The 57,671-nt window shown below is 38.5% G+C and carries 40 protein-coding genes and 1 other RNA gene (1 of these 41 running past the window's edge); 20 read left to right on the top strand and 21 right to left on the bottom strand.

The features are described from left to right. On the bottom strand, positions 1-111 hold the beginning of the coding sequence (sdhE, locus tag AACU95_RS13975; RefSeq protein ID WP_026090407.1) for an FAD assembly factor SdhE. 165 nt of this gene lie to the left of the window's left edge; the window shows 111 of its 276 coding nt (coding positions 1-111); the start codon lies at positions 109-111; the stop codon falls past the left edge of the window. A gap of 260 nt (positions 112-371) precedes the next feature. On the opposite strand from sdhE, the gene ygfZ reads away from it, so the two are divergent. Then, on the top strand, positions 372-1,358 hold the full coding sequence (gene ygfZ / locus AACU95_RS13970) for a tRNA-modifying protein YgfZ (protein ID WP_004248524.1): 987 nt from the start codon (positions 372-374) through the stop codon (positions 1,356-1,358). Positions 1,359-1,384: 26 nt separating this feature from the next. Next, positions 1,385-1,987, top strand: a complete 603-nt coding sequence (locus tag AACU95_RS13965; RefSeq protein WP_004248526.1) for an HD domain-containing protein — start codon at positions 1,385-1,387, stop codon at positions 1,985-1,987. A 97-nt stretch (positions 1,988-2,084) separates the two neighbouring features. Here AACU95_RS13965 and gcvP read toward each other — a convergent pair whose 3' ends face one another. From gcvP to AACU95_RS13930, 7 genes are all read right to left on the bottom strand, one after another. Then, complete coding sequence (gene gcvP / locus AACU95_RS13960; RefSeq protein WP_004248527.1) at positions 2,085-4,961, bottom strand: aminomethyl-transferring glycine dehydrogenase; 2,877 nt, start codon at positions 4,959-4,961, stop codon at positions 2,085-2,087. 108 nt (positions 4,962-5,069) lie between these two features. Continuing rightward, complete coding sequence (gene gcvH / locus AACU95_RS13955; protein WP_004248528.1) at positions 5,070-5,462, bottom strand: glycine cleavage system protein GcvH; 393 nt, start codon at positions 5,460-5,462, stop codon at positions 5,070-5,072. Between the two features lie 32 nt (positions 5,463-5,494). Continuing rightward, on the bottom strand, positions 5,495-6,589 hold the full coding sequence (gene gcvT, locus AACU95_RS13950; protein ID WP_012368218.1) for a glycine cleavage system aminomethyltransferase GcvT: 1,095 nt from the start codon (positions 6,587-6,589) through the stop codon (positions 5,495-5,497). Between the two features lie 414 nt (positions 6,590-7,003). Then, on the bottom strand, positions 7,004-8,239 hold the full coding sequence (ubiI, locus tag AACU95_RS13945; RefSeq protein WP_004248529.1) for an FAD-dependent 2-octaprenylphenol hydroxylase: 1,236 nt from the start codon (positions 8,237-8,239) through the stop codon (positions 7,004-7,006). A 29-nt stretch (positions 8,240-8,268) separates the two neighbouring features. Continuing rightward, positions 8,269-9,441, bottom strand: coding sequence for a 2-octaprenyl-6-methoxyphenyl hydroxylase (gene ubiH, locus AACU95_RS13940; protein ID WP_004244045.1), 1,173 nt, complete (start codon positions 9,439-9,441; stop codon positions 8,269-8,271). A 13-nt stretch (positions 9,442-9,454) separates the two neighbouring features. Further along, a complete protein-coding gene (pepP, locus tag AACU95_RS13935; RefSeq protein WP_004244046.1) occupies positions 9,455-10,765 on the bottom strand; it encodes a Xaa-Pro aminopeptidase in 1,311 nt (436 codons plus the stop codon). Between the two features lie 53 nt (positions 10,766-10,818). Further along, positions 10,819-11,403 carry a YecA/YgfB family protein gene (locus tag AACU95_RS13930; protein WP_004248530.1) on the bottom strand — a complete coding sequence of 195 codons (585 nt, stop codon included), beginning with the start codon at positions 11,401-11,403 and terminating at the stop codon, positions 10,819-10,821. A gap of 176 nt (positions 11,404-11,579) precedes the next feature. On the opposite strand from AACU95_RS13930, the gene zapA reads away from it, so the two are divergent. From zapA to AACU95_RS13900, 6 genes are all read left to right on the top strand, one after another. Then, positions 11,580-11,909, top strand: coding sequence for a cell division protein ZapA (gene zapA, locus AACU95_RS13925; protein ID WP_004244048.1), 330 nt, complete (start codon positions 11,580-11,582; stop codon positions 11,907-11,909). Positions 11,910-12,019: 110 nt separating this feature from the next. Continuing rightward, positions 12,020-12,204, top strand: a non-coding RNA gene (gene ssrS / locus AACU95_RS13920) — 6S RNA. 170 nt (positions 12,205-12,374) lie between these two features. Further along, on the top strand, positions 12,375-12,992 hold the full coding sequence (locus tag AACU95_RS13915) for a 5-formyltetrahydrofolate cyclo-ligase (RefSeq protein WP_141192295.1): 618 nt from the start codon (positions 12,375-12,377) through the stop codon (positions 12,990-12,992). A gap of 89 nt (positions 12,993-13,081) precedes the next feature. Continuing rightward, positions 13,082-15,154, top strand: coding sequence for a peptidase domain-containing ABC transporter (locus AACU95_RS13910; protein ID WP_161737096.1), 2,073 nt, complete (start codon positions 13,082-13,084; stop codon positions 15,152-15,154). A gap of 5 nt (positions 15,155-15,159) precedes the next feature. Further along, positions 15,160-16,521 carry an HlyD family type I secretion periplasmic adaptor subunit gene (locus AACU95_RS13905; RefSeq protein ID WP_223842419.1) on the top strand — a complete coding sequence of 454 codons (1,362 nt, stop codon included), beginning with the start codon at positions 15,160-15,162 and terminating at the stop codon, positions 16,519-16,521. Positions 16,522-16,534: 13 nt separating this feature from the next. Then, positions 16,535-18,658: a type I secretion system permease/ATPase gene (locus AACU95_RS13900; RefSeq protein WP_161737095.1), complete on the top strand. Its 2,124-nt coding sequence runs from the start codon at positions 16,535-16,537 to the stop codon at positions 18,656-18,658. A gap of 77 nt (positions 18,659-18,735) precedes the next feature. Here the strand turns inward: AACU95_RS13900 and serA are convergent, their stop codons facing one another. Both serA and rpiA read right to left on the bottom strand, forming a co-directional pair. Continuing rightward, complete coding sequence (gene serA / locus AACU95_RS13895) at positions 18,736-19,986, bottom strand: phosphoglycerate dehydrogenase (RefSeq protein ID WP_004248535.1); 1,251 nt, start codon at positions 19,984-19,986, stop codon at positions 18,736-18,738. A gap of 355 nt (positions 19,987-20,341) precedes the next feature. After that, positions 20,342-20,998, bottom strand: coding sequence for a ribose-5-phosphate isomerase RpiA (gene rpiA / locus AACU95_RS13890; RefSeq protein ID WP_004244058.1), 657 nt, complete (start codon positions 20,996-20,998; stop codon positions 20,342-20,344). 160 nt (positions 20,999-21,158) lie between these two features. Between rpiA and AACU95_RS13885 the strand changes: the two genes are divergently transcribed. The 3 genes from AACU95_RS13885 (at position 21,159) to AACU95_RS13875 (ending at position 22,978) form a co-directional block, all read left to right on the top strand. Further along, positions 21,159-22,058, top strand: a complete 900-nt coding sequence (locus AACU95_RS13885) for a LysR family transcriptional regulator ArgP (protein ID WP_004244059.1) — start codon at positions 21,159-21,161, stop codon at positions 22,056-22,058. A 202-nt stretch (positions 22,059-22,260) separates the two neighbouring features. Further along, complete coding sequence (locus AACU95_RS13880) at positions 22,261-22,482, top strand: hypothetical protein (protein ID WP_141192139.1); 222 nt, start codon at positions 22,261-22,263, stop codon at positions 22,480-22,482. Then, positions 22,448-22,978, top strand: a complete 531-nt coding sequence (locus AACU95_RS13875; protein WP_223302941.1) for a hypothetical protein — start codon at positions 22,448-22,450, stop codon at positions 22,976-22,978. The genes AACU95_RS13880 and AACU95_RS13875 overlap by 35 nt, the downstream gene beginning before the upstream one ends. A 167-nt stretch (positions 22,979-23,145) precedes the next feature. On the opposite strand, the gene AACU95_RS13870 is transcribed toward AACU95_RS13875, so the two are convergent. The 5 genes from AACU95_RS13870 to acnB all read right to left on the bottom strand — a co-directional run bounded on the left by AACU95_RS13870 (position 23,146) and on the right by acnB (position 28,854). Next, positions 23,146-23,880, bottom strand: a complete 735-nt coding sequence (locus AACU95_RS13870; protein WP_004248538.1) for an oxidative stress defense protein — start codon at positions 23,878-23,880, stop codon at positions 23,146-23,148. Positions 23,881-23,970: 90 nt separating this feature from the next. Then, positions 23,971-24,594 carry an arginine exporter ArgO gene (gene argO, locus AACU95_RS13865; protein WP_004244063.1) on the bottom strand — a complete coding sequence of 208 codons (624 nt, stop codon included), beginning with the start codon at positions 24,592-24,594 and terminating at the stop codon, positions 23,971-23,973. A 168-nt stretch (positions 24,595-24,762) separates the two neighbouring features. Next, entirely contained in the window at positions 24,763-25,623 is an 861-nt protein-coding gene (gene mscS / locus AACU95_RS13860) for a small-conductance mechanosensitive channel MscS (protein ID WP_012368224.1), read from the bottom strand. A gap of 91 nt (positions 25,624-25,714) precedes the next feature. Then, entirely contained in the window at positions 25,715-26,086 is a 372-nt protein-coding gene (locus tag AACU95_RS13855; RefSeq protein WP_004244066.1) for a YacL family protein, read from the bottom strand. 170 nt (positions 26,087-26,256) lie between these two features. Then, positions 26,257-28,854 carry a bifunctional aconitate hydratase 2/2-methylisocitrate dehydratase gene (gene acnB, locus AACU95_RS13850; RefSeq protein ID WP_004244067.1) on the bottom strand — a complete coding sequence of 866 codons (2,598 nt, stop codon included), beginning with the start codon at positions 28,852-28,854 and terminating at the stop codon, positions 26,257-26,259. Positions 28,855-29,527: 673 nt separating this feature from the next. Between acnB and AACU95_RS13845 the strand changes: the two genes are divergently transcribed. The 3 genes from AACU95_RS13845 (at position 29,528) to rtxA (ending at position 43,970) form a co-directional block, all read left to right on the top strand. After that, positions 29,528-29,674, top strand: a complete 147-nt coding sequence (locus tag AACU95_RS13845) for a hypothetical protein (protein ID WP_004248541.1) — start codon at positions 29,528-29,530, stop codon at positions 29,672-29,674. 33 nt (positions 29,675-29,707) lie between these two features. Beyond that, positions 29,708-29,878, top strand: a complete 171-nt coding sequence (locus tag AACU95_RS13840) for a hypothetical protein (protein ID WP_017827182.1) — start codon at positions 29,708-29,710, stop codon at positions 29,876-29,878. A 232-nt stretch (positions 29,879-30,110) separates the two neighbouring features. Continuing rightward, positions 30,111-43,970, top strand: a complete 13,860-nt coding sequence (gene rtxA, locus AACU95_RS13835) for an MARTX multifunctional-autoprocessing repeats-in-toxin holotoxin RtxA (protein ID WP_161737094.1) — start codon at positions 30,111-30,113, stop codon at positions 43,968-43,970. Between the two features lie 212 nt (positions 43,971-44,182). Here the strand turns inward: rtxA and lpdA are convergent, their stop codons facing one another. The 5 genes from lpdA to ampD all read right to left on the bottom strand — a co-directional run bounded on the left by lpdA (position 44,183) and on the right by ampD (position 52,159). Then, positions 44,183-45,610, bottom strand: a complete 1,428-nt coding sequence (gene lpdA / locus AACU95_RS13830) for a dihydrolipoyl dehydrogenase (protein ID WP_004244077.1) — start codon at positions 45,608-45,610, stop codon at positions 44,183-44,185. A 201-nt stretch (positions 45,611-45,811) separates the two neighbouring features. Further along, positions 45,812-47,677: a pyruvate dehydrogenase complex dihydrolipoyllysine-residue acetyltransferase gene (gene aceF / locus AACU95_RS13825; RefSeq protein ID WP_141192202.1), complete on the bottom strand. Its 1,866-nt coding sequence runs from the start codon at positions 47,675-47,677 to the stop codon at positions 45,812-45,814. A gap of 12 nt (positions 47,678-47,689) precedes the next feature. Then, positions 47,690-50,356: a pyruvate dehydrogenase (acetyl-transferring), homodimeric type gene (gene aceE / locus AACU95_RS13820; RefSeq protein ID WP_004244080.1), complete on the bottom strand. Its 2,667-nt coding sequence runs from the start codon at positions 50,354-50,356 to the stop codon at positions 47,690-47,692. Positions 50,357-50,519: 163 nt separating this feature from the next. Next, positions 50,520-51,290, bottom strand: coding sequence for a pyruvate dehydrogenase complex transcriptional repressor PdhR (gene pdhR, locus AACU95_RS13815; RefSeq protein WP_012368227.1), 771 nt, complete (start codon positions 51,288-51,290; stop codon positions 50,520-50,522). A gap of 326 nt (positions 51,291-51,616) precedes the next feature. Further along, positions 51,617-52,159, bottom strand: coding sequence for a 1,6-anhydro-N-acetylmuramyl-L-alanine amidase AmpD (ampD, locus tag AACU95_RS13810; protein ID WP_017627935.1), 543 nt, complete (start codon positions 52,157-52,159; stop codon positions 51,617-51,619). Positions 52,160-52,369: 210 nt separating this feature from the next. Between ampD and ppdD the strand changes: the two genes are divergently transcribed. The 6 genes from ppdD to yacG all read left to right on the top strand — a co-directional run bounded on the left by ppdD (position 52,370) and on the right by yacG (position 57,127). Beyond that, on the top strand, positions 52,370-52,813 hold the full coding sequence (ppdD, locus tag AACU95_RS13805; protein WP_004248548.1) for a prepilin peptidase-dependent pilin: 444 nt from the start codon (positions 52,370-52,372) through the stop codon (positions 52,811-52,813). Between the two features lie 99 nt (positions 52,814-52,912). Next, a complete protein-coding gene (locus AACU95_RS13800; protein WP_004250359.1) occupies positions 52,913-54,016 on the top strand; it encodes an ATPase, T2SS/T4P/T4SS family in 1,104 nt (367 codons plus the stop codon). Next, the gene (locus tag AACU95_RS13795; protein WP_161737093.1) at positions 54,013-55,212 is read left to right on the top strand and encodes a type II secretion system F family protein; all 1,200 of its coding nucleotides are present in this window, start codon (positions 54,013-54,015) and stop codon (positions 55,210-55,212) included. Before AACU95_RS13800 ends, AACU95_RS13795 begins: the two co-directional genes overlap by 4 nt. A gap of 277 nt (positions 55,213-55,489) precedes the next feature. Next, positions 55,490-56,104: a dephospho-CoA kinase gene (gene coaE / locus AACU95_RS13790; protein ID WP_004244087.1), complete on the top strand. Its 615-nt coding sequence runs from the start codon at positions 55,490-55,492 to the stop codon at positions 56,102-56,104. A gap of 2 nt (positions 56,105-56,106) precedes the next feature. Continuing rightward, positions 56,107-56,859 (top strand): cell division protein ZapD, encoded by a 753-nt coding sequence (gene zapD / locus AACU95_RS13785; protein ID WP_004244089.1) that lies wholly within the window; start codon positions 56,107-56,109, stop codon positions 56,857-56,859. Between the two features lie 52 nt (positions 56,860-56,911). Further along, positions 56,912-57,127, top strand: coding sequence for a DNA gyrase inhibitor YacG (gene yacG, locus AACU95_RS13780; protein ID WP_004244091.1), 216 nt, complete (start codon positions 56,912-56,914; stop codon positions 57,125-57,127). 52 nt (positions 57,128-57,179) lie between these two features. Here the strand turns inward: yacG and mutT are convergent, their stop codons facing one another. Continuing rightward, a complete protein-coding gene (gene mutT, locus AACU95_RS13775; protein WP_017627934.1) occupies positions 57,180-57,575 on the bottom strand; it encodes an 8-oxo-dGTP diphosphatase MutT in 396 nt (131 codons plus the stop codon). Positions 57,576-57,671: the final 96 nt, after the last annotated feature.

Raw genomic sequence — 57,671 nt, 5'->3', positions numbered from 1 at the left:
ATCAGAGAGTGTGTCGTACTCGTTTTCGAAAAAAGGCATGATAGAAATATCTAGTTCACGCATTCCACGGCGACATGCCCAATTTATTCGTGCTTTATTTTCTATATCGATAGTCATATTCTGCTCTTTAATATGTTCACTTCAAGAAATACCACTATTTCTTCCTGCCTTGATGATAGTCTTATCGCACCCTTTTTAACATCAAAATGATCACAATTTGTCGCTTTCGTCCAATAGCAACGCTTTGAAGCATCAATAAATTGTTATGCACAAAATTCTTTCTGTGCGCTGAAAATAATAATGACTTGCATTGTCTTGTGACTCTTTTACCATAAACAGTGTATCGGATTAACTACATAGCGGGTGATGTCATGACTCAAAATTCTACTCAGACAAAACGCCCTCATGCCGCAATCAATTTACCACTCACCTTGATCTCTTTAGATGATTGGTCATTGATAACTGCAACAGGGGCTGATAGTGAAAAATACTTACAAGGCCAACTAACAGCGGATATTGCCGCATTACCGACTACAGAGCACACTTTAGCCGCTCATTGTGAAGCTAAAGGGAAAATGTGGAGTACATTGCGCATTTTCCATCAACAAGCAGGATTTGCTTATATATTGCGGAAAAATGTTGCTGAAAAACAACTTACTGAGCTTAAAAAATACGCCGTATTTTCAAAAGTGACTTTTACTGAAAATACAGATGCGGTGTTATTAGGACTTGCGGGGCAAGGCGCGGCACAAGCCTTAGCGGAATTCTTCCCTGAGATCCCCCGTAAAGCCAATGAAGTGGTTAATCACCAAAATAGCTACTTACTGCAACTCCCGTTACCTACAGAGCGCTTTTTAATTGTTACAGATGAAGAGACTGCCAAAAAACTAGCCACGACATTGCCCGCAGAAACCAGTGATAGTGACCAGTGGTTAGCCCTTGATATCGAGGCGGGTTATCCCATTATTGATACCCCTAATATCGAACAATTCTTACCACAAGCGACTAACTTACAAGCATTACCATTAAGTATTTGCTTTAAAAAAGGTTGCTATACAGGTCAAGAAATGGTGTCTCGTGCCAAATTCAGAGGCGCAAATAAACGTGCTATGTATCTGTTATCAGGTGGCGCAGCACAATTGCCCGACATTGGCGGTAGCGTTGAGTGGCAATTAGGTGAAGATAAATGGCGCAAAACAGGCACGGTATTAAGTGCGGTTCGTATGGCCGATAACACGATTATCGCCGAAGTGGTGATGAATAATGATATGGATGCTGACAGCGTATTTCGTGTCCAAGGTGATACCACCAGCCGCTTAACGATTAAACCTTTGCCTTACTCTTTAGAAGATGAGTGATAGCACTTCCATATGAACGGATTTTTATGACACAACAAACTAATGGGGCTTTTGGCCCCTTTTCAGATACCATCAATTTTATTATTGAACTTGATAAACTCAAACGCGTTTACCGCAAAAATAATGTATTAGACAATAGCCGTGCTGAAAATACCGCTGAGCATAGTTGGCACTTTGCTGTTGCAGCAATGAGTTTTCAACCTTATGCCGGTGATATTGATATAGGTAGAGCGATCCAGCTAGCTTTAGTGCATGATATTGTCGAAATCGATGCTGGCGATGTGATGGTTTATGATGTTGCTGCTCGTGAAGCGATTAAAGAGCAAGAGCAAAAAGCAGCCAGACGTATTTTTTCGTTGTTACCTGCACCACAAAGTGAATATTTTCTTAATCTCTGGCTTGAATATGATGCAGCACAAACCCCTGAGTCACAATTTGCCAATATTTTAGATCGCGCAATGCCAATGTTAATGAATCTACATAACGAAGGGCAAAGCTGGGTTGAAAATAATATCCGTTTAGAACAAGTGATTGCACGAAATCTATTTATCGAAAAACAGTGGCCAGAATTTTGGCAATACCTCTATCCTCAATTACTAGAGGCTCAGAAAAAAGGCTGGTTAAAATAATTTTTTGCTGTTCATTTGATACTGACCAAAAAAATACCGAAGGTAGATTTTGAATTTACCCTCGGTATTTTATTTAGTAATAGCGCTAAATTAACCTTTATTCATAATCACTTATTGGCGCACAAGAACAATGCAAATGACGATCACCATAAACATCATCAAGGCGTTTTACTGCCGGCCAATATTTATTGCGTTTCGTTGCTTCACTTGGGAATACCGCACATTCACGGCTATAGCTATGTGACCATTCTTGCACTAATTCATACTGTGTATGTGGTGCATTCACTAGCGGATTATCATCAATCGGCCATACCCCGTCATCGACTTGTGCAATTTCAGCACGAATCGAGAGTAACGCATCAATAAAGCGGTCAATTTCAACTTTGCTTTCAGATTCTGTTGGCTCAATCATTAATGTCCCCGCAACAGGGAATGACATGGTTGGCGCATGGAAGCCGTAATCAATTAGACGCTTCGCCACATCCATTTCACTGATACCATAGTTAGCTTTGAGTGGACGAATATCAATAATACATTCATGGGCAACATAACCTTCCGCCCCAGAATAGAGGATGTCATAGTCATCTTTTAAGCGTTGAGCAATATAGTTAGCATTTAAAATCGCTACTTGGCTCGCTTGTTTAAGCCCTTCTGAGCCCATCATACGGATGTACATCCAGCTAATAGGTAATATTGAGGCACTACCAAATTGTGCTGCTGACACGGCACCTTGGGTCGTAACACCGTCCATTTCAACGACACTATGTCCAGGTACAAATGGCGCTAAATGTGCTTTTACGCCAATAGGTCCCATACCTGGGCCACCACCGCCATGGGGGATACAGAAAGTTTTATGTAAGTTTAAGTGTGATACATCAGAGCCGATAAAGCCTGGCGTCGTGATCCCCACTTGCGCATTCATATTGGCGCCATCAAGATAAACCTGTCCGCCATATTGATGAATGATCTCACAAACTTCACGTATACCCTCTTCATAAACACCGTGGGTTGAAGGATAAGTCACCATCACACAAGAAAGCTCAGCTTGGTGCTTCTCTGCTTTCGCTTTTAAGTCTGCAATGTCGATATTACCATTTTCATCACACCCCACGACAACCACCGTCATACCCGCCATATGGGCTGATGCAGGGTTTGTACCATGGGCTGAGCTTGGAATTAAACAGATATGGCGATTTCCTTCTCCTCGGCTTTGATGGTAACGACGAATAGCTAACAAGCCAGCATACTCCCCTTGCGCCCCTGAGTTAGGTTGCATACACATCGCATCATAACCCGTTATGGCAGCCAACCAATTAGATAGCTGCTCAATCATTATCTGGTAGCCTTGCGCTTGATAAGGTGGGCAGAATGGGTGCATTTCGGTAAATTCAGGCCATGTGATCGGCAGCATTTCAGCCGCAGCATTAAGCTTCATAGTACATGAGCCTAACGGGATCATTGCTTGGTTAAGCGCTAAATCTTTATTTTCTAAACGATGCATATAGCGCATCATTTCAGTTTCACTGTGATAAAGATGGAAGTTTTCATGGGTTAACACCGCATCTTTACGCAACATTGCCGTTGGAATTGAGGTCGATGAAGAAGCTACCAGTGCATCTAATGTATCAATGTCATCAGAGAAAGCTTTACCACTGATAATCTCAATCAATCTGACAACATCTTCGCGAGTCGTCACTTCACTTAAAGTGACACCTACTGCGCCAACAATATCGGTTCGTAAGTTAATTTCAGCATCTTTAGCACGTTGTAATACACCCGCTTTATCCGCTGTTTCAACGGTTAAAGTATCAAACCATGTCTGATGGCGTAATGTCATGCCATTTTGAATTAAACCCGCGGCTAAAATATCCGTTAAGCGATGAATACGCTGAGCAATATTTTTTAGACCTTCAGGCCCATGATATACCGCATACATGGCAGCAATATTGGCCAGTAATACCTGTGAAGTACAAATATTCGAGTTAGCTTTTTCACGGCGAATATGCTGTTCACGAGTTTGCATTGCCATACGTAACGCTCTGTTACCTGCAGCATCACGCGAGACACCGATAATACGTCCTGGCATGGCTCGTTTATATTCATCTCGACAGGCAAAGAAAGCAGCATGTGGACCACCATATCCCATTGGCACCCCAAAGCGTTGGGCTGAGCCTAATACAATATCCGCTCCTTGCTGCCCTGGAGCCGTTAATAACACCAGTGCCATTAGATCAGCCGCTACACTGGTAATAATTTTTCGCGTTTTTAGTTCACTAATGAGCTGACTATAATCATGAATTTCACCGGTTGTGCCGACTTGCTGTAATAGCACTCCAAAGACACCTTCTAGCTCTAACACTTTTTCAGCTTTATCGACAATCACTTCAAAACCAAAGGTGTTAGCTCGGGTTTTTACTACGTCTAGTGTTTGGGGATGAATATCATCAGCGACAAAAAAACGCTCCGCATTTTTTAGTTTACTAACACGTTTTGCCATTGCCATAGCTTCAGCGGCAGCAGTAGCTTCATCTAATAGCGAAGCAGAGGCTAAATCCATGCCGGTATAATCAATGGTTACTTGTTGAAAGTTAAGTAATGATTCAAGACGCCCTTGAGAAACTTCTGGCTGATAAGGAGTATAAGCGGTATACCAACCTGGATTTTCTAGCAAATTACGTAAAATAACAGGAGGCAATACAGAAGGCGCATATCCCATACCGATATAAGAGGTAAAACGTTTATTTTTACGGGCTATCGCTTTTAGTTCTGCTAATGCTTCTTGTTCAGTAGCCCCCCCTCCGACATTAGGCGGCGTTGCTAATTGGATATTATCGGGAACAATCTTTTGTGTTAATTCATTTAATGAGGAGATGCCAACAACATCAAGCATCTCTTTAATCTGTTCTGGCGATGAGCCAATATGGCGACGAATAAATTCATCACGATATTCTAATTGAGTTAAAGTTTGTGTCATTGCGGGTAATTCCTGAATTCACAATAAATGGATAAGCTGTTTTTACTGATTTGAAAATAGGCTGATAAATAAAAACGCCCCGACTTTTTAATGACGAGGCGTTTATTTTTACTCTTCGTTTTCAACTAACTCTTGGTAGCCAGCCGCATCAAGGAGATCGTTTAATTCGCTTTCATCTTTTGCTTTTATGCGAAATAACCATCCATCCCCATAGGGATCACTATTAACCAGCTCTGGTGAACCATCTAACTCCTCATTTACTGCAATAATTTCGCCAGATAATGGGGCATAAATATCTGATGCAGCTTTTACTGATTCAGCCACAGCACAATCATCCCCAAGATCAACTTCACTGCCTACATCAGGAAGATCAACAAACACCATATCACCTAACAACTCTTGAGCATGTTCAGTGATGCCGATAGTGTATTCGCCATTGCCTTCAGAACGGATCCACTCATGAGATTGCGCATATTTTAATTCACTAGGTATTTGACTCATTGACCGTACTCTCCATTTAAAATAATAATGCTTTATACCAATGCTTTACCTGAACGAACAAAACCAGGTTTTACCACCTCTACCGGTATTTCACGATTACGCAATAAAACAATTGCGCTATCTTTAATACCTGCGGGTACTCTGGCTAATGCAATACTAAAGCCCAATGTCGGTGAAAATGTGCCACTAGTAATAACGCCTTCTCTTAATTCACCTAAATCATCGGTAAAGTGCACGGCACTACCTGCACGTAACACCCCTTTTTCTCGCATCACCAGACCAACCAGTTTATCTGTGCCTGTTGCGCGTAATTTTTCTAATGCTTCTCTACCAATAAATTGACGATCTTCGGGTAACCAGGCAATCGTCCATCCCATATTAGCCTCAAGAGGATTAATAGTTTCATCCATCTCTTGACCATAAAGATCCATACCCGCTTCTAAACGTAAAGTATCTCGAGCACCTAACCCCGCGGGCTTAACCCCCACTGCTAATAATTTTTTCCAATAATCAACGGCTTGCTCTTTTGGCATGGCGATTTCATAACCTGCTTCACCGGTATAACCTGTCGTCGCGACGAAGAGATCATCAAGTTGTACGCCATAGAAAGGCTTCATCGCTGCCACTATTTGGCGATGCGATTCACTTAATAAACGCTGTACTTTTTCTTGTGCGTGAGGGCCTTGTACTGCAATTAATGCTAAATCATCACGTACTTGAATATCGACGACATAATCTTTGGCATGCTCAGTGATCCACGCTAAATCTTTTTCGCGGGTTGCGGAGTTAACCACCAGACGATAGAAAGTCTCATCAAAGTAGTAAACAATCAGATCGTCAATCACACCACCGGACGCATTTAGCATACCAGTATAAAGTGCTTTGCCTTTTTCGGTGAGTTTAGCGACATCATTCGCTAATAGATAACGTAGAAAGTCTTTAACTTGCGGGCCATGTAAATCAACAATCGTCATGTGAGATACATCAAACATACCTGCATCTTGACGCACATTATGGTGTTCATCAATTTGAGAGCCATAATGCAGTGGCATCATCCAACCATGAAAATCAACCATACGAGCACCACAGGCGACGTGCTCATCATATAACGGAGTCTGTTTTGCCATTCTTCCCTCTTTCTATTTTTAGTTTAGATGATCCAGAGAACGCAATTTGTTAAATATAAAATTAAACTTGATTAAAAATCAGCGTGTTAATTACAAGCTTAAGTTTATTTTTAAACATTATTTTAACAAATATGAGCAATTAACGTACAACGCAAACGATACCTTTACTTTGAACTTATCACTAAGAGAAAAAATAAACCATAAGTTAAAATAGGGTATTACCTCTACCAATCATAATGTAGAGAAATAAGTATGCAGAATGAATGATTGTAATTATGCGTATCAGCCCTCATTTTTAGTGAATAATGACTAAAAAAAGGGGAGCAATACAAAGAATAGACTGAAAAAATAGCTATTTTTAGTGTTATTTTTCCAGTCTGTTATAAAGAAAAGTAATGTGAAATGGCTGTTGAATTAGATTTTTTCAGCTGAAACAGAATTTTTATGCTTTAGCCATTCTGGTAAATCAGAAAGTCCCATCGCCTGTTCAAGTAACTTTGGTTTTACTCCTGGTAAACTATCTGCTAACGAAAGACCGATATCACGCACCCACTTTTTAATAGGGTTATTACCTTCAAATAATTCGCGGAACCCTTGCATAGTCGCTAACATGACCGCAGCGGCATGTTTACGGCGGCGCTCAAAACGTCTTAAATAGAGATACTCACCAAAATCTTTACCTTCTGCTTTTAAACGACGGATTTCACCAATTAATTCAGCAACATCCATAAAGCCAAGGTTAACCCCTTGTCCAGCTAAAGGGTGGATGGTATGCGCGGCATCACCTAATAACGCTAACCGTGGAGCGGCAAATTGACGTGCATAGCGACCCGTTAATGGAATTGTCATACGTTCACTGACTAATTCACACTGGCCTAAGCACATATCAAAAGTAACACCTAGCGTACGTTCAAATCGCGTTTTATCTGCACTCTTATAATCTTCAGCCAATGAGCTAGGTAGCGACCACACAATAGAACAAGTATGAGGATCTGCAAGAGGTAAAAAGGCTAAAATCCCCTCACCATGAAACACTTGGCGCGCCACATTATCATGGGGTTGTTCTGTGCGTATGGTTGCGACTAAAGCGTGATGTTCATAATCCCAAAAAGTCAGTGGAATATCAGCATTTTTACGCAACCAAGAATTCGCACCATCGGCGCCAACAACCAGCCTAGCGGTTAACATTTCACCGTCATTTAAGCTGATAAAGGCTTCATTTTCTCCCCACACAATGCGTTCAATTTGAGCAGGGGAATAACAGGTAATATCACTATGACTGGTGACCTTTTGCCACAGCACTTCACGAATAAGATGATTTTCAATAATAGTGCCAAGATGAGATAACCCTTCTTGTTGCGCTGAAAACGCAATACGTCCAAAACTATCTTGATCCCATACTTCCATACCTTGATAAGGGGCTGTACGTAATGCCGTTAAGTTTTCCCATACCCCCAATTTCTTGAGTAATAACTCACTGGCAGTATTAATCGCAGATACCCGTAATGCAAAATCATCTTGCGGATGGAAATGCGTGGTGACTGGGTGATTTTCTATTATCGCTATACGTAATCCACAGCCATGTAATCCGCAGGCTAATGCAAGCCCGACCATTCCACCACCAGCAATAACAACATCAAATGATTTCATAATAAAAGTATCCTAAAAAGCAATTATGCTCAGTTTGTCCAACCTAATGTTTGGTGTGCTAATTTGTTACGAAGTGCAGGCACTAATTCCATCGTCATTAAGCCTAGATTACGGGAGATAATTAACGGCATACAACGATTCGCAAACACTTTCACTAAGCCATCAGTGATCGTAATAGTACTTTCTCTATCCTGTTCGCGAAGCTGTTGATATTGTGATAATACGCGATAACTGCCGATATCAAGACCTGATTGTATGGCCGAGGTTAATGTATTGGCTAATGTCATTACATCGCGTAAACCAAGATTAAAACCTTGCCCTGCAATAGGATGCAAGGTTTGAGATGCATTACCTATCAATGCTAAACGATGGCTGATCATTTGCTGTGCTTTTTGCAAAACTAATGGATAGCAATGACGCTGCCCTACTTGTTCAATCTTACCCAAACGCCAGCCAAAATCCCGTTGTAACTGTGCAATGGTTGTTTGATCATCCCATTGTGAAACTTGCTCTAATTTCTCAATAGGATGGCACCACACCAATGAACTACGCCCTTCGCTCATGGGTAACATTGCTAATGGACCAAATTGTGTAAATCGCTCAAATGCACAACCTTTGGGATCAATCTCTGTTTTTACATTGGCGATCACCGCAACTTGATGATAAGGCGTTTTCTGCCATTGAATATGACATTGATGACCAATGGGTGAATGTGTACCATCTGCGGCAACCAGTAAATCACCGCTAAGTTGTGTACCATCATCAAGTGTCACTTCAACGTTATCGAGATGGCGCTGAACATGCTCCACTTTAGCGGGACAATATAGCGTAATATTGGGTTGTTTTTTCAACTGTGCAAACAGTTGACGCCCCGCATCATGTAATTCAATAACATAACCGAGTGCGTCAATATCGTAGTCCTGTGCATTTATGTTCACAAAACCGCAATGGCCTCTATCAGAAACATGAACGTGATTAATAGGTGTCACAAAGGGTTTTAAGACCGACCATAATCCGATTTGTGCTAATCGCTTTGCTGTGCCATGCGCTAAAGCGATCGCTCTGGCATCGAATCCGGGATGCCCATTATCTGGCTCTCGCGCTTCAATAAGCGAAATGGAAATATTACCCTTATTTAATGCAGAAAGTGCTAGTGCTAACGTTGCACCCGCCATTCCACCACCCACAATAATCACATTCATGCTGATTTTAGCCTTAAATTTTTCCTGCCATCAGAGCTTCAATTTCATCAGGATCTTTAACAACCATAGCCGTTAAATTTTCATTACCTGTTTCAGTAATAACAATGTCATCTTCAATGCGAATACCAATACCACGATACTCTTGTGGTACATCTGCATCTGGCGCAATGTAAAGTCCTGGTTCAATAGTCAACACCATACCCGGCTCTAAGATACGATCACGATCGGTGCCATAGTGTCCAACATCATGAACATCAAGACCTAACCAGTGACTTAAGCTATGCATAAAGAAGCGCTGATAGGCTTTTGTCTCAATGAGGTGTTCGATATCACCGTGCATAATGCCGAGCTTAACTAAACCTTCCACCATGATATACACGACATGTTTAGTGACTTCTTTGATGCTTGTACCCGGTTTATACAATTCGAGGGATACATTGAGTGATTTTAAAACAATCTCGTAAATTTCACGTTGTTGACGGCTAAATTTACCATTAACAGGGAAAGTTCGCGTAATATCACCCGCATAACCTTCATATTCACAGCCTGCATCAATAAGGACTAAATCCCCATCACGCATTTTAGTTTCATTTTCAGTATAATGTAAGATACAACCGTTCTCACCACTACCGACAATACTGTTATAGGAAGGGAAACGCGCACCATGAGAGATAAACTCATGTTCAATTTCCCCTTGTAATTGATACTCATACATACCTGGCTGACATTTTTGCATTGCGCGAGTATGGGCTAACGCAGAAATTTTTCCGGCTTTGCGCAGTAATTCAATTTCAGCATCAGATTTAAATAACCGCAGTTCGTGCACTATTGGGCGCCAATCAATAAGCGTTTGTGGCGCTTTTAAATTACGGCGAGAGCCTTTTCTTAAGGTATCCAGAGCATTAAAGACGATTTCATCGGCAAACGCATATTCACCTTGGGCATGATAAACAATATCCAATCCATTGAGTAATTGATAAAGTTGCTCACCTACATCTTCGTAAGGTAGCGCTTTATCAACACCTAATTTTTCAGGGGCAGCTTCTTGCCCAAGACGACGACCAAACCAGATTTCCGCGGTTAAATCTCTAACCCGATTAAACAGTACGCTATGATTATGTGTTTCGTCACTTTTAATCAACACAAGGATAGCTTCTGGCTCACTAAATCCGGTGAGATACAAGAAGTCACTATGTTGGCGATAGGGATATTCACTATCAGCATTGCGTTGTGCTTCTGGCGCAGCAAAAAAGATAGCTGCACTTGCTGGTTTCATCTGAGCTAATAATGCCTGACGACGGGATAAAAATTCTTGCTTATTCATACCCACTCCTATCCTTTATTGATCTTTTGGTTATCTAATTAATAAGGCAATTATTAATGTAATGTCCGTTGTTCATCTTGTTTATCATTTTCTGTTGTTGTCTCTTTTGAGGCGACAAAAGTGATATAGCACAGCTGAACAGAGACTTTGACATATTCTGTAACTTCTTCGAGTGCATCTTCAAGCTCTTGTTGATTTTCATCTTCTTCATAGCCTAATGCACCAATATTACGCAAATCAGTGATAACTTCCGTCAACTCTTTATGCTCAGATAACTTAGGTTGTGCAACACCTAATCCTAATAGAAAATGATTAACCCACCCTGCAAGGGCATCAGCTCGAGGAAAAACAGATTCTGTATCGTCAGGTAACAGCATAGAAAAATTAAATACGCTGTCATCAAGTTGCTCATGAGTGACGTGATAAAGTGATTCAAGGGGTTCTGATAACGATTTAGGGAACGCTAAGCCCTCATTAGTCAGTTCATGTAACAAAGTTTTCCAACTATTGTCATGTACTGCTCCACAAATAAACCCAGTAATTAGACCATGCATCTCTGCGGCAGTTAAAGGCACGGCATGTTGTTGTAATAATGAATCAATTGCTGAGTAATCTGGTAATGTGTTTTGTATTGACATAAGAATAAACGTCGCATTTAGGGGAATAGTTCAAGATATGCTACCATCAATAGAACGCACTGTACCAGTTAAGCTATGTTAAACATTGGAATTTTTGCAGTAATAGCGTTTAATACTGCCTTATAACCGTATACACTACTAAACACGTAGCACAGATTTTATGTCAGGAAGGAATCATGTCCGCACAACCCGTTGATCTTCAAATTTTTGGGCGCTCATTACGTGTCAATTGCCCACCAGAACAAAAAGATGCTTTACTGGCTTCTGCTGCTGAACTTGAACAACGATTACAAGATCTCAAAGAACGCAGTGGTGTTTCCAATACTGAGCACTTAATTTTTATCGTGGCATTAAATATGAGTCATGAGTTGGCAGAAGAAAAGTTAAAAACGAGAGACTATGCCTACAATATGGAAGAGAAAATAAAAATGCTACAACAATCTATTGAACAAGCTTTACACGATCAAGGCAAGCACCATGATCGCACTTTTTCAACATCAAAGTAGATTTGTTCAGAAAGCATGCGCACACCACGAAATTAACAGATAATAGGTTGCTTTCTACAATTAAAATAATACAATAGTTCATAGATAAGGTGCTTAACAGCACCCACCTAATTTCTCTGAGATGTTCGTCAGTGGGTAAGTCCCCTGAGCCGATATTTCAAAAAAAATAGAATGTGGTGATCTATTACTTGTGAGCATACCTGATTCGTTCAGGCAGCCTAATGGTGATAGCACTATGTTCACCTTGGACCACGGGTTCAAGGGTTACAGCCTACAACGGCATCTTGGAGACCCCAATTCAAGTTCTAAACACTGAGTACTGATTAAGTATTTAATGTTTAGAGCTTTTTTTGTTTCTTTTGCCCCTATCTTTCTTGGCTTTTCTCTTTTTTACCTCTAAAGTGTAATAAATTCATAGAAGTGATATATTTTTATTCATACTAATTCCTTGCTGATGGATTAATCATGATACAACCCCCTGTTTTCCAGCAAAGAGATCAGATACGTAAAGCTATCCGCCAAAAACGCCGTCAACTTACTGTGGCACAGCAGCAAGATGCTGCACATAAACTCTCTGAACGGGTACTCCATCATCCCAAAGTCAAGCAAGCTAAAACAATTGCCTTATTTCTCTCTTTTGACGGCGAGATTGATACCGCACCTCTAATCACTCATTTATGGGATTTAAATAAACAGGTTTGTCTGCCTGTATTACACCCTTTTCATCGCCATCATTTACTTTTTTTACGTTACGCTCCCACCACGCAGTTAGTGAAAAATCGTTTTAATATTTTTGAACCTCCACTCAATGTGAATAACATTATTCCAATATCTGATATCGATATTATCTTTACGCCACTGGTTGCCTTCGATGAAAGTGGTCAACGACTCGGTATGGGCGGAGGTTTTTATGATAGAACATTAGAAAATTGGCAGCGGCAGTCATTTTATCCTATGGGACTTGCTCATACATGCCAACAAGTTCATTCGTTACCGAGCGCAGATTGGGATATACCGTTACCTGAAATTATTACACCTGATAAAGTATGGCGTTTTAATGAACAACTGATACAGAGAAATTAAGACGAGCTTTTAACGCTATCTTTGTTTTTTTATATTATTATCTTATTTTATAAGGTTAAATCTCTATTTTTAACCACATTGTATTTAATATGAAAAATAGAGAAAGTACGAAATTTATAAAAAGCATTAATATCATTCTTAATCTTTCGGGAAAACAATTAGATAATACAAAACCAAACATTAATAAATACGATGATACTATCGCATCATTAGAAAAAAAACATGCTTTTAAACTAAAGAAAAAAAACATTCATTATATTTTTAAAAAACAATTACACTACCCTATGATTTTTTTAGATCGTTCTAAAAATATATTTATTCTTTTAAAATATAACAATAATGAATTTCTAATTTATAATCTACAAACTGACAATATGGAGACATGGAATAAAGAGAGATTAATAAATAACAGTATAAATCACTATTACTATCTGGACTTTGCAGAAAAGCATTTTTTTGATATCACTTGGTTTGTCCCAACCTTTATGAAATATCGTATATTATTTCAAAGTGTATTATTTTACTCGTTAATTCTTCAACTGCTAGCACTTGCCTCCCCGATTATTACGCAAATAATTATGGATAAGGTAATTATCCATCAAGCCCTATCCACGCTTGATGTGTTAATAATAGGTCTTATTTTTGTCGCCGTTTCAGAATCTGTATTAAAGGGGATAAGAGAGTATATTTATCATCATACAGCAAATAAAATTGATATATTGCTAAGTTTGAAATTAACTAACCATTTATTCAAACTTCCTATCAGTTATTTTAAATCTCGCCAAACAGGTATTATTGTTACACGAGTAAAAGAGCTTGATATCATTCGAGAGTTTATAACAAAAACCTTATTAATGTTATTAGTTGATTTCTCATTTATCTTTATTTTCCTATTTGTTATGGCTTATTTGTCATTAAAGTTAACATTAATCTTTCTTGCCACCATCCCACTCTATTTTATCTTAGCTAAATTAATTGCCCCTAAAATAGAAAAAACCGTACAACAGCTTTATCAATATTCAGCAACAAATAGTGCTTTTTTAACAGAAACCCTAGGAGGTATAGAAACAATAAAAAGCCTTTCATTAGAACCACGTTTTACACAACAGTGGCATACGCAAATCCATCAACTGACTAATGAAAATTTAAAATTACAAAATATTGATAACTTATCGCAATACATTGTTTCATTTTTACAAAAAATAACGACAGCGATACTTTTATGTCTAGGTGCTTTTGAAGTCATTTCACTTGCAATGACAATAGGTCAACTCATTGCTTTTAATATGCTATTAAACCACTGTCTACAACCTTTAAGTTCTGCTATAGAAGTTTGGGGAAAGTATATCCGAGCCAAAACGGCTATTTATAATTTACAAGACATTCTTAATCTCCCAATAGAGCAAGAAAAAGCCAATAAGAAAATGGCATTACAAGGTGAAGTGAGTTTTGAGAATGTCAGTTTTAGTTATCAACATAATGCCCCCCCTGTTGTAAAGCAAATTTCATTTAGAATAAATAAATATGAAACTATTGGTATCGTCGGGACGTCTGGATCAGGGAAAAGTACATTAGCACGCATCATCGCAGGGCTTTATATCCCACAATTAGGTCAAGTTAAGCTTGATGGCATTCCGGTTTGTGAAATTCCCCCCGCAGTATTACGTCAACAAATAGGGTTTGTCTTACAAGAGAATTTTTTATTTCATTTAACCGTGCTCGACAATATCCGTTTAACGCAACCATCAGCCTCATTAGATGAGGTTATTCATGTAGCTAAATTAGCAGGTGCTCATGAGTTTATTTTAAAACTTCCTTTAGGGTACGACACACTCATTGCTGAAAATGGCAGATCTTTATCTGGGGGACAATGCCAACGTATTGCAATTGCTAGAGCCTTACTCTCATCCCCTAAAATTTTAATTTTTGATGAAGCTACCAGCGCATTGGATGGTGAGTCTCAAGCCATCATCGAAAAAAATCTTCCCCTTATTACCCAAGATAAGACCGTCATTATGATTGCTCATCGCCTTTCCACAATAAAAAACTGTGACCGCATTATTGTATTAGAAAAAGGCCAGATAATTGAAGAAGGCAAACATAATGAATTGATTAGAAAAGATGGCGCTTATAAGAAACTTTGGCAACATCAACAAGGATAACAATGATGAAATCAAAAATAAAACAAATGATTGCTCACTACTTTAAAACTAAAAAAGAGCCTAAAAACTATGATTTTTACCCTAATCATATCGCCGTACTTGAGAAACCGCCGACACCTTATAGTCGTATTATTGCAATAATAATTTCATTAAGTGTGATTATATTTTTACTCTGGGCATATATAGGTAAATTAGATGTGCTTTCTTCAGCTATAGGAAAATTAGTGGTTTCAGGTTATTCGCAACAAATTCAAATTTATGAACATAGTCGCTTAAGCGCCATTCATGTAAAAAATGGCCAACAAGTTACCAAAGGAGAAGCGTTATTAACACTTGATATTTTAGGTGTTGATGAAGAGATTAATAATCTAAAAAATAAGATAGAAAATCTATTATTACTAAAAATTCGTTATCAAGCATTAAGTCAAAACACCCGACCTGATACAATTGATGATTTTAATTTACTAAATAAAGAAAAAAAAGAAGCGGTTCTACTAAGTTATCAAAAAGAAAAGGATGAATTTGATGCTAGTATTAATCATATTAATTCTGAAATAGAAACCAACAATAAAAACAAGCTTCTTACTCACCAAGAAATCAATTCATTAAATGAATTAAAAAACAATATTGAAAAACGTTTTAATATAAAGAAAAAACTCTATGATAAAAAAATCATTAGTACCATGGAGTTTTTAGAAAATAAAAAGGAGTTATTAGAAATTAATCAAATCATTAAAAGAAAATCATCAGAACTGATTATTTTATCCAGTCAAGAGCAACAATATATAAAAAATCGCGATAGATTAGAAAAACAAAAACACCTAGAGTGGCATGACAAATTTAAACAATATGAAAGCGAAGTTTTTATTTATCAACAAAATCTTTTTCATGCTCAGAAACGTCAACAATTAAAAGTTGTTCGTTCTCCTGTTACAGGTACAGTACAACAACTCGCTGTTCATACCCTAGGAGCCGTATTGCAACCTTCACAAGCGGTGATGGTGATAGTACCCAATACTCAGCATAATGTTGCTGAGGTGAATATTCTCAATAAAGATATTGGTTTTATCTATCCGGGTCAAAAAGCGGTGATTAAAATTGATGCTTTTCCTTATACCCGTTATGGCACCATTGAAGGCACCATTGTCAATATAGCAAAAGATTCCATACAACATGAACAATTAGGCTTAGTTTATCCCGTCCTGATTGAACTTGATAAGCAAGTAATGGGTGAAGATGAAGCACAATATAAACTGGCTACAGGTATGTCTTTAGTTGCCGATATAAAAATTGAAAAACGTCGAGTGATTGATTATTTACTCAGTCCAATAGAAGTTTATCAACATGAAGCATTAAGAGAAAAATAATAGCGAGATATCTATGAACTATATAACTGAAAATACGCCATCTCTTCATCCTTCAATTATTGATGGGCTTATTTATTTTTCAAAAAAGAATAAAGGAACATTAAAAAAAGAGCAGCTTATTCATTTTTTAGGTAATGACGACAATCTCTCTGAATTAAATATCATAGAAGCCGCTCAACAACTCAATTTAAAATGCGAATTTTCATTTTTTAATAGTGAAAGTGAGTATAAAGATAAAATAATTATTGATACACTTATCGAAATTAATGGTTATTGGTATATTCTAAAAAATAGAATAAGTGATAAATTAATTATTATTGACCCAAGCACTAACACAGAGAGTCATTATCATATTGATAAAAAAATCACTTATACCACACTGCTAATTATTAATAAGATATTTACCCCTAAACAGAGCAAGTTTAGCTTAATGTGGTGCATTCCATCGCTATTAAAACAAAAAAAATCATTATATTTAATTTTTATTTTATCTTGTTTTATTCAATTATTTTCTTTAGTTAATCCAATTATTTTTGAAAAAATTATTGACAAAGTATTAACGGGGAGAAGCCTCTCTAATTTGCAAGTTTTAGGGGTACTCCTCGTGCTGATTGCCATTATAGAGCCTATCTATCTTTTATTACGAGATAAACTTTATGCTTTTGTTTCTTGTACCCTAGGTGCCGAATTCTCAGGGAAAATTTATCAACACCTTATTCGGCTACCCAGTCAGTTTTTTAATCAACGTCAATCTGGCCAAATTATTGCTCGTATTCAAGAGCTTGCTCATATTCGCCAGTTTATTACTGGCTCTGCGTTGATGATGGTACTGGATTTTATTTTTATTATCGTATTTCTTTCAGTAATGTTTGCTTATTCCGTATTATTAACTTGGATAACCATAACAGCATTAGTCGTTTACTTTTTATTTTGGCTGATACTTGGCCCCATGATCCGTTATTGGGTTAAACAAGAGTATCAAGCAAATGCTGATAATATGAGCTTATTAACAGAAGCTATTAATGGTATAGAAACCATAAAAATAACAGCAACAGAACATCAATTTATTGAAAAGTGGCAATATAAACTCACTAATTATATCCTTAAGCGTTTTTCAGCGGCCAAAAAAGCGTTACTTGCTCAGCAATTAATTGGGGCTATTCATAAAATTACTATGGCAATTATCTTGTGGCATGGTGTTAATCTGATTATGAAAGCGCAATTAAGTGTGGGCGAATTAGTGGCTTTTAATATGTTTGCCACCCATATTACACAACCTATTTTACGTTTAGCCCAACTTTGGCAAGATGTTCAACAAACAGGCATCTCTATACGTCGTATTGGCGAGATCGTTAATACTCCCACAGAGCATCAGCATCAAGGGCTTGCTACTGTACCTAATATTGCAGGAAGTATAGTATTTTCTCATGTACGCTTTCGTTATACAGCCAATACTCCAGATGTGATTGAGCAACTCTCTTTTTCGATCCCCGCGGGCAAATTTATTGGTATTACAGGCCCCTCTGGTTCAGGAAAAAGTACTATCACACGTTTAATTCAACGTTTTTATACTCCTCAACAAGGCCAGATTTATATTGATGGTATGGATCTCGCCATTGCCAATCCCCTTACTTTACGCCAATCAATTAGTGTTGTTTTACAAGATAATTTTTTATTTAGTGGCACTATTATGGAAAATATTCGGTTATCAAAACCCGATTGTAGTGAAGAAGATATTATTGAAGCGAGTAAATTAGCCGGCGCTTTTCATTTTATTACTCAACTCCCTGAGGGATTTAATACACAAGTAGGTGAAAGAGGTAGTAATTTGTCAGGAGGACAGCGTCAGCGTATTGCGCTAGCAAGAGCACTTTTACCTGATCCACGAATTCTTATTTTAGATGAGGCAACATCGGCGTTAGATTATGCCTCAGAAGCGGAAATTTTAGCCAATCTTCCGGCTATTTGTAAAAATAGAACGGTAATTTGTATTGCTCACCGACTTAATGCTATTTCTATTTCAGATTATATTTATGTTATTGATAAAGGTCGTATATTAGAAGAAGGTACACATAGCGATTTATTAAATAAGAAAACACTTTATCAGCAATTGTGGCAACAACAGACACAGCAATAAACCGTGATAAGTAATGAACCATAAAAATAAAGGCTCTAATTATTGAGCCTTTATACTTAATATAAAAATATGCGATATTAGTACAACATACGAGCACGAATGGTACCCGGTAGTCCTTTTAGTTTCTGCAATACTAACTCAGCTTGTGCTTTCGTTTGTGTAGTAACATCAATCACTACATAACCCACATTACCAGCTGTACGTAGATATTGCGCAGCAACGTTAATATTTTCTTCTGTAAATACGTTATTGATACTATTCATAATACCCGGACGGTTTTCATGAATATGCAGTAAACGGTTTACATCATCACCATGACTAGGCAATGATACTTCAGGGAAATTAACCGCAGATAATGTAGAACCATTATCTGAATATTTAGCTAACTTACCAGCAACTTCATAACCAATATTTTCTTGAGCTTCTTGGGTTGAACCACCAATATGTGGCGTTAAGATCACATTATCAAATTTAATTAATTCTGATACAAAAGGATCGTTCGGATCGTTATTTGCCCCCGGCTCCGTAGGGAAAACGTCCACCGCTGCACCTGATAAATGTTTACTCTCTAGCGCTTGTGCTAATGCCGGAATATCAACCACAGTTCCACGAGAGGCATTAATAAGAATAGCGCCTGGCTTCATTCGTAATAGCTCTTCGTGACCAATCATATTTTTTGTTGATGGCGTTTCTGGCACGTGTAAGCTAACAATGTCACACATATTCAGCAGTTCAGATAAGTGGCGAACTTGGGTTGCATTTCCCAAAGGAAGTTTGTTTTCAATATCATAAAAATAGACATCTAAACCAACACTTTCCGCCAAAATCCCTAACTGGGTGCCTATATGACCGTAGCCAATAATTCCTAGTTTTTTACCTCGCGCCTCAAAACAGCCTTTAGCTTGTTTATCCCAAATACCACGATGGGCTTTAGCATTAGCTTCTGGAATACGACGCAGTAATAACAGTAATTCCCCTAACACCATTTCAGCCACGGAACGAGTGTTTGAAAAAGGTGCATTAAAAACAGGGATCCCACGACGGGCAGCCGCATCTAAGTCAACTTGGTTAGTACCAATGCAGAAGCAGCCTACAGCAACTAATTTTTCAGCGGCTGCAAAAATTTCTTCTGTTAAGTGAGTGCGGGAACGGATCCCCACAAAGCGTGCATCACGGATAGCTTGTTTTAATTCTTCTCCCGATAATGCACCTTTATGATATTCGATGTTGGTATAACCTGCTGCTCTTAAATTCTCTACCGCACTTTGGTGTACACCTTCCAATAGTAGGAACTTTATCTTTTCTTTTTCCAAAGATACCTTGACCATTTACCCTGCCCTATTTGTGTTACATGAATAAAAACGAAATCCTGTTTCACCAACATAACAAAAATAGATTTTGAGGCAATACAACCGATTGCACTGTTGACAGAATAAGCGATAGATAAAGTGATTTTCTACCGAGCAAAATGATTTTGACAATAAAAATGGCAGCATTTTAAAGAGAGATATCTCTATCGTGTGATATATATCACTGAATTTATGGTTTTCAAAATAATTTGCAAAAAGTCATCATTCTGATTATCTAAGGGGAAAGATAAAAGAGAGTGGGAAAACAATATAGTTCTCCCACTCTCTTTAAGAGGATGTTGTTATCTCTGACTAGAGATACAATTTAATCGTACTATTTAATGGTTTTCACACCTTCAGAAGTCCCCATTAATACAATATCGGCTCCGCGATTAGCGAAAAGCCCGACAGTGACCACCCCTGCAATACTATTAATTTTATTTTCTAGCTCAATAGGATTCAGAATAGTGAGATTATAAACGTCTAAGATCACGTTACCATTATCCGTCACGACGTTTTCACGATATTCAGGTAACCCACCTAATTTAACCAGCTCGCGAGCAACATAAGAGCGAGCCATTGGGATAACTTCAACAGGCAGAGGGAATTTACCCAAAACATCCACTTGTTTTGATTCATCGACAATACACACAAAGGTTTTTGCCACCGCTGCAATGATTTTTTCACGGGTTAATGCCGCACCACCACCTTTGATCATCTGCATTTGATGGTTAATTTCATCAGCACCGTCTACGTAGATATCGAGCGAATCAACTTCATTACAGTCAAAAACGGGAATGCCATAGCTTTTTAGTTTTGCCGTTGAAGCCTCTGAGCTAGAAACTGCACCTTCAATTTGACCTTTCATTGTTGCAAGAGCATCAATAAAATGAGAAGCCGTAGAGCCCGTTCCAACGCCCACGATAGTACCCGGTTTTACATATTCAAGGGCGGCCCAACCTACTGCTTTTTTTAATTCATCTTGAGTCATTTACAAAACCTTATTTTTCACATTTATCGAATAAGAATAGCATAGTGCCCATAAAATCCGCACAAGGTGTATCAAAATTTGAGACACAACATTTTAACTCATAAAAACTAAAAATATGGCATAGTACACAGTAGAACATAAAATCAAAGAGAATCTGTCAATGAAACGTCCTGATTATCGGGCCCTGCAAGCCCTTGATGCCGTTATTCGAGAGCGTGGTTTTGAACGAGCCGCACAAAAACTATGTATTACGCAATCTGCCGTTTCACAAAGAATAAAACAACTTGAGAATCTATTTGGACAACCTTTATTAGTACGTACGGTTCCGCCCCAACCCACAGAGCAGGGGCAAAAGCTACTCGCATTACTGCATCAGGTCGAAATGTTAGAAGAGCAGTGGTTAGGTGATGAAAATAGTGGCTCGACGCCTCTTTTACTCTCTTTAGCTGTCAACGCGGATAGTTTAGCTACTTGGTTATTGCCTGCTTTGCACCCGGTATTAACACAACTTCCTATCCGGCTTAATATTCAAGTAGAAGATGAAACTCGTACCCAAGAGCGATTAAGACGTGGTGAAGTGGTTGGCGCTATCAGTATTCAGCCTCAAGCATTGCCTAGCTGTCTAGTCGATCAATTAGGCGCATTAGACTATCTTTTTGTGGCATCCCCTGATTTTGCCCAACGCTATTTTGCAAATGGGGTCACTAAATCATCTCTGTTAAAAGCCCCCGCTGTCGCATTTGACCATCTTGATGATATGCATCAGGCTTTCTTACAGCAAAACTTCGGTTTATCTCCCGGTAGTGTGCCCTGCCATATTGTTAATTCTTCCGAAGCCTTTGTTCAGTTAGCTAAACAAGGCTCAACATGTTGTATGATCCCTCATCTACAAATTGCCGATGAGCTAAAAAGTGGTGAATTGATTGATTTAACGCCAGGATTATGCCAACGCCGCATGTTGTATTGGCACCGTTTTGCCCCAGAAAGCAGAACGATGAGAAAGGTAACGGATGCGTTACTTGATTATGGTCGTAAAGTGCTAAAGCAAGATGAAGAGTAAAAAGTAACGTTGATGATGTTGTTTCTTGATCAATATTATCGCTATTCTTAGAAAGGGATTTAACCAGTGTGTTCCATCAACCGGTTTAACTCACAGTGAGGAGTTGATGTTTTCCTCTACCGGAAGAAGCAAATTTAAGTTTTATTGGCATTTAACGGGCATAATATTGTATAATAAATGAACATAGGAAAAGGAGATTCAGATGAGCACTTTTATTCGTCGAAGTCGCAACGTTGCTCTAGCCATTGATGCTGGACGTAAAAGTGGTAGTGCTAACATAGAAGGTAATACCCCTGCTGATATTCAAGCCAGCCTGCTGAAAAGCTTAGGTGAGTTTACTGCATCTATTCCAACTACAAAACAACAACCTTACGTGAAAGGATCTCACGGTGCCAATCATAAAAAAACCTATTTCGGGAGTTGATCTCCGTGCAAGTTTTTATTTGACTTCCCAAAGTTTAGGATATCCTTCAAATAAACAGGCAATATTAATGGCTGATATTGCCACATTAATAGCTAAATGGAGGAATGGCTTAGAGGTCGAAATTTATACGGAAAATTATGAATTTAGATATGGTAGGATCAAGTCTTCACGTTTTAACGCCTCTGGTGAGGAAAGCGTATATTATGCAACTTACTTTCATACTCGTGCCAAGCCAAAGGACAATGATCCACTTCTAATAATTACTTTTGATCCCGTTGTTGGACAAGACGATTTTATGTTCATTGAGACCATTATTGATCATAGAACCTATTTTGGTTCACCGGGTGCAGGTAAAACTAAATCTCATATTGAAAGACGGTCATCTGATTTAAAACGCCGTATTGAAAATGGAAAAAAAATTAGTTCCGAACCTTCATCTTCAGTTCAAAACGTTAATAAAAATAACAATGATTCGCCTGACCAAGAAAATAAGTAAAGATGCTTTTTATATATGTAATATTTTCTGACATAAAATCATTTTAAAATATAAGCTTAATAACCGTTTTTCGCACCCAAAAGAACTACCAGATCTGATCCTGCGCTATAACATAGATGTATCAGCTCACTGCTGAGCCAATACATCTTATCCTTTGATGGTAAAGATTATTTAGCTGTTTTTAATTCAAATACCACGTCAACGTAATCTTTAAACTCAATGCTTTGTTGTTGATAGGTCTCTTTTACTGCTTCCGGTGACGGGGCACTTAATGCCATAGCATCCATTTTCATTCGTGCTATTGGATAAGGTGTTGCTTCTGGTGCGCGATAACTTACACTATAAACAGCCCCTAAATCAGCACCAAACCCTTTTGCCACTGAACTTGCCTGTTGTATGGCATTTTTAATTGCCACTTCTCGTGCTTTGGCTTTGTACTGTTCTGGATCATTAACGCCAAACTCAACGTTATTAATTTCATTTAGCCCTGCTGCTAATGCCCCATCCAGTAAGGTATTAAGCTGATCAAGTTTTTTGATTTTTACATCTACGGTTCGTGTTGCTGTATAGCCATTAATCACCGAACGTTCTGCTTTTTTATCATACTCATAATTAGGCTGTGTACGAATGTTGGCAGCATCAATATCTTCTTTCGTCACACCGTTTTCTTTTAAAAAGGCAAAATATTTTGCAACACGCTCATCCACTTGTTTTTTAGCTTGAGCTGCATCTTTTGCTTTTTCACTAACCTGAATATTAAGTGTCGCCATATCAGGAGTCGCTTTAATTGTTGCATTACCTGATGTAGTTATATGGGGTCCTTCAGGTACCGCCCCGGCTAAAGCGATTGAGGGTGCTCCAAGGGCTAACATGGATGCTAATACCATTGCTTTTACTTTCACAAAAACCTCCTGACAAAAATCATGTATGGGTATTGTCACTAAATTACGGTTATAACAACATTAGCATATCTGTTGTAAAGTTCTTTCAGATTAAAAGAGGTTTTTCCATCCCTGAGCGGCCAATTGCAGAGCAATAAACCACATCACACACCCCACAAACAAGTTGATGATACGTTGAGCGGTCACTTGGCTTAAAATAGGTGAAAACCAAGCCGCTAGTAGTGATAAAGCAAAAAACCAACTAATCGATGCGAATACCGCGCCAAAAGTAAACCAAGGACGTAATTCTGCTGATAATTGCCCTCCGATACTGCCAAGCACTACAAAGGTATCAAGATAAACATGGGGATTTAGCCAAGTGACGGCAACTAAAGTTACAATCACCCGCCAACGACTTTTCACTTGATTTTTATGTTGTGATAATTCAATCTCTTTTGTAAAAGCGGTTTTAAACGCATTCCAGCCATACCACAATAAAAAAGCCACACCGCCCCAAGTGATCAGTAATAAAAGATATTCTGATTGGCTCAGTAATGCACTTCCACCAAAGACTCCCCCGCTAATTAATATCACATCACTTAAAGCGCATAAAAATGCACTCATTAAATGGTATTGTTTTTTACTACCTTGTTGCAAAACAAAGGCATTTTGCGCACCAATGGGCAATATCATTGCTGCACTTAATAAAAACCCCTGAAAAAATGTTGTTAACATGCAAAATATCCTAATAATTATTCATTAAATTAAGAAAAATAATAAAAGGATTTTGTTATTAGAGGAAATGAATCATTCTTATTGATAATAAGAAAAACTAATAGCGGTAAAAATAAAAGAGCCACGCTTAATCGGTGGCTCTTGAGATGTGTTTTATAACAATAGTGCTTATTCTGCTTTCATCACGGTATTTTGTGCTTGATGCATATAGACATCCATTTGTGGGAATGGAATACCAATATTATTTGCATCTAGCGCGCGTTTAAAGTTTTCCATAAGATCCCAATAAACTGGCCATGCATCATCATTGGTGGTCCAAACACGTACCACAAAGTTTAATGAAGAAGGCGCCATTTCATGTAAACGTATTGTCACGCCTTGGTTATGTTGAATACGTTTATCTTGCGCAACAACATCACCGAGCACTTGTTTGACTTTATCAATATCAGCATCATAAGCAACGCCGACAATAATTTGTGTACGACGATTTGGCTCACGGCTAAGGTTAATAACCTCACTACTGATAATTTTGCTATTTGGAATAACAATGATCCGGTCATCCGCTGAACGTAATGTGGTCGAGAATATTTGTACATCTCGCACCGTACCTTCGACAGCACCAATCATCACGTATTCACCAGCACGAATAGGACGGAAGATAACAATTAAAACACCCGCTGCAAAGTTAGAGAGTGAGCCTTGTAATGCTAAACCAACCGCTAAACCTGCCGCACCAAGTACTGCGATAACAGAAGCTGTTTGAACCCCTAATCGACCTAATACTGCAATCAAAGTGAATGCAATAACGGTATAACGCACCAAGACAGACAAGAATGTCACAACCGTTGCGTCGATATGGCGTAACGTTAAAATTCGTGCAACCCCTTTACTGACCATTTTAGCGACAAAAAGACCAATAAATAGGATCAAGAATGCAGCAACGATATTCACAGCATATTGAATAAAGAGTTCTTGATTAGCAACAAACCAACCTGTTGCTTCATCTAAACTCGCAGGTAATTCATTCATTAGACCACCTTTTAAACTTATAATCCTAATAAAAAGAATAGCAACCAATAGTATATTGTGGCAGATTTATTTAATAAATATATGGGATTTGTTAACTTCTTCTATTTTCCAGAATAAATAACCGATATTTTTGTAGCATAGTAGCAAAATCATCTAATCCACAAAATGCGATGCTTTCATTATCGTAGTAGCTCATCCCTTCTTCTAAATCATCGGTTTCAAAATGGAGAGTATTCGCCCTTACCATAATTTCCTCATCATCAATAGATAAGCTGTATTCTTTACCAATCAATTGCCACTGTTTCTCACTGCCTTTAACTTCGTCCATCTCAGTCAAAATTTGATCGATTAAGCTGATATCACCTTGGATCTCATCATTTAACCAATAACCAATCGCCTCATGATCCATTGAAAAACGGGCCAATATACCGCCAGTAAGATCACGCTGAAATTCATAGTCCATGGTGTATGCCCCTTAAATTAGCTGTCGCCTTTTTCTATATAAAATATCTATTGTTATTATGGCAAAAATAACAAAAAAACAGGAGGCATTGCCTCCTGTTTCAGACTGCTGAACAACGTTATATGTTGGAACGCAGTTGTAATCAATTTTTAGTGAAAAATCAAACTCAGTTATACCGTGGTTTGGAAAATCACTTGTGTTGCTTTATCTGTATATTGCTCTAGTTGGTCAAAATTGAGATAACGGTAAGTATCTTCCGCCGTTTCATCGACTTTATTGATAAAATCAAGATACTCTTGTGGCTCTGGTAGACGTCCTAACAGTGAAGCCACTGCCGCAAGCTCTGCGGATGCAAGGTAGACATTCGCCCCCGTACCTAAACGATTCGGGAAGTTACGTGTTGATGTTGAAACAACCGTTGCCCCATCCGCCACTCGCGCTTGGTTACCCATACATAATGAACATCCCGGCACTTCGATACGAGCGCCACTCTTACCAAAGACGCTGTAATAACCTTCTTCAGTCAGTTGTGCTGCATCCATTTTTGTTGGTGGTGCAACCCATAAGCGTGTCGGTAATTGACCTTTATGTTGGTCGAGTAATTTACCCGCTGCACGGAAATGCCCAATATTGGTCATGCAAGAGCCAATAAAGACTTCATCAATTTTGCTGTTTGCAACTTCTGATAATAGACGAGCATCATCAGGATCATTTGGCGCGCAAAGAATAGGCTCTTTGATTTCGTTTAAGTCGATCTCAATTACAGCAGCATATTCAGCATCCGCATCTGCTTCAAGTAATTGCGGATCAGCTAACCAATTTTCCATTGCCGTAATACGACGCTCAAGTGTACGACGATCACCATAACCTTCTGCTATCATCCATTTTAATAAGACAATGTTAGATTGTAGATATTCGATAATCGGTGCTTTATCTAATTTAATCGTACAACCCGCAGCAGAACGCTCAGCCGATGCATCAGCTAGCTCAAAAGCTTGCTCAACTTTAAGTTCAGGTAAACCTTCAATTTCTAAGATACGACCAGAGAAAATATTCTTTTTACCTTTTTTCTCAACGGTCAATAACCCTTCTTTAATGGCATAAAGTGGGATGGCATGAACCAGATCACGTAGCGTTACCCCCGGTTGCATTTTACCTTTAAAGCGTACTAACACCGATTCTGGCATGTCTAATGGCATTACCCCTGTAGCCGCTGCAAAAGCGACTAAGCCTGAACCTGCAGGGAATGAAATACCAATAGGGAAACGTGTATGTGAGTCACCACCAGTACCAACAGTATCTGGCAATAACATGCGGTTTAACCATGAGTGAATAATGCCATCACCCGGACGCAGTGAAACCCCTCCACGATTCATAATAAAATCAGGTAACGTGTGATGGGTGGTTACATCAACAGGTTTTGGATAAGCGGCGGTATGACAGAATGATTGCATAACCAAATCAGCGGAGAAACCTAAGCATGCTAAATCTTTCAGTTCATCACGTGTCATTGGCCCTGTAGTATCTTGAGAGCCAACGGAGGTCATTTTGGGTTCGCAATATTCACCAGGGCGAATACCATCACGACCACAAGCGCGTCCCACCATTTTTTGTGCAAGTGAGAAACCACGATCGCTCTGTTCCACTGCTTTGGCATGACGGAATAAAGTGCTAGGTGGTAAACCTAAGGCGCTACGAGCTTTTGAGGTCAATCCACGACCGATGATCAAAGGAATACGGCCACCCGCACGCACTTCATCAATCAGTACTTCTGTTTTTAGTGCAAAGGTTTCCAATAACTCATTGGTTTCATGGTTACGGATTTCACCTTTGTATGGGTAAATATCAATAACATCACCCATATTTAATTTAGAAACATCAACCTCAATAGGTAATGCACCGGCATCTTCCATCGTGTTGAAAAAGATAGGGGCAATTTTGCCACCCAATACAACTCCACCACCGCGTTTATTTGGTACATAAGGGATATCATCCCCCATAAACCAAAGTACCGAGTTGGTTGCAGATTTACGTGAAGAGCCTGTTCCGACAACATCCCCCACATAAGCCAGTGGGAAACCTTTTTTATTCAGTGCTTCGATTTGTTTAATCGGGCCAACGCTACCCGGTTGGTCGGGTTCAATGCCTTCGCGGGCATTTTTTAGCATAGCTAGAGCGTGTAATGGGATATCAGGACGAGACCAAGCATCTGGTGCTGGTGATAAATCATCTGTATTGGTTTCACCCGTCACTTTAAACACGGTTACCGTGATTTTTTCAGCAAGTTCTGGACGTTCAGTAAACCACTCTCCATCAGCCCAAGATTGCATAATTTGTTTCGCGTAAACGTTGCCAGCTTTCGCTTTTTCTTCAACGTCATAAAAGCTATCAAACATCAATAAGGTATGAGAAAGTGCTTTTGCCGCAATAGGAGCCAGTTTGTCGTTATCTAGCGCTTCAATTAATGCATGGATATTATAGCCACCTTGCATAGTACCTAATAATTCTACGGCTTTTTCTGGCGTGATAAGCGGTGATGTTGTTTCACCTTTTGCGAGAGCCGTTAAAAAACCTGCTTTAACATAAGCGGCTTCATCAACGCCGGGTGGAACACGGTTAACAATTAAATCAAGAAGGAATTCTTCTTCGCCTTTTGGGGGGGACTTTAATAGCTCAACAAGTGCGGCTGTTTGTGTGGCATCGAGAGGTTTTGGAACGACACCTTCAGCTGCACGCTCTGCTACGTGCTTACGGTATTCTTCTAGCACGACTTTCTCCTCGCTTCTTTGTCATTTTGTATAACCCGGCTGTCTGCACCCTATCTAGTTGGATGCCAGGTCAGAGGATCTTTTGCTCGCATAAAACATCTATGGTTGTGAAATTATGCCCAGCTAAGGGCTATCAGCATAGCAAATTTTCAACACTATGTTAATTCGTTCACATAAAAGCAACATACAACAAACGTAAATCTCACCTTATTCATATTATGACACTCAATCTAATAGGCATTTTTCACCAGCCTCGTTTTTACCAATAAACTCAGTTAATAAATAGATATCAGTGCTACTCGGTAAACGTAACTTATCTTGTAAATTAAAGTCATTTGATTTAAGTAATAAATAACTAGAACAATAAACCTTACACATACATCCTTTAGAATTATTTTAAATAGAATGCTTATAAAAATAAACCCAACATCACCAACAAATAAAAACTTAATCAATAAACTACTATAAACCCCATATAATAATTATTTTTTGATAGAGTTTTAAAATCTAACATATTAATATGAAATAGCATTACCATGCTAATTATTTAAACAATAATTTCATTAAGTTCATTTACAAATAGCACTTAGCAATTACGTTCAACCTTTACATTTAAAAAAAGAAAATTATCGATTTATTCATTAAAATGATTAATTATATGGAGAAAGTCTTTATGGCAATTAACGAAAAATTTGTCCAAGAAATATCAAGCATTAATTATAATAATAGTATATTTTCACTCTATTTTGTCGGTCAAGATCCTCATAAAATAGCACAAGGTATCATGCCAGAAAAAGATGAAGAATTAGCCCTAAAGTAAGTGATCCACATTCCTGCTTCTGGTTTTATTTATATGGCTTCAATAATTAAAAGCATGCTGGAAAATCCATGCATAAACAAAGAGTTTGAAAAGCTAATTGCAGCAGATCTACTTCCTATTCTTCAAAATGAAACTAATATGACTGAAAATTTTACTGCCCTTCATTTAATAAAAAAAACAAATAATAGAAGAATAATTTTATAGAAGAACTTATTCATCATAAATTAACTCTTACCTTGTTTATTAATAACTGAAATAAATACAACTAATTAAAGAGAGGAAACGATTATTTACAATAATCTTCTCTCTTCAGTTTTTTTGTCTTAAAAAAGACAATTCAGTCAAGTCAGACGCTAGAAGGGTATATAGAGATGCTAGAACTACTGTATTTAAAAATTACTGTACTTTTTATTAAAAATAAGTTTGAGGGAAAATGATGTCAAAAATTTTAAAAGATTTAGAGTTTACTTTTACAGGAAAACGTTATGGTACAGATGGAAATGACGATATTGATGCCATAGGTTTTGGAGGGATCATTTATGCAGGAAAGGGACACGATACAATCACAGTCGGAACATTTGCAGTTACCGCTTACACCGGAGACGGGCACGATTTTGTCAGAGGGGGAAGTGCTTATCTTAAGATTATTGATGAGAACGGTGATTTAGATGTCAGAGGATTAAATGCATGGGGAGAAATTGAAAAGTCCGGTCATGGCGATCTGAAATATGTTGGTGCTTCTGCCGCGATTAAGATTAATCATACTGGATATGAATATGGAAATATCAATTATTCAGGAGCTGCTATTGCAAATATCATCACCCGTAAAGGCGCAATTAGTAATATCAACTACCAAGGTGCTGGCGGTTACAATCAAATTTGGCATGAAACCAATACTGGCAATATGACGTTTAAAGGGGGGGGAGGCTATAATAAATTGGTTCGTACTTGGTTTAATAGCTATCAAAATTCAAAAGGAAATATTAATTTTGAAGGATTAGGCGGAGGCAACGGAATCTTCTCTCGCGTTGAAACAGGTGATATTAAATTTACCGGAGGTGGCTTAGAAAACGTCTTAATACGCGAAGGTAAATCAGGCGATATCTTTATGTATGGAGCAGGAGCCAATAATAGGCTTACACGTATCAGCCGAAATACTGATACCTATAAAGAAACAAGTGGCAATATCTATTTTTCGGGGGGGGGAGGTTATAATCATATCTATTCCAATATAGCACAAGGCAATATCACATTTTATGGAGCTGGGGCTTACAATGAGATCATTCGTACAACTCAAGTTCATCCTCATAATGATTTATTAGTTGAATATACGAAAGCTGAAAATATTTTTCTAACAAGTGCTTATATGTTAAATCTAGACTTAGATAAAAGTATTAATTTTCTAACAAGTGATAATAAGCAAAATTTCGAATCCGGTAAACCTGTTGAAGTAAAAGCGATTAAATCATTGCGAGAACCAAATACTTATTTGTTTAAAACACCGGGCCCAGGGGATACCAATTTATTCATATCAGACTATGGTCGTCGAGATTATACCTTTAATAAAGTCAAAATTTACAATGATCCTGAAACGGGAAAACTTCAATACGATTCCGAACTTTGGCGTATAACGCCTGATAGTGGGGACATTAGGAACATACGTTTTGATAAAAAAAATTTTGAGGATACCTATAATCTTAGTGTGGTCAATAATTGTTGGAATACATTAGAAAAACAAGAAATTATCGAATCACCACGTTTCACAAAAATAAATGCTGATAGCCACTATCAATTATCTAATTTAAAAGTATTTCAACACATTAATACAGAACAAATCCAAAGAAAGTCTCTAGAAACAATCAAGTTGGGCGTAGCACAAGAACTTTTTAAAGACGATAATTCTGCTGAATGCTCTGGTGATATCAATTTCACAGGTGGTGGCGCTGGTAATGTCATTAAATCTGATGTTACACAAGGTGATATCAATTTTACAGGTGGCGGCATAGCAAATGTAATAAAACATAACTCTAATTATGGTAATACCAACTTTACTGGTGGAGGCGCAGCCAACATCATTGTAAAAAAAGGTCAAAGAGGAGACCTAACATTTGATGGAGGAGGATTAGCAAATGTCTTACTACATCAAAGTAAAGAAGGAAGAATGAACATTAATGCTACTGGTGCCACGAATGTATTAATCCGAATTGGTGACGGTGAATATAAAGCACATCTTACGGCATTAGGGAATGTTTCTATTCACAAAGGACAAGGTGATAGTCATATCACAATGTTAGGAGGATTAAATACCCATACCCAGATTGATAGTCATCAGCGTGATAAGGCTTTATGGCGAGCATTAGGCGGACTTAATGTCATGACACAAGTCGGTGCTGGTACTATTACATCGTTACTCGGCGGCGGTGGAAATGTCCTGACTAAAATGGGTGAAGGCGACCTAAGTAGCATCATGTTAGGTGGTGCTAATATCATTACACATATCAGCAATAACAAAATAAAATCAAACACTTACACTATCACCCTAGGTGGATTAAATATTTTAACAAAAAAAGGTCAAGGTGATATTTTAGCCATAATGGGGGGAGGTGGCAATGTCCTAACACATATCGGAAACGGTAACATACATGGCGTTATGCTTGGAGGTGCCAATATCTTAACTAAAGTAGGTAATGGTGATCTTTCAGGCATTATGCTAGGTATTGGTAATGTACTAACACATGTTGGCGATGGGCAAACCCTAGGTATAATGGGCGCTGTGGGGAATATTTTCACTAAAGTCGGTAATGGAACCAGTATGGGTGCCATGGTCGGTGGTGGCAATATATTCACCCATATAGGTAATGGTGAAGCTTGGGCACTAATGGGAGGTTTAGGCAACGTCTATACCAAAATAGGCAATGGGAATACTTTGGCACTAATGATCGCCAAAGGGAATGTGTTCACTCATGTGGGTGATGGAATGTCGGTTGCTCTAATGTTAGCGATAGGCAATATAGCCACAAAAGTGGGCGATGGCATGACATTAGCTGCAATGATTGGCAGTGCTAATATTTTTACTCACATTGGGCATGAAGAAACCTTTGCTGCAATGGTGGGTAAAGGTAATGTCCTTACCAAAGTTGGCAATGGATTAACATTGGGATTAATGCTAGGTGTGGCTAATATTTATACCCATGTCGGTGATGGCATTAGTATTGGGCTGTTTTCTGGTAAAGCAAATATCATGACCAAAGTGGGTAATGGAACCACATTATCAGCGATGTTTGGCAAAGCCAATATTATGACCCATATCGGTGATGGGATAACTGGCATACTTGCATTAGGCCAAGCCAATATCATAACAAAAGTGGGTGATGGCATTGCGGGAATCATTGCTGGTGCGAAAGGAAATATCGTTACTCATGTAGGTGATGGAATAACCGCTGCGATCCTCGGCGGAAAAGCGAATATTTTAACAAAAGTGGGTGATGGGCTCACCGTAGGTCTGCTGATTTCAAAGGTGGGAAATATTATGACCCATATTGGTAATAGCACCACGATTGGTTTTGCCAAAGGCAACGCCAATATCATCACAAAAGTAGGCTATGGTTTAGGCATTAATGCGGCATGGGGTAAAGCTAATATTTTCACTCATATCGGCGATGGTGAACGATATAACTTCGCCAAAGGAAATGCCAACATCATTACCAAAGTAGGTAATGGACAAGAAACCTCTGTTGTTAAAGGTAATATCAATATTATTACACACGTAGGTAGTGGAAATAATTATACTGGTGCATGGGGCAATGGGAATGTTGTAACACAAATTGGTGATGGTCGTCAGGTCGCCTTAGCAAAAGGTCATGCAAATATTGTCACTATGCTCGGAAAAGGTGACAACTATGGCATAGTTTGGGGTAAAGCCAATATTTCGACAAAAGTAGGTAATGGCACGCAAGTCACCATAGCAAAAGGCCAAGCAAATATTACAACAACCGTAGGTGATGGCCTAGGTGTTACCGTTACATACGGCAACGCAAATATCAATACTAAAGTGGGGAATGGTGTATCTGTAAACGTTGCTTGGGGGAAATATAACGTAAGTACCAAAGTGGGTGACGGCTTAAATGTTTCGGTCATGAAAGGTACCGCTAATGCAAATATCCATGTTGGTAACGGTTTAGGTATTAACGCCTCTTACGCAAAAAACAATGTCATCGTTAAAATTGGCAATGGTGATATCTACAGCTTATCGGTTGCTTCTAGTAATACTCAAAGTAATAAACTCGCTACTTTCTTCGGCAATATAAAACAGAGTGTACTTGGTGTGGTCGGGAGTCAGGCTATTAACTATTTAGTACAAGGTGATGATGTAACCACTTCCGGCTCCCGCAAAGGCAAAGGCGCTATTCATTTAATTGAAAAATCTTCAATCGACGGTTTCAAAATGAACAAAATCGACGAAGTGAAGAGTAACATTGATATAAATTTAAAAGGTCATATCACAGAGGTAGAAACCCCTAGTTTAAGTGATGTTAATACAGATGAATCCAACTTAACCAATAACAGTCCGAATTTGATCATAAATGGTGACTTTAAACATGGATTTAAACCTGTAACAGAAGGTTGGAATATTGCATATACTCAGGATAAAATTACAGCAATTAGCCAATATGGACATAGAGCCTCTATTGATACACCAACTAATACTAATAATAAAGATTATTGGGATGGTGGACTTATAGCAGAATACAAGGAAGAATATGAACCAAATATCGCTATATATCAAGATATTAGTGGTTTAATGCAAAATGAGGTGATTGAATTAAGTTTTGAGTATGAACGACAAGATAATACGCCAACAGAGAATAAATTAAGTGTTATCTGGAATGGTGAGGTTGTCTTCACTTCATCAAGTGATGATAAGTCAATAGCATGGCAACAACAACAAATTAAATTAACCGCAAATGCAGAAAATAATCGTCTTATTTTTACCATTCCAGGCTCTGATGGCTTGCAAGGAAATAATTACAGACTAAGAAATATTGTCGCTAAATCAGCTGTAGCAAATATAAACAAGCATATCTCAGATTCTGATGCGACAAAAAATGCCCTCGCTGACAAAAAGAAGGCAGATGCCAATCGTCAAAAACTAACTGATGAAAAACAACGCCTATTAGACCACATCTCTACCACACAGACTGAACTTGAATCGACCGATCACCTTGCACTGGAGAAAAACGGCCATAGAGAACGCGATGCCATTCTTGAAGAAGCTAATTCAGTAACACACAATTTGACCACAGTTGGTCAAACACTGGAAGTACTCAGCGAATATTCACAAGATGCCCCCCCCTCAGATCAACCATGGAGTGAGCCATTCGCGGAAGGAATTTTAAAGGATGTACAGAAGAGCTTAATTAATACTAAAAAAATTGTTTCAGTGCCTGTTAATAATATTAAAACTCAGTATGTTGCAAACCTTACAAAGGTGAAAAAATCGATAAAAAAATCGGAATATGGCGTTATTCAAAGTGAAGAACATTGTCAAGAAGTGCAACTCGATACTTCCAAAGCAAAAAATGATGCAGATAAAAGATACTCAGACGCGATAGATAAAAAAAATAGTGCTCAAATGGCAGAGAAAAAAGCATCAACCATGGTGGAAGATGCGAGATCACGAGGAGATACGGAGCAAAAAACAGCGACTAGCATATCGGATAAAGCACAAAAAGAAGCTAAATCTGTTCAACTGAAAGAAAGTGATAAACCTAATCGTCACAGGGCGCATGGTAGCGGTTTATCCGGAGAAGCGGCCTATGTAGAGGGGGCTGATGATAATCCATCCAGTTATATCAAACCAATATCAACTAAAAAAAATGATGGTCGTTTCAATAATAAACTGACAACATTTAATCAGGAATTACTTGATGATGCTCAGCAAGCCATTAATCGTTTAAGCATTAATGCTGGGATCCGACAAAAATCGGCAAACGTTCTTCCCTCTTTTACATCAGACCTTAATGGAGATGACGTAGCAACCTATCAACAACCTTCTCTTCGTTCAGGCAATCTTCAATATCACAAAATAGGAGCTATCGCGGTCAATCTTTCTGGATTAGGCGAAAGCCCCATTTTTGAAACGCTAAAACAAAAATTCAATGTAAAAATTAAGAATAGAAATACTTACTTTACTTTTATTTTGGAAAAAAATAGTGGTCGTATCCAAAAAAATATTTATTTGGATAACATCAATGATCCCACTCAGCAAAAAATAATAGAACACTTTATTTTAGCTAATTATTCAAATTTTGAAGCAATGCCTAATGAACTTCATTTAGAAAATGACAAAATTAAATCAAGTCATAACAACAAAGATAGGATACTTGCAGAATACGTAGAACATAAATGGCAAATGCTAACTGATTCAAAAGTCATGTCAGTTGATGAACTACATAAAGTTGCAAGTGTTAAAGGCAAAATACAAGGCGAAAGTTATAAATCAATCATTACAACTCTCTCGGAATACCATGAAAAAGAATCGAATACAAACTGCTTACCAATAGAGAAATTGAGAGTGCTAGCTCAGTTGCGAAACCAAATTGATGGTTACCTATTAGGACACCCCGACTCTGAACGCAATGATGGATTGAAACAGTTACAAACTCAAGTCAATACACGTTATAAACACGCATCGGCTTTAATACAAGATAGTCACACCATCAACGCTGATAGCAGCTTTAGTCGCTTATACGATTCACTTTCAAATGCCAATTTAAAAAGAAGTAAACACATTTATATTGATATTAACGGACACTTTGTCACTGAAGGAAAAAACAATCTGCAAGGGAAAAATAGACTAACCAGCGGAAAAGAAGTGATTGAGCGAGTAAAAAATGCCGTAGAAAAAGAATATGGCGCACCGATTGCCAATAAAGTCTTCAGTCAATTTGCAAATAATGAATTCGCTGAAAACGGCGAGGGTATTGATGTTTCAGGGTTAAAAAAAATTCACAGAGCTATTGAGCGGGAACTATCTCCTCATAGTGCAACCTTATATATCTGGAAACCAAGCAATCATAGTAATTTGGGACACGCCACACTACAAATAGGTCAAGGTCGCTTACTGTTAAACACAGAAGACGCACAAAATAATCATAAAGAAAACTACATCAGTTGGTGGCCTAACAAGGCGAAGTCATATTTTGATGTGATGGGAGTCCCCTCACAACCAAAAGAGTCGTTAGCATCGGATGTTGCAGCAGAAGAAAATGATGGCTTTGGTTTAAATTACAAATATAAAGAACTAAACAGATATGACCGACTCATGAATATTGCGAAAGGTGAAACGGTCACCACTGCAGATGATTTATCTCTTGCAGACGCAAAAAATATATTGACGATCCCAAATTATATAGAAAATTCAAAAATACCGCGAACAATTGGACAGCCTTTTATTGATGAATGGGTAATAACTCAGAAAAAACTCAACAACATCGCCACAAATTTTCTAGAAGCTGTACAAGGTAAATTTAGTGGAAATACCATAACTATAAATGGTGCCATGATACTATTGACAGAGCCCACGTTACTATCAAAAAGAAAAATCCCACTTTCTGTTGCACAGCCTTTTATTGAACAATGGGATAATATAAAAACACAACAAGAAGATATATCTATTCAATTATTAAAAGCGATGAAGACTTGGATACAAGAAGGTAAGGATCCAACGTTAACGAAAAAACGAATTGCTTTAGTAGAAAACGAATTTGCTGAGCAAAAACAAAAAAGTATTGACAGATTTAAAACCAGCTTACCTGATGAAGGACGAGTATTCCGTATTAATTTAGAGGGGTTAGACGTTGCTGCTATGCAAGCTGAATGGCAACGAATTAAAAATTCACCTAATGGTCGTTATCATTTATTAACCCAAAATTGTTCGAGTATCGTAGCGAAAATTTTAAAAGCGGGTGGCGCAGATGAACTGATTGGCTATAACTGGCAACCTAAATATAATATTTGGACACCAAATCAAATGTTCGCATTTGCTCAAGAGTTACAAGAAGCGCAAATGGCACGACAACAAAGTAGAATGATTCCACCTAACTTACACGCGTTGTCAGGTTCTGAAAATATCCGTCAAGAGCTAGAAAACACCTCCCCTCTTATTTCTGCTGAACAAAAGCTCAATATTGTTTTTAGTGAACAGGAAACGGGTTTTCTACTGACACAAGCATCAGATGAAACGAATGAAAAATTTATTTATATAAAAAATGGAGATAATCAAGAACAACAAAAAATAATGAGTAATTTTATACTCACTCATTATCGTGATTTTGACTCTATCCCTGAGCAACTTTATTTCTTAGATAATACAATCGTGTCACTCGATAAAAACCATTCACGAATATTATCAGAAAAAGTCGGTGAAAATTGGCAACCTGTTGCCTATTCGAATCTAATGACTGCTGATGAATTAACCTCCGCTGCAGAGGTGACAGGAAAAGCACGCGGTGAAAATTATAAAGCGATCATTCAATCGCTTAGAGATTATGAATTACAAAGTACAAATACAAACAACACACCAATAGATATATTTCAGCAACTATCCACATTACGTATACAAATTAATAGTTATCTGCTTAAACACCCTGATTCAAAACGTAACGAAGCATTGCAACAATTACGCGACCAAGTTGATATACGTTATAAACATGCTTCTATCTTATTAAGTAATAGCCAGCAAGTTGATTCAAATAATACTTTTAGTCATTTATATGAGCTTTTTTCAAATGCTAACTTAAAAATCAACAAACATATTTATCTTGATGAAAACGGCAACTTTGTTACAAAAGGGAAAAATAATTTACAAAACCAAGACAAACTTATCAGTGGTAAAAATGCAATCACAAGCATTAAAAGATTGGTCGAAAAAGAGTATGGCAGTGAAATTACCAATCAGGTATTTAATCAATTTACAGAAAATGAATTTGCCCGAAATGGCCATGGTATTGACCTGTCAGGATTGAAAAAAATTCACCAAGCAATTGAACAACAAGTTTCACCAATCAGTTCTACACTATATATCTGGAAGCCCAGCAAACATAGTCGCTTGGGGCATGCTGCGCTACAAATAGGTTCTGGGCGCTTACAATTAGATAGCGATAGTGTGCAGGATAACCATGATAATAATTATGTCAGTTGGTGGCCTGCCGGGAGCAAATCGCTCGCAAACCCACTGAATATTACAACAGAAAAAAATCCTGATTTAAAATTACGCTGGTATGATTTAAGCCAACCAGTGAGTCGCTCAACAAATTTCATGACTTTACAAATTGATATTCAAGAAGAGGAAAAGACGAATTTCAAATTAAATAAAGATGAAGGGGAAAATGACAGACAGTTAAAAGAATTTAGAGATAAAACGAATCTTACCCGAGGTCTCGAAAATATTACACCTGAAATCGCAGGCTTACTGTTGAAAGCTCCTCATTTGATACCAGAAACACTTATCCCACCTGAAATTTCACACCCCTTTATTAAACAGTGGAAAAGCCCAAATAGTAATCTACTTGAAGTATCAACAAACTTTTCAATCGCAGTGAAAAACTGGCTAAAAGTCGCCTTTCCAACAGCGATGATTAACCAAACCTTTGCATTGGAAATCAAGAAAATTAAAGAAATTGAAGACCGAAAAACAGAAAATTTCAAAACAAGTGTCGCTGATGATACAAATGATGGCGTGGTGTTTCGCATTAATCTAGAGGGACTTGATGCCGCCGCCATGCAAAAAGAGTGGAAGCGCATTAATAGCCAGTCTGATCCTCGTTACCAATTATTAACCAAGAACTGTTCTAGTATTGTTGCTAGAATATTAAAAGCAGGCGGAGCAGATCAACTGATTGGTCATCATTGGAAACCTCGATTTGGCATATGGACACCAAATGAGTTGTATAAATTTTCTCAAAAGATACAGGAAGCACGCTTAGCCCAAATTGCGGTACAACAAGGCAAACCTATACATTCTAATTTACAAGCATTATCAGACCACAATAAAGTGGCTATTGATAATGACGGTACATCACCAAACGAGAGAAAAAATCTTAGCCCATTAACACGTTTTTTTAATGATCATTTTTTCGGCAGCTATGAACGTCGTAGAGACATGACAACGGTGATGAGAATAAAAAATGAAGAAAAAATAACATTAAAAGGGGATGCAGGCCGTCTTACAGGATCATATTACAGAGGAAACGACAATATTCCAGAAGCTACCGATAAGAAAGTAGTACTATTTTTACATGGTTCAAATTCCCCTACCGAAAAACAATCCTCTAGTTTTTATCATTATTATAACCAACAAGGCATCGATATGTTAGCGATTAACATGAGAGGGTTTGGCGAAAGCGATGGCTCGCCAACAGAGCAAGGAATGTATGCTGATGCACAAACCATGTTCCGTTATCTCGTTAATGATAAAGGTATCGATCCTAAAAATATTATTATTCATGGTTATTCCATGGGGGCACCAATTGCGGCTAAATTAGCCAGCGATATTTCAGCTAACGGTCAGCATATAGCTGGGCTATTCTTAGATAGACCAATGCCAAGTATGTCAAAAGCAATTGAATCTTATGATGAATATAGCCTTAAGAAATTGACTGGACAACTCGCAAAAAAAATCAATGGCCAATTCTCCGTAGAAAAAAATCTACAGGGTTTCTCAAAAGATATCCCCATTATATTGCTCACTGACTGTGGCGAGCTGGGCATTGGTGGTGAAAAAATGCGCACTAAATTACTTGATAAAGGATATCTAGTTAAAGGAGAAAGAACCGATGTTTCTCATTTAGAGAGCCTTAAGTTGATGAATCAATACGGTAAACAAATAATATCAAGTTTACTATCCCCAGAGTATGTAAATAACACCAATCACAGAAATGCGTTAGATTCGATACAAAACCCGATAAAAAAGAATAAGGTGACTGATTGGGGGATGGTATATGTAAAACCCAATGATAATGGGGGTGATAGTCGTTTTGATAGCCAGATTATTATCCAAACAGAGGATGATCCGATAGTCGCTCAAGCAGCTTCGGCACTTGCCGCTAAACATGCCAAAAATAGTATCGTGGTACAATTGGATGCCGATGGTCATTACCGCGTAGCTTATGGCGACCCAGCACAACTTTCAGGTAAAATACGTTGGCAGCTTGTTGGCCATGGTCGTGAAACAACCGAAAATAATCATTTACGCCTTAGTAACTACAATGCTGATGAGCTTTCCAATCAATTGGTTAAATTCAATACCGTATTCAGCAAAGAAAATCATATCAATACAACTCCTGAACATATCAGTATTGTCGGTTGTTCATTAATAAGTAATGACAAGCAGGCAGGATTTGCCCACCAGTTTATCAATGCATTAGATCAACAAGGCATTCGTAGTAGCGTTTCTGCTCGAGTAACAGAGGTCGCCGTTGATAGCAATGGTCACAAATACACCAAAGATAACAACGGAGAGTGGGTAGCCAAACAAACCCAAAACAAGGTAGTGTTAGATTGGAATAAAGAAGGCAAAATCACGACTGAATTTGAGCAAATACATAATGGTGTTGCTGAAGGTGATATTGATTTGACTAAAGTAGGTGCTTCAGCTGACAACAAAGTACGTGGCGCAATTGCAGATAATAATGAAGTCTTTACCGCCCCCAAAAAAGGTAAAAAATCAACCAAACAAAGCTCATCAGGAAGTGATAATTCATCACTAAGCTATTCTGGCAATATCCAAGTCAGTGTGGGTGACGGCGAGTTTACAACGGTTAATTGGGGAACCTCTAATCTTGGGATCAAAGTAGGTACTGGCGGATTTAAATCACTGGTTTTCGGTGATAACAATGTGATGGTACACGTTGGTAATGGTGATAGTAAACATAGTGTTGATATTGCTGGCTATCAAGCTTTCGAAGGTATGCAATTATTTGTTGGTACACGTAACGTCAGCTTTAATCTGGGGCGTAGTAATGATCTTATTGTGATGTTAGAAAAATCAATTCCAACCCCTCCACTGATCAACCCTTTTGATGGTGCTGCTAGAATCACCAAAGTTCTAGAGTCAATCGCATGCTCAGGTGAAAATAATGATAATGATTGGTTGTCGGTACAAAACGATCAGTGGACACTCGCTGGCGCTAAAAAATTTGCCATAGATATGTCAGGAATAGACCAAACGAGCAATGTTGACTATAAAACACTGACTGATCTGAATTCACAGAATAAGCGTAGTAGCCGTGGATTAAAGAGTGATCTAGAAGCCACACTAAACAAAAAATATAACCAGTGGTTAGGTGGTAGTGGCAATAACAACGAGATGGGAAAAATCAGCCGAGCTGAGCAACTTCGTCAACTAGATAGTAAAATCGCTTTTAATTTCGCCATTGGTGGTCAAGGTGCTGATATTCAAGTTACTGCCGGGAATTGGAACTTGATGTTTGGTGATAATATCCAGTCTATTATAGACACTAATCTTGGCTCATTATTTGGCTTAATGACGCAGCAATTTACAGCAACTGGTATGGTGGAAACCACCTTTACTTATACCCCCCAAAACTTACCAACTAAGTTAAAAAATAAATTGCTAGGTCGGTTAGCCAGCGTGAGTTCAGACACGACTCTGGGGGATATTTTTGGAGTAGACTCTACCACAGATGGAAAAATAATCTCTCGTAATGGTGAGCCCATTGATGTTGTCGCTATTTTGAAAGATATGCTCGCTGTAGTGACTGAGTTTGGAGGTGAAAAACTGTCCGCATTTACTGATCCGACTAAATTATTAGATAACCTCCAATCATCTATTAATCTGGGCAAGGATGGTATTATTTCATTTGCTGAAAGCCATGGTTTAAAAGAAAAAGCGACAGAAGATCAACAAAATGAATCTGAAGTTTCAATTAATGCCCAAACACCAATAACAACGAGTCAAACTGAAAATAGCAAGATCACAGAGGAAAATGATCGCCCTTTCGGCTTCAATTCGCTAAATATCCCCAATCTATTTGCCACAATCTTTAATAAAGATAAACAAACAGATATGCGTGATCTCGCAGAAAACCTCAAAGAAAATTTAGCAGCTGATGTACTGAACATGGAGAAGAAAACGCTCGATTTCTTGCGTAATAGTGGTCATTTAAAAGGCGATGGTGACATACATGTCTCTCTTGGCAACTATAATTTCAACTGGGGGGGAGATGGTAATGATCTCGGCGCTTACCTAGGAGATAATAATAATTTTTGGGGTGGGCGTGGTTCAGATACTTTCTATGCAACGGGGATCTCAAATATTTTTACTGGGGGTTACGGAAATGATCTCGGCGTCTTGATGGGGCGCTCAAACATGATGTTTGGAGGCGATGGAGATGACACTGCTATTATCGCCGGTCGGATCAATAATGTCTATTTAGGTGACGGACTCGATAAAGCATTTGTCTTTGGGGAAGGCGGTGAAATTCACACTAATGCAGGTAATGACTATGTTGTCACTACCGGTAACTACAATCGCATTTTCAGTGGTAGTGAACAAGATTTTGTTGTCACAATTGGTAACCACAACCAAATATCCTTAGAAGAAGGCAATGATTTTGCCAAAATTTTTGGTAACTACAATAGGTTGAATGGAGGGGGCGGTGATGACGAAATTCAACTAATGGGTTATCACGCCGTAGTTGATGGAGGCGATGGAAATGATCAACTAATTGCAGCTTCATTCTCGAAATTTAGCCTTCTTAATGGTAATACAGGTAATGATATTATCATATTAGGTGGATATCAGAACCACTTCAAAGGTGGAAACGGTATCGATAGCTTCCTGATTAATAATAATGTGATTGATTGTTATATAGACGATATTAGCCAAGAAGATAATATTGTACTTGGAGATATTGATTGGAATAAATTATGGTTTGAACGCAGTGGCTATGATTTAAAGATCTCACATATTCGCTTCCCACAAAATACAGGGGAACAAGCCACATTTGAGCGCATTGGCTCAACTACTTTTACTGATTATTTCAATGGTAATCAGGCAAAAATCGTTATCGCAATGACTGATAAAGATCACTCTGATCAGCGCGAATATACGGCTTTATCAAGCAATGCACTCGCTATTCAAATTCAGGCCATGAGTACATTTCCTATGAAGGCAGGCGCATCCGGATTTTTCGATAATATAAGTGATGAGGCTAAACAAATGATAGCCGTAGCTTGGACAGATACAATTTCAGGAAAAGGCATATTAGTGTAGTTTAACCATACTCTATAACTATAATAAATCCTCTCCGTTGGATATGAACTGTGACGCGAGAGGTTTTTATCTTAAGAGTACTCTCAATGGAAAAATAATATCGTATCAAATTAAATTCCTATGTTGTTTAATCCATCATAATGAAAAAAGAGCCAAGCTCATAATGAACTTGGCTCTTAACATTTACACTTTGTCTTGATTATAAAATCAACTTATTTTTTCTTTTTCGCTTTTGGATTTGGCAGGTCAGTGATGCTACCTTCAAATACTTCCGCAGCCATACCGATTGATTCGTATAGCGTTGGGTGAGCGTGGATGGTTAATGCGATATCTTCAGCATCACAACCCATTTCAATAGCTAGACCAATTTCACCTAACAGTTCACCACCGTTAGAGCCGACAATTGCCCCACCGATAACACGGTTGGTTTCTTTGTCAAAAATCAGTTTAGTCATACCATCTGCACAGTCTGATGCAATTGCACGACCAGATGCTGCCCAAGGGAAAGTTGCTACTTCATAGCTAACACCTTTCTCTTTCGCTTCTTTTTCAGTCATACCAACCCATGCAACTTCTGGCTCAGTATAAGCGATTGATGGAATAACTTTAGGATCAAAGTAATGTTTCTTACCAGAGATAACTTCCGCAGCAACGTGACCTTCATGAACACCTTTGTGTGCCAGCATTGGTTGACCAACAATATCACCAATAGCAAAGATGTGAGGTACATTAGTACGCATTTGTTTATCAACATGGATAAAGCCACGATCATCAACTTCAATACCAGCTTTACCTGCGTCTAATAATTTACCATTTGGTACACGACCGATAGCAACTAATACAGCATCATAACGTTGAGGCTCAGCAGGTGCTTTTTTGCCTTCCATTGTGACATAGATACCATCTTCTTTTGCTTCAACGGCGGTCACTTTGGTTTCTAGCATCAGATTGAATTTTTTGCTGATACGTTTAGTAAAGACTTTAACTACGTCTTTATCTGCCGCTGGGATAACTTGGTCGAACATTTCAACCACGTCAATTTGTGAACCCAACGCATGATAAACGGTACCCATTTCCAAACCGATGATCCCACCACCCATGACCAGTAAACGCTCTGGTACTGTTTTCAGTTGTAGTGCATCTGTTGAATCCCACACACGTGGATCTTCATGTGGAATAAAAGGTAATTCGATTGGACGAGAGCCTGCGGCAACGATAGCATTTTCGAAAGTGATTGTTGTTGTACCTTCACTACCTTCAACAGACAATGTATGTGAGCCTGTGAATCGAGCTTCGCCGTTAACAACATTTACTTTACGGCCTTTAGCCATGCCAGCTAAGCCACCAGTTAACTGAGAAATAACTTTGTCTTTCCAGATGCGAATTTTGTCGATATCTGTTTTCGGTGCATCAAAAACGACACCGTGTTCAGATAATGCTTTCGCTTCTTCGATTACTTTAGCAACGTGGAGTAACGCTTTAGAAGGGATACACCCCACGTTCAGACAAACACCACCTAATGTAGAGTGACGTTCAACTAAAACTGTATCTAAACCTAAGTCAGCGCAACGGAACGCCGCGGAATAACCCGCAGGGCCTGCACCGAGAACCACTACCTGTGCTTTAATTTCAGTACTCATCGTGACCTCATTATTTATTTGTCCGGCGAGTCAGACGATAATCCATATTTAACACCGAGACTTACATACCGCATGCAGTTTACAGAAATGTTAATAAACTGAAAAGCGCTCTAACATGACAGATCTCACAACCTAGAATGTATGACTGCAAAATCTGTCACGGCAATCAGAGAAACCGGCGCTTAGCACCGGTTTAGATGATTACATTACCAAACGACGTAAATCGCTCATGTACTGATTAATCAGAGTGATAAATCGAGCACCGTCAGCACCATCAATCACACGGTGATCGAAAGATAATGACATTGGTAACATTAAGCGTGGTACGAACTCTTTACCGTTCCAGACTGGTTTCATCGAAGAACGAGACAGTCCCATAATCGCAACTTCTGGCGCATTAACGATTGGTGCAAAACCGGTAGTACCGATACCACCAAGGCTAGAAATAGTGAAGCATCCGCCTTGCATATCAGATGCAGTCAGTTTACCTGCACGTGCTTTCTTAGAAACTTCTGCTAATTCATAAGAGAGTTCTAAGATGCCTTTTTTGTTTACATCTTTAAACACAGGTACAACTAAACCGTTAGGTGTATCTACGGCGATACCGATATTGATGTATTTTTTCAGGATCAGTTTCTGTCCATCTTCTGAAATTGAGCTGTTAAAGCGAGGCATATCAGCCAGTGCTTTAGCCGCTGCTTTCATCACAAAGACTAATGGCGTGATCTTAACATCCAGTTTTTTCTTCTCAGCTTCTTTATTTTGCTGTTTACGGAATTCTTCAACCTCAGTGATATCTGCTTCATCAAACAGATTAACATGAGGGATCATTACCCAGTTACGGCTTAAGTTAGCGCCAGAGATTTTCTGGATACGGCCCAATTCAACTTCTTCAATTTCACCAAATTTACTGAAGTCAACTTTCGGCCAAGGCAACATACCTGGTAATCCACCACCAGCATTAGCAGGTGCAGATTCAGCACGTTTAATTAACTCTTTCACATAAGACTGAACGTCTTCACGTAAGATACGTCCTTTACGACCGGTTCCTTTAACTTTCGCTAAGTTCACACCGAATTCACGTGCTAAACGGCGGATAACAGGTGTTGCATGGACATAAGCTTCGTTTTCAACAAATTCTTCTTTTGCTGCTGGTGCAGAAGCAGGCGCTTTTGCTGGAGCAGAAGGTGCTGCTGATGTAGATGTTGCAGGCGCAGCTGGCGCTTGTGCTGCTGGTGCGGCACCGGCAACTTCAAAGGTCATGATCAGTGAGCCTGTTTTCACTTTATCACCGACAGCAATTTTGATCTCTTTTACTACACCGGCAAAAGGTGCTGGAACTTCCATAGAAGCTTTATCACCTTCAACCGTGATCAGAGATTGCTCTTCAGCAATGGTATCACCCACTTTCACCATCACTTCGGTGACTTCAACTTCATCACCACCGATATCTGGTACATTAACATCTTTAATTGCAGAGGCTGCTGGTGCTGATGCTGCAGGAGCCGGAGCTGATGCAGAAGGTGCTGGCGCGCTACCTGCTACTTCAAATACCATGATAAGAGAGCCTGTGCTCACTTTATCACCGACAGCAATTTTGATCTCTTTTACTACGCCAGCAAAAGGTGCTGGGACTTCCATTGAAGCCTTGTCACCTTCAACCGTGATCAGAGATTGCTCTTCTGAAATGGTATCACCTACATTGACCATCACCTCGGTGACTTCAACTTCATCACCACCGATATCTGGTACATGAACTTCTTTCAGTTCGCTCGCAGCAGGTGCGGCAGCAGAAGGCGCAGGAGCGGCTTCTTGAGCGGGTGCCTGAGCACCCTCTTCAGTATCAAAGATCATGATAAGAGAGCCAGTTTCGACTTTGTCGCCCACGGCAATTTTGATCTCTTTAACAATACCCGCTTGTGGTGATGGCACTTCCATAGACGCTTTATCGCCTTCTACGGTGATCAAGGATTGTTCTTCCTCAATACGATCACCGACTTTCACCATCACTTCGGTGACTTCAACTTCATCTGCACCGATATCAGGGACTTTAATTTCAATAGACATTCACTTTACCTCTTACGCCAGACGTGGGTTTACTTTTTCAGGGTTGATGTTGTATTTTTTGATTGCTTCTTCAACAACCTTCACATCAATCTCACCACGTTTAGCTAATTCGCCTAATGCAGCAACAATCACATAAGAAGTATCAACTTCAAAGTGGTGACGCAGATTTTCACGGCTATCTGAACGACCGAAACCATCTGTACCTAAGACACGATAGTCGTCAGCTGGCACATAAGTGCGAACTTGTTCTGCAAACAGTTTCATATAGTCTGTTGAAGCAACAGCGGGTGCATCATTCATGATTTGAGCAATGTATGGTACACGAGGCTCTTCTGATGGATGTAGCATGTTCCAACGTTCACAATCTTGACCATCACGAGCCAATTCAGTGAATGATGTTACACTGTACACATCGGAACCAATACCATATTCAGTTGACAGAATTTGTGCTGCTTCACGTACGTGACGTAAAATAGAGCCAGAACCCAGTAACTGAACTTTACCTTTCGCGCCTTCCAGAGATTCCAGTTTATAGATACCTTTACGGATACCCTCTTCTGCTCCAGCTGGCATTGCTGGCATATGATAGTTTTCGTTTAACGTTGTGATGTAGTAATAAACGTTTTCTTGTTTATCACCATACATACGCTCTAAACCATCTTGCATAATGACAGCAACTTCATACGCGAAGGCCGGATCGTAAGAGATACAGTTAGGAATAGTCAGTGATTGAATATGGCTATGACCATCTTCGTGTTGTAAACCTTCACCGTTTAGCGTTGTACGACCTGAAGTACCACCAATTAAGAAACCGCGTGCTTGTTGGTCACCCGCAGCCCAACATAGGTCACCAATACGTTGGAAACCAAACATTGAGTAGTAGATATAGAATGGGATCATTGGCAAGTTGTTAGTGCTGTAAGATGTTGCAGCCGCTAACCAAGATGCACCCGCACCCAGTTCGTTAATACCTTCTTGCAGGATCTGACCTTTAACGTCTTCTTTATAGTAAGCAACTTGCTCACGATCTTGAGGCGTATATTGCTGGCCATTCGGGCTGTAGATACCGATTTGACGGAACAGACCTTCCATACCGAAAGTACGTGCTTCATCAGCAATAATAGGGACTAAACGATCTTTAATAGATTTGTTTTTCAACATTACGTTCAACGCACGAACGAATGCGATAGTAGTAGAAATCTCTTTAGATTGTTCTTCTAATAACTGGCTGAAATCTTCCAGTGTAGGAATTTCTAATTTTTCATCAAAACGAGTACGACGAGCAGGTAAGTAACCTTCTAGTTCCTGACGGCGAGCATGCAGATATTTGTACTCTTCTGAATCTTTATCAAAAGTGATATAAGGCAGTTCTGCTACTTTCTCATCGCTAACAGGGATATTGAAACGATCACGGAAATGTTTCACACCGTCCATGTTCATTTTTTTCACTTGGTGAGCGATGTTTTTACCTTCTGCCGTTTCACCCATACCATAACCTTTGATGGTCTGAGCTAAAATAACGGTTGGTTTATCTTTGGTTTCTTTGGCTTTTTGGAATGCCGCAAAAACTTTCTTCGGATCGTGACCACCACGGTTTAACGCCCAAATTTCGTCATCAGTCATATCTTTAACTAATGCGGCAGTTTCTGGGTAACGATTGAAGAAATGCTCACGAACATAAGCACCGTCGCGAGATTTGAAAGTCTGGTAGTCACCATCCAGTGTTTCATTCATTAACTGGATCAGTTTACCGGAAGTGTCTTTACGTAGTAGTGCATCCCAACGGTCGCCCCACATCACTTTGATCACATTCCAGCCAGCACCGGCGAAGATACCTTCTAATTCGTTAACAATTTTGCCGTTACCTGTAACTGGGCCATCAAGACGCTGTAAGTTACAGTTAACCACGAAGCACAGGTTATCTAATTTTTCGCGTACAGCGATAGTGATAGCACCTTTAGATTCTGGCTCGTCCATTTCACCATCACCTAAGAACGCATAAACACGTTGCTTAGTGGTATCTTTTAAGCCACGGTGATCTAAATATTTCAAGAATTTTGCTTGATAAATCGCAGATAGTGGCCCCAAGCCCATTGAAACGGTTGGGAACTGCCAGAATTCAGGCATTAATTTAGGGTGTGGATAAGAGGATAAACCTTTACCACCAATTTCTTGACGGAAGTTATTTAATTGCTCTTCAGTCAGACGCCCTTCTAAGAATGCACGTGCGTAGATCCCCGGAGAGATATGACCTTGGAAGTAAACTAAGTCACCGCCATCATTGTCATTATGAGCACGGAAGAAGTGGTTAAAGCAAACTTCATATAAAGTTGCAGAAGACTGGTATGACGCCATGTGTCCGCCGAGTTCCAAATCTTTTTTGGACGCGCGCAGAACCATCATTACTGCGTTCCAGCGAATAGCAGAACGGATACGACGTTCCAATTCCAGATTGCCAGGGTAAGCGGGTTCATCTTCAACAGGAATAGTATTGATATAATCACTGTGTACAGAGCCACCTAAAGCAATATCAAGACCGCCATTACGGGCTTGTTTTAATACCTGATCAATCAGGAACTGTGCACGCTCAACACCTTCTTCACGGATGACCGAGTCGATCGCTTGTAACCAATCGCGAGTTTCGATCGGATCCACGTCATTTTTCAGCATATCTGACATGGTGTATTCCTTATCTGTTATCTGTTTCTAATGGTTATAGGAGCCTATCTTCCCGTGATACCACGGGGATATGACGGGAAGATAGGCCCTGCTGTTATTACCGCTACCCCTGAATATTGCAGGGAGATAGGTAGTACAGACTCAGCGGTCAGGATCTGTGCTACTAAAATAAATCAGGATGTTGTTGGAGCCGGCGCAAAGAACGCTCACGACGAGTATGTTCACGACTCATATCCAACAAAACATCTTCAATAAAGGCCAGATGGCGGTGTGAAGCTTCACGGGCTGCTTCTGGCTCTCTATTAATAATCGCCTGATAAATCTGTGTGCGATGCTCACTTACAGCAGTTAACATCTCTTTACGTGTATAAAGAAACTCAAAATTTTGTCGGATATTCTGCTCAAGCATTGGCACCATACACCTTAATAAGTGTAGCAAAACGACATTATGAGCAGCTTCCGTAACGATTAATTGGTATTGCAATACCGCATCCGACTCCGCCGCGATATCCCCTTTATCATGGGCATCAATAATGCGAGCATGACTGGCTTTAATACGCTCAAGATCATCATCAGTACCGCGTAATGCAGCATAATAAGCCGCAATACCTTCAAGGGCATGGCGTGTTTCTAACAGATCAAATTGAGATTCTGGATGCCCACTGAGGAGTTGAGCGAGAGGATCGCTAAAGCTTTGCCAAAGGTTATCTTGCACAAAGGTTCCACCACCTTGGCGGCGTAATAAAAAACCTTTTGCTTCCAATTTTTGGATTGCTTCACGCAATGAAGGACGCGATACATCAAATTGCTTTGCCAGCTCACGTTCAGGCAGGAGTTTTTCCCCCGGACGTAGGGTGCCTTCTAAAATAAGATGCTCAAGTTGTTGTTCTATCACATCAGAAAGCTTTGGTTGGCGGATCTTTGTGTAAGCCATATTGCTAGAAGCCATTATTGGATAACTATTACCTTGGTTATTGAAATGTCAATTGGTAATACCAATTTAATGTAATGGATAATAAAGTAACAAAGTATTTACTAACTGTCCATACAGTTGTTGAGCGAAATCATAAAAACCTGCAAATTTTAACAAATTATTTGATAAATTCATCAAATTTGATAACTAGATCGCATTATTAGAAAAGATTAAAAACACTATTTTTTAACATTGATTAAACACATAAACAGTCACACTGAAGCGTGACAGCATTCATATATTGATTATCAATGCAAAAATATCAATTATTAATGCATTTTGTTGTGTTATTTTGCTAATAGTGCTCGGTAATATGACCAATTAAAATGAGGTCCCGGATCTGTTTTCCGACCAGGTGCGACATCACTATGTCCGGTAATATTTTCTTTAATGCCCGGATAGTGTTCAATAAGTTGCTGAGTGAGTGTCGATAATTGCTGATATTGCAGCGGCGTAAAGTCACACTCATCGGTTCCTTCTAGCTCAATACCAATCGAGAAATCATTGCATTTCTCTCGCCCTTTATAGAAGGAAACCCCGGCATGCCACGCTCGTGCCGTAAAAGGCACATATTGCACAATTTCACCATCACGGCGAATTAAACAGTGCGCAGAAACACGCAGATGTGCAATCTCATTAAAAAAAGGATGATCATCAACAGCAAGCGTATTGGTAAACAGTTGATCAATATAAGGTCCACCAAATTGCCCAGGAGGAAGACTGATATTGTGGATAATCAACAATGAAGGGATTTCACCTTCAGGTCTATTGTCATAATTTGGCGATGGAACGTGTTTTACTCCCGTTAGCCAGCCTTGCTTAATCTCCACAACACCCCTCTTTTTTCTACATTTAAAATCATATTAGCTATTTTTATTAATAATATCCGCCAATTAATGCGAACTTGCTCTCAATAATAGTGGTTAATTTTGTATCACGCCTTTTTCTTTTCGATATTTTACTCAATTCTTAGCTTCTCTATTCGCCAATAAAACGCTTTTTTCTCATACTTCAACAGGTTATTTATCAAGGAGAGAAAAATGAATACATTAAATTATCACTCAACAGAGAATGGATTCACGCTAATGGAATTGATGATTGTGATTGCCATTATCTCAATTTTAAGCTCAGTGGCGATCCCTGCTTATCATGGTTATATCCAAAAGGCCGCCTTAACTGATGTATTACAAACCCTGTCGCCTTATCGTTCTGCAGTGGAACTTTGTCACTATGAACATCAATATAACCAATGCCATGCTGATGCCAGTTTTATGCCTCAACAATTTCGTAGTCGATACCTTACTGATATTCATGTTGCCAATGGCGTTATTAGTGCAAAAGGTAAGGCTCAACTAGAAGGGCTAACCATCGTAATGACTCCTGCAACAAACAGTAAAGAGACACTTCCCCATTGGCAAATTAACTGCACATCAACTAACACCGCGTTACAAAAGCTATGCCATAAGGTTTTTAAATCTCATTAAAACAATCTAACGACAACCTCAACCAAGGTGGAAAAGCCAATAGGCTCTGTTTCTAGCCCTTACCATCCATAAATCATTTATCGTAAAAAAAGAGCTTTCATGAATAATACTATCCATACAGCAACAGAGTTTATTGAGCAATTGTTACGTCACAGCCTTGCTCAACGTGTTTCTGATCTTCATTTAGAGCCACAACAAAATAGCCTGAGAATTCGCGCGAGAATTGATAATCATCTAGTGTTGTTTTCTCCCCCTGACAATCAATTAGCTAACGAGATCCTGACACGTTTAAAAATCCTCGCGAATATTAATATTGCCGAAAAACGCCTACCACAAGATGGTCAATTTAATTGGTCTTACCAGAAAAACAATTATTCAATACGTGTTGCGACACTTCCTACTTTATATGGAGAAAAAATAGTTTTACGGCTCATGAATAATCTGCAACAGCCACAATTAGCACAGTTAGGTTTTCAAACAATTCACCTAACACTATTAAAAAAATATCTTACTCAACCTCAGGGAATGATTTTAGTCACCGGCCCCACAGGGAGTGGTAAAACTTTAACACTCTATAGTTGTTTACAATATTTAAATAAAGATAATCGTAATATTAATAGTATTGAAGATCCTATTGAGTTACCTCTCCATGGCATTAATCAAACACAAATAACAGAAAAAGCTGGTATTACTTTTGCAACAATATTACGGGCACTATTACGCCAAGATCCCGATGTTATTATGATAGGTGAAATACGTGATCAACAAACAGCAGAAATAGCAATAAAAGCGGCACAAACAGGCCACCTAGTTTTATCAACACTGCATACTAACTCTACCCAAGCAACACTCGCCCGTTTGGCTAATTTAGGCATCGCAAAAGATTTAATCGACTCTTGTGTAAAATTAATTATTTCTCAACGTTTAGTTCGTTGCTTATGTAGCAACTGTAAATACCCATCACCTGAACAGAAAAATTTCATTATTAATAATCAACAAATTATATTACCCAATTGGCAAGCAACAGGTTGTCAATTTTGTTATTCCGGCTACAAAGGCAGAACAGCTATTTATGATTGTTTTGAACTTGCCAAGCAATCACTCCCCTCACCTTACGCACTATTTAACTCAGGTATTGAACTGATAAAAAAGGGGATCACGTCTTTAGATGAAGTTTATCAAGTAGTCGGAGATATTGAATGAAATTACATTTTATCTATCGCTATAATGCATTAACTTATCAAGGAAAATGGCTAAGTGGCAACGTTGTCGCTCAATCTAAACATGAAGTTATTGATCAACTTATTCAACAACAAAAATTACCAGTAAAAATTCGCCTATATAGGGTAATAATCTTTCAAAATAGTGATAAACAATACCGCATTCAACTTCTTGAACAGTTAGCGTTATTACTTCATTCAGGCTTAGCACTTTTGCCCGCATTAACACTGCTTAAAGAAGAATGTCGTTATTTACATTGGCAATGTGTTTTAAATGATATTATTTTTCACCTAAATCAAGGAGGCGCGCTGTCTAAACAGTTAAGTCGTTATCCACTCTATTTTCCTGCTAATTTAACCCATTTTATTTATATTGGTGAAGAGAGTGGTAAGCTTGATGAAGTTCTCTTATTACAAACAATACAATTAAAAAACCAGCGGGATTTAATAAAAAAAATAATAAAAGCTTTTCAGTATCCTCTATTCTTATTATTAACATTAATCGTTATTACAATATCTATGTTGATCTATGTTTTACCTGAATATCAATCTTTATACAGTGCATTTAATACTGAGCTACCGATGCTAACATTAACCTTAATTAGATGTTCTCAATGGTTTTCTCAATATAGTTTAATTATCCTGCTGTTTATATTAATAATTTCTTATAGCTATTACACTATTAAACATCACAATGCTAAATTTCGCGACATTGAACAACGATGTTGGCTTAATCTTCCTTACTTGGGCATCTTATTAAGATATCACCAGCTACATATTATTTTTCAGATAATGACGATTACACAACAAGCTGGATTACCACTATTACAGGGATTAAAAATTATTACAGAGCAATTAACGCATTCACTGTATCAACGAGCACTCACTGATATGATAGCGCATATTACTCAAGGCAAATCACTTAGCTCATTTATGCGACATAATCCTCTATTCCCGCCAATCTGTTATCAATTGATCTCTTCAGCAGAAAATTCTGGACAACTACAGTTTTTTTGCCAGCAACTTACCCACTGGTTTTATCATCAATTAGAAGAACGTCTTGATAGTGTAAAAACATGGCTTGAGCCTATTTTAATGACACTGATCGCATTGATTACTGGCACGCTTATTATTGCGATGTATCTTCCGGTGTTACAACTAGGTGATACCATACATTGATGCTAGCAATATCCTAAAGTCATTAACAATGCGTCTAATAATCAAAACATCAGTGATACAATGCATCATCATTACATTTTGATATATTAATAGCCGATTAAGCGAAGATTTAGCCACTTACTGTAAGCTAGGCTGTCAGGGTAGCAGAAAATCGCTTATCATAATAACTGAATAAAACCCAAATATTGCGGTTATTATCTTGTGATAAAAATCAGTTTAAGCTTTAGAATATCGCAATCAACAGTAAATTTTGATTAATTAAAAATAGACGAACGCAATGACTTATACAGTTGCTCTTACAGGTGGTATTGGTAGTGGTAAAACAACCATCGCTAATGGTTTTGCCTCACTCGGCGTCCCTCTTGTGGATGCGGATGTCATTGCACGATTAGTGGTAGAGCCAGATTCGCCGGGATTAAAAGCCTTACAGCAACACTTCGGTGACACAATTTTATTGCCTGATGGCAAGTTAAATAGAGCGCAATTACGTCATATTATTTTTCAAAATCAACAAGAAAAAGCGTGGGTAAACCAGTTACTCCATCCACTTATACAACAAGAGACGCAAAAACAAATTCAACAAATTCGCGCCCCTTATTTTATTTGGGTTGTTCCTTTATTAGTTGAAAATAAACTAACACATTTAGCCGATCGTATTCTTGTGGTTGATGTGACTGAAGAAGAACAAATTACCAGAACTATGCAACGTGATGGTGTAAGCCGAGATCATGTACTCAAAATTTTACAAGCCCAAGCTAAAAGAGAACAACGATTAGCCGTTGCTGATGATATTATTGAAAATCACGATAATAGCTTAAATCAAGATGAACAAATAAAACAACTTCATCAGCATTACTTAGAATTAGCTCAAAAAAGCAATACAGGACAATAGCCATGAGTGAAGAAACCTCAACAATTATTTTTGAACACCCGCTTAATGAGAAAATGCGTTCATGGCTTAGAATTGAAAACTCATTAATTCAATTAAATAGTTTTCAATCTATTAATTCATTATCTTCTGCATTATCTTTTTTTCGTGCCGTTTCAGAATTTATTGAAGTTTTAGATCGCGGGGAGATCCGCGCAGAGCTACTTAAAGAGTTAGAAAAAAGACAAAAAAAACTGCAACAGTGGTTATCCTTTCCTAATGTCGATAAAGAGATTGTCAGTCATATTATTAATGAGTTATCAGAAAGTGCTTGCGCATTAAGTAAAGCACCACGTATTGGACAACATTTAAAACAAGATAAAATCATCAGCTTAGTAAAACAACGCCTCAGTATTCCGGGAGGATGTTGTAGCTTTGACGTCCCTACTTTGCATTTGTGGTTAAATCTTCCTCAAACGGTGCGTACTGAAAAGTTAACTTGTTGGCAGGAAGGGTTATATCCTCTACAAAATGCATTAAATGCCCTATTAACACTTATTCGTCAATCAGATACATTTAAACCGGTATTAAGCCATAATGGTTTTTATCAAGACAGTACGGAAGAAGGTGAATTATTACGGATCAAGCTACTTGCCAGCCAGCAAATTTACCCTCAAGTCTCAGGACACAAAAACCGTTATGCTATTCGCTTTTTGCCTCTTGACAGTGAGCATGGCACAATCCCTTCTGAACTACCTTTTGAGATTTCATGTTGTTAATATAGCTTAATATCAACAACAGAAATCATCTCAATTAAATTCAGGAGAGATAATGAGCGAAAAATTAATAGTGAAATGCCCAACATGCCGAACCGAGGTAATATGGGATGAAAGTAGCCCTTATCGTCCTTTTTGTTGTAAGCGTTGCCAGTTAATCGATTTAGGCGAATGGGCGGCTGAAGAGAAGCGAATTCCAAGTCAAAGCGAAAGCAATGACAGCGATGAATGGAGTGAAATGCCAGAGCAAGATCCTAAGCCGTTTAATTAAACGCCCACAGCATACTCATACAGCCACAACAATCATGAAGTGGCTGTATTGATTATTTTTGCAATAAGGCAACAATAGAGCGATTAGCTGGCGGAAAATCTTCGGCATTTAAGGACATAATAGGTACCCAGCGGGAAAGTTGCCCCTCTTTACCGTAAGGTTTATTTTCCCACTCTGTGACTAAAAAGAATGATAATGTAATATGCCTATCAATAAAATCATGCTCTACCGTTTCAAGCAACTGGCATTGTGTCACATTAATACCTATTTCTTCTTGCAACTCACGGTATAATGCCTGCTCTGGCGTCTCTTTATCTTCTAGTTTTCCACCAGGAAACTCCCAATATCCTCCCATATGAGATGTCAAAGGACGTTGGGTAATAAATACATTATTTTGCTTATCACAAATCACACCTGCAGCAATATGTAGTTTTTTTTTATCTATCATAAACAGCCTTATTAGATCATACGTTTCACTGACAAACTTCACCATTATACCGTAGATCCAATAGTATGAGGTTGATTTTCTTTCTTCACTATTCGG

Origin of the sequence: Proteus sp. G4415 (genome assembly GCF_963896075.1) — a bacterium.
In the GTDB taxonomy this organism is placed as follows: Bacteria; Pseudomonadota; Gammaproteobacteria; order Enterobacterales; family Enterobacteriaceae; genus Proteus; species Proteus mirabilis.
Note: the sequence above shows the minus strand (reverse complement) of the source record. Positions and strands in the feature narration are given on the sequence as shown.

Excerpts from the sequence above, each read along its gene's own strand:
- AACU95_RS13800 (WP_004250359.1), top strand. The coding sequence starts at position 52,913 with ATGAATAATACTATCCATACAGCAACAGAGTTTATTGAGCAATTGTTA.
- AACU95_RS13855 (WP_004244066.1), bottom strand. The coding sequence starts at position 26,086 with ATGGACTATGAATTTCAGCGTGATCTTACTGGCGGTATATTGGCCCGT.
- AACU95_RS13840 (WP_017827182.1), top strand. The coding sequence starts at position 29,708 with ATGGCTTCAATAATTAAAAGCATGCTGGAAAATCCATGCATAAACAAA.
- AACU95_RS13795 (WP_161737093.1), top strand. The coding sequence starts at position 54,013 with ATGAAATTACATTTTATCTATCGCTATAATGCATTAACTTATCAAGGA.
- AACU95_RS13885 (WP_004244059.1), top strand. The coding sequence starts at position 21,159 with ATGAAACGTCCTGATTATCGGGCCCTGCAAGCCCTTGATGCCGTTATT.
- argO (WP_004244063.1), bottom strand. The coding sequence starts at position 24,594 with ATGTTAACAACATTTTTTCAGGGGTTTTTATTAAGTGCAGCAATGATA.
- zapD (WP_004244089.1), top strand. The coding sequence starts at position 56,107 with ATGAGTGAAGAAACCTCAACAATTATTTTTGAACACCCGCTTAATGAG.
- AACU95_RS13965 (WP_004248526.1), top strand. The coding sequence starts at position 1,385 with ATGACACAACAAACTAATGGGGCTTTTGGCCCCTTTTCAGATACCATC.
- ygfZ (WP_004248524.1), top strand. The coding sequence starts at position 372 with ATGACTCAAAATTCTACTCAGACAAAACGCCCTCATGCCGCAATCAAT.
- pepP (WP_004244046.1), bottom strand. The coding sequence starts at position 10,765 with ATGAATAAGCAAGAATTTTTATCCCGTCGTCAGGCATTATTAGCTCAG.
- AACU95_RS13915 (WP_141192295.1), top strand. The coding sequence starts at position 12,375 with ATGATACAACCCCCTGTTTTCCAGCAAAGAGATCAGATACGTAAAGCT.
- AACU95_RS13900 (WP_161737095.1), top strand. The coding sequence starts at position 16,535 with ATGAACTATATAACTGAAAATACGCCATCTCTTCATCCTTCAATTATT.
- AACU95_RS13845 (WP_004248541.1), top strand. The coding sequence starts at position 29,528 with ATGGCAATTAACGAAAAATTTGTCCAAGAAATATCAAGCATTAATTAT.
- coaE (WP_004244087.1), top strand. The coding sequence starts at position 55,490 with ATGACTTATACAGTTGCTCTTACAGGTGGTATTGGTAGTGGTAAAACA.
- aceF (WP_141192202.1), bottom strand. The coding sequence starts at position 47,677 with ATGTCTATTGAAATTAAAGTCCCTGATATCGGTGCAGATGAAGTTGAA.
- mutT (WP_017627934.1), bottom strand. The coding sequence starts at position 57,575 with ATGATAGATAAAAAAAAACTACATATTGCTGCAGGTGTGATTTGTGAT.
- gcvP (WP_004248527.1), bottom strand. The coding sequence starts at position 4,961 with ATGACACAAACTTTAACTCAATTAGAATATCGTGATGAATTTATTCGT.
- gcvT (WP_012368218.1), bottom strand. The coding sequence starts at position 6,589 with ATGGCAAAACAGACTCCGTTATATGATGAGCACGTCGCCTGTGGTGCT.
- AACU95_RS13910 (WP_161737096.1), top strand. The coding sequence starts at position 13,082 with ATGAAAAATAGAGAAAGTACGAAATTTATAAAAAGCATTAATATCATT.
- yacG (WP_004244091.1), top strand. The coding sequence starts at position 56,912 with ATGAGCGAAAAATTAATAGTGAAATGCCCAACATGCCGAACCGAGGTA.
- ubiH (WP_004244045.1), bottom strand. The coding sequence starts at position 9,441 with ATGAATGTGATTATTGTGGGTGGTGGAATGGCGGGTGCAACGTTAGCA.
- gcvH (WP_004248528.1), bottom strand. The coding sequence starts at position 5,462 with ATGAGTCAAATACCTAGTGAATTAAAATATGCGCAATCTCATGAGTGG.
- serA (WP_004248535.1), bottom strand. The coding sequence starts at position 19,986 with ATGGTCAAGGTATCTTTGGAAAAAGAAAAGATAAAGTTCCTACTATTG.
- ubiI (WP_004248529.1), bottom strand. The coding sequence starts at position 8,239 with ATGAAATCATTTGATGTTGTTATTGCTGGTGGTGGAATGGTCGGGCTT.
- rtxA (WP_161737094.1), top strand. The coding sequence starts at position 30,111 with ATGTCAAAAATTTTAAAAGATTTAGAGTTTACTTTTACAGGAAAACGT.
- rpiA (WP_004244058.1), bottom strand. The coding sequence starts at position 20,998 with ATGACTCAAGATGAATTAAAAAAAGCAGTAGGTTGGGCCGCCCTTGAA.
- pdhR (WP_012368227.1), bottom strand. The coding sequence starts at position 51,290 with ATGGCTTACACAAAGATCCGCCAACCAAAGCTTTCTGATGTGATAGAA.
- lpdA (WP_004244077.1), bottom strand. The coding sequence starts at position 45,610 with ATGAGTACTGAAATTAAAGCACAGGTAGTGGTTCTCGGTGCAGGCCCT.
- aceE (WP_004244080.1), bottom strand. The coding sequence starts at position 50,356 with ATGTCAGATATGCTGAAAAATGACGTGGATCCGATCGAAACTCGCGAT.
- mscS (WP_012368224.1), bottom strand. The coding sequence starts at position 25,623 with ATGAATGAATTACCTGCGAGTTTAGATGAAGCAACAGGTTGGTTTGTT.
- AACU95_RS13905 (WP_223842419.1), top strand. The coding sequence starts at position 15,160 with ATGAAATCAAAAATAAAACAAATGATTGCTCACTACTTTAAAACTAAA.
- ppdD (WP_004248548.1), top strand. The coding sequence starts at position 52,370 with ATGAATACATTAAATTATCACTCAACAGAGAATGGATTCACGCTAATG.
- zapA (WP_004244048.1), top strand. The coding sequence starts at position 11,580 with ATGTCCGCACAACCCGTTGATCTTCAAATTTTTGGGCGCTCATTACGT.
- AACU95_RS13930 (WP_004248530.1), bottom strand. The coding sequence starts at position 11,403 with ATGTCAATACAAAACACATTACCAGATTACTCAGCAATTGATTCATTA.
- AACU95_RS13880 (WP_141192139.1), top strand. The coding sequence starts at position 22,261 with ATGAGCACTTTTATTCGTCGAAGTCGCAACGTTGCTCTAGCCATTGAT.